This is a genomic window from Microbulbifer mixtoriginis (SeqCode), assembly GCF_052467235.1.
In genome coordinates this window covers 882501-939843 of sequence record NZ_CP174305.1, presented here as the reverse complement: position 1 = coordinate 939843, position 57343 = coordinate 882501, and the positions used below count along the sequence as shown (strand labels likewise).

56 protein-coding genes and 1 tRNA gene are annotated in these 57343 nt (G+C 49.6%); 42 read left to right on the top strand and 15 right to left on the bottom strand.

Annotation, left to right across the window (positions count from 1 at the left end; translation table 11 throughout):
• Positions 1 to 256 precede the first annotated feature (256 nt).
• Positions 257 to 1474 carry a hypothetical protein gene (locus tag ACJJIO_RS04190; protein ID WP_444910242.1) on the top strand — a complete coding sequence of 406 codons (1218 nt, stop codon included), beginning with the start codon at positions 257 to 259 and terminating at the stop codon, positions 1472 to 1474.
• Positions 1475 to 2018: 544 nt separating this feature from the next.
• Positions 2019 to 2549 carry a redoxin domain-containing protein gene (locus ACJJIO_RS04185; protein ID WP_444884098.1) on the top strand — a complete coding sequence of 177 codons (531 nt, stop codon included), beginning with the start codon at positions 2019 to 2021 and terminating at the stop codon, positions 2547 to 2549.
• Positions 2550 to 2709: 160 nt separating this feature from the next.
• On the opposite strand, the gene ACJJIO_RS04180 is transcribed toward ACJJIO_RS04185, so the two are convergent.
• The 5 genes from ACJJIO_RS04180 to ACJJIO_RS04160 all read right to left on the bottom strand — a co-directional run bounded on the left by ACJJIO_RS04180 (position 2710) and on the right by ACJJIO_RS04160 (position 13461).
• The gene (locus ACJJIO_RS04180) at positions 2710 to 3135 is read right to left on the bottom strand and encodes a DUF2750 domain-containing protein (RefSeq protein WP_444910241.1); all 426 of its coding nucleotides are present in this window, start codon (positions 3133 to 3135) and stop codon (positions 2710 to 2712) included.
• 811 nt (positions 3136 to 3946) lie between these two features.
• Positions 3947 to 5461, bottom strand: coding sequence for a hypothetical protein (locus ACJJIO_RS04175; protein ID WP_444910240.1), 1515 nt, complete (start codon positions 5459 to 5461; stop codon positions 3947 to 3949).
• A gap of 1541 nt (positions 5462 to 7002) precedes the next feature.
• Complete coding sequence (locus tag ACJJIO_RS04170) at positions 7003 to 7617, bottom strand: ribosome-inactivating family protein (protein WP_444910239.1); 615 nt, start codon at positions 7615 to 7617, stop codon at positions 7003 to 7005.
• 1204 nt (positions 7618 to 8821) lie between these two features.
• Positions 8822 to 10069 carry a ribonucleotide-diphosphate reductase subunit beta gene (locus tag ACJJIO_RS04165; protein ID WP_252082869.1) on the bottom strand — a complete coding sequence of 416 codons (1248 nt, stop codon included), beginning with the start codon at positions 10067 to 10069 and terminating at the stop codon, positions 8822 to 8824.
• A gap of 452 nt (positions 10070 to 10521) precedes the next feature.
• Positions 10522 to 13461, bottom strand: coding sequence for a ribonucleoside-diphosphate reductase subunit alpha (locus tag ACJJIO_RS04160; protein WP_444910238.1), 2940 nt, complete (start codon positions 13459 to 13461; stop codon positions 10522 to 10524).
• A gap of 39 nt (positions 13462 to 13500) precedes the next feature.
• Between ACJJIO_RS04160 and ACJJIO_RS04155 the strand changes: the two genes are divergently transcribed.
• Positions 13501 to 13755: a hypothetical protein gene (locus tag ACJJIO_RS04155; protein ID WP_444910237.1), complete on the top strand. Its 255-nt coding sequence runs from the start codon at positions 13501 to 13503 to the stop codon at positions 13753 to 13755.
• Positions 13756 to 14282: 527 nt separating this feature from the next.
• Here ACJJIO_RS04155 and argF read toward each other — a convergent pair.
• Positions 14283 to 15197: an ornithine carbamoyltransferase gene (gene argF, locus ACJJIO_RS04150; protein ID WP_444910236.1), complete on the bottom strand. Its 915-nt coding sequence runs from the start codon at positions 15195 to 15197 to the stop codon at positions 14283 to 14285.
• A gap of 22 nt (positions 15198 to 15219) precedes the next feature.
• Positions 15220 to 16404, bottom strand: a complete 1185-nt coding sequence (locus ACJJIO_RS04145) for an acetylornithine transaminase (RefSeq protein WP_444910235.1) — start codon at positions 16402 to 16404, stop codon at positions 15220 to 15222.
• A 322-nt stretch (positions 16405 to 16726) separates the two neighbouring features.
• Here ACJJIO_RS04145 and grxD point away from each other — a divergent pair, with 322 nt between their 5' ends.
• Positions 16727 to 17059 (top strand): Grx4 family monothiol glutaredoxin, encoded by a 333-nt coding sequence (grxD, locus tag ACJJIO_RS04140; RefSeq protein ID WP_444884108.1) that lies wholly within the window; start codon positions 16727 to 16729, stop codon positions 17057 to 17059.
• A gap of 112 nt (positions 17060 to 17171) precedes the next feature.
• On the opposite strand, the gene bfr is transcribed toward grxD, so the two are convergent.
• The 3 genes from bfr to ACJJIO_RS04125 all read right to left on the bottom strand — a co-directional run bounded on the left by bfr (position 17172) and on the right by ACJJIO_RS04125 (position 19683).
• The gene (gene bfr, locus ACJJIO_RS04135) at positions 17172 to 17663 is read right to left on the bottom strand and encodes a bacterioferritin (protein ID WP_252082861.1); all 492 of its coding nucleotides are present in this window, start codon (positions 17661 to 17663) and stop codon (positions 17172 to 17174) included.
• 299 nt (positions 17664 to 17962) lie between these two features.
• Positions 17963 to 19291: a DUF2254 domain-containing protein gene (locus tag ACJJIO_RS04130; RefSeq protein WP_444910234.1), complete on the bottom strand. Its 1329-nt coding sequence runs from the start codon at positions 19289 to 19291 to the stop codon at positions 17963 to 17965.
• Positions 19292 to 19440: 149 nt separating this feature from the next.
• Complete coding sequence (locus ACJJIO_RS04125) at positions 19441 to 19683, bottom strand: bacterioferritin-associated ferredoxin (protein ID WP_435583619.1); 243 nt, start codon at positions 19681 to 19683, stop codon at positions 19441 to 19443.
• 305 nt (positions 19684 to 19988) lie between these two features.
• Here ACJJIO_RS04125 and ACJJIO_RS04120 point away from each other — a divergent pair, with 305 nt between their 5' ends.
• The 7 genes from ACJJIO_RS04120 to ACJJIO_RS04090 all read left to right on the top strand — a co-directional run bounded on the left by ACJJIO_RS04120 (position 19989) and on the right by ACJJIO_RS04090 (position 27520).
• Complete coding sequence (locus ACJJIO_RS04120; protein WP_444910233.1) at positions 19989 to 20591, top strand: peroxiredoxin; 603 nt, start codon at positions 19989 to 19991, stop codon at positions 20589 to 20591.
• 246 nt (positions 20592 to 20837) lie between these two features.
• Entirely contained in the window at positions 20838 to 22049 is a 1212-nt protein-coding gene (locus ACJJIO_RS04115) for a serine hydrolase domain-containing protein (protein WP_252082855.1), read from the top strand.
• Positions 22050 to 22310: 261 nt separating this feature from the next.
• Positions 22311 to 24227, top strand: coding sequence for a molecular chaperone HtpG (gene htpG, locus ACJJIO_RS04110; protein ID WP_444910232.1), 1917 nt, complete (start codon positions 22311 to 22313; stop codon positions 24225 to 24227).
• A 252-nt stretch (positions 24228 to 24479) separates the two neighbouring features.
• Positions 24480 to 25511, top strand: a complete 1032-nt coding sequence (locus ACJJIO_RS04105) for an NAD(P)H-dependent glycerol-3-phosphate dehydrogenase (RefSeq protein WP_252082853.1) — start codon at positions 24480 to 24482, stop codon at positions 25509 to 25511.
• Between the two features lie 12 nt (positions 25512 to 25523).
• The gene (locus tag ACJJIO_RS04100; protein WP_444910231.1) at positions 25524 to 26042 is read left to right on the top strand and encodes a DUF4389 domain-containing protein; all 519 of its coding nucleotides are present in this window, start codon (positions 25524 to 25526) and stop codon (positions 26040 to 26042) included.
• A gap of 19 nt (positions 26043 to 26061) precedes the next feature.
• Complete coding sequence (gene sixA / locus ACJJIO_RS04095; RefSeq protein WP_444910230.1) at positions 26062 to 26520, top strand: phosphohistidine phosphatase SixA; 459 nt, start codon at positions 26062 to 26064, stop codon at positions 26518 to 26520.
• A gap of 133 nt (positions 26521 to 26653) precedes the next feature.
• On the top strand, positions 26654 to 27520 hold the full coding sequence (locus tag ACJJIO_RS04090; RefSeq protein ID WP_444910229.1) for an alpha/beta fold hydrolase: 867 nt from the start codon (positions 26654 to 26656) through the stop codon (positions 27518 to 27520).
• Here the strand turns inward: ACJJIO_RS04090 and ACJJIO_RS04085 are convergent.
• Complete coding sequence (locus ACJJIO_RS04085) at positions 27517 to 27861, bottom strand: 5-carboxymethyl-2-hydroxymuconate Delta-isomerase (RefSeq protein WP_252082845.1); 345 nt, start codon at positions 27859 to 27861, stop codon at positions 27517 to 27519. The genes ACJJIO_RS04090 and ACJJIO_RS04085 overlap by 4 nt on opposite strands.
• 59 nt (positions 27862 to 27920) lie before the next feature.
• Positions 27921 to 28466, bottom strand: a complete 546-nt coding sequence (gene folE / locus ACJJIO_RS04080) for a GTP cyclohydrolase I FolE (protein ID WP_252082843.1) — start codon at positions 28464 to 28466, stop codon at positions 27921 to 27923.
• 374 nt (positions 28467 to 28840) lie between these two features.
• On the opposite strand from folE, the gene prmB reads away from it, so the two are divergent.
• Entirely contained in the window at positions 28841 to 29764 is a 924-nt protein-coding gene (gene prmB / locus ACJJIO_RS04075) for a 50S ribosomal protein L3 N(5)-glutamine methyltransferase (RefSeq protein ID WP_444884114.1), read from the top strand.
• 177 nt (positions 29765 to 29941) lie between these two features.
• Positions 29942 to 31018, top strand: coding sequence for a chorismate synthase (gene aroC, locus ACJJIO_RS04070; RefSeq protein WP_444910228.1), 1077 nt, complete (start codon positions 29942 to 29944; stop codon positions 31016 to 31018).
• 97 nt (positions 31019 to 31115) lie between these two features.
• On the opposite strand, the gene ACJJIO_RS04065 is transcribed toward aroC, so the two are convergent.
• Positions 31116 to 32156, bottom strand: coding sequence for an integron integrase (locus ACJJIO_RS04065; RefSeq protein ID WP_444910227.1), 1041 nt, complete (start codon positions 32154 to 32156; stop codon positions 31116 to 31118).
• A 311-nt stretch (positions 32157 to 32467) separates the two neighbouring features.
• Here ACJJIO_RS04065 and ACJJIO_RS04060 point away from each other — a divergent pair, with 311 nt between their 5' ends.
• From ACJJIO_RS04060 to ACJJIO_RS03985, 16 genes are all read left to right on the top strand, one after another.
• Positions 32468 to 32851 (top strand): hypothetical protein, encoded by a 384-nt coding sequence (locus ACJJIO_RS04060; protein WP_444910226.1) that lies wholly within the window; start codon positions 32468 to 32470, stop codon positions 32849 to 32851.
• 99 nt (positions 32852 to 32950) lie between these two features.
• The gene (locus ACJJIO_RS04055; protein ID WP_444910225.1) at positions 32951 to 33478 is read left to right on the top strand and encodes a hypothetical protein; all 528 of its coding nucleotides are present in this window, start codon (positions 32951 to 32953) and stop codon (positions 33476 to 33478) included.
• Between the two features lie 129 nt (positions 33479 to 33607).
• Positions 33608 to 34153 (top strand): ankyrin repeat domain-containing protein, encoded by a 546-nt coding sequence (locus ACJJIO_RS04050; protein ID WP_444910224.1) that lies wholly within the window; start codon positions 33608 to 33610, stop codon positions 34151 to 34153.
• A 100-nt stretch (positions 34154 to 34253) separates the two neighbouring features.
• Positions 34254 to 34751: a hypothetical protein gene (locus ACJJIO_RS04045; protein WP_444910223.1), complete on the top strand. Its 498-nt coding sequence runs from the start codon at positions 34254 to 34256 to the stop codon at positions 34749 to 34751.
• Between the two features lie 92 nt (positions 34752 to 34843).
• Positions 34844 to 35206: a hypothetical protein gene (locus ACJJIO_RS04040; RefSeq protein ID WP_444910222.1), complete on the top strand. Its 363-nt coding sequence runs from the start codon at positions 34844 to 34846 to the stop codon at positions 35204 to 35206.
• A gap of 106 nt (positions 35207 to 35312) precedes the next feature.
• Positions 35313 to 35588 (top strand): hypothetical protein, encoded by a 276-nt coding sequence (locus ACJJIO_RS04035; RefSeq protein ID WP_444910221.1) that lies wholly within the window; start codon positions 35313 to 35315, stop codon positions 35586 to 35588.
• Positions 35589 to 35701: 113 nt separating this feature from the next.
• On the top strand, positions 35702 to 35965 hold the full coding sequence (locus tag ACJJIO_RS04030) for a hypothetical protein (protein ID WP_444910220.1): 264 nt from the start codon (positions 35702 to 35704) through the stop codon (positions 35963 to 35965).
• A 177-nt stretch (positions 35966 to 36142) separates the two neighbouring features.
• Entirely contained in the window at positions 36143 to 36391 is a 249-nt protein-coding gene (locus tag ACJJIO_RS04025; RefSeq protein WP_444910219.1) for a hypothetical protein, read from the top strand.
• 641 nt (positions 36392 to 37032) lie between these two features.
• Positions 37033 to 37410 (top strand): DoxX-like family protein, encoded by a 378-nt coding sequence (locus tag ACJJIO_RS04020; RefSeq protein WP_444910218.1) that lies wholly within the window; start codon positions 37033 to 37035, stop codon positions 37408 to 37410.
• A gap of 86 nt (positions 37411 to 37496) precedes the next feature.
• The gene (locus ACJJIO_RS04015) at positions 37497 to 37757 is read left to right on the top strand and encodes a hypothetical protein (RefSeq protein ID WP_444910217.1); all 261 of its coding nucleotides are present in this window, start codon (positions 37497 to 37499) and stop codon (positions 37755 to 37757) included.
• A gap of 572 nt (positions 37758 to 38329) precedes the next feature.
• A complete protein-coding gene (locus ACJJIO_RS04010) occupies positions 38330 to 38617 on the top strand; it encodes a hypothetical protein (RefSeq protein ID WP_444910216.1) in 288 nt (95 codons plus the stop codon).
• A 287-nt stretch (positions 38618 to 38904) separates the two neighbouring features.
• Positions 38905 to 39204 carry a hypothetical protein gene (locus tag ACJJIO_RS04005; RefSeq protein WP_444910215.1) on the top strand — a complete coding sequence of 100 codons (300 nt, stop codon included), beginning with the start codon at positions 38905 to 38907 and terminating at the stop codon, positions 39202 to 39204.
• Between the two features lie 183 nt (positions 39205 to 39387).
• Complete coding sequence (locus ACJJIO_RS04000) at positions 39388 to 39786, top strand: VOC family protein (protein WP_444900143.1); 399 nt, start codon at positions 39388 to 39390, stop codon at positions 39784 to 39786.
• Between the two features lie 68 nt (positions 39787 to 39854).
• On the top strand, positions 39855 to 40091 hold the full coding sequence (locus ACJJIO_RS03995; protein ID WP_444910214.1) for a hypothetical protein: 237 nt from the start codon (positions 39855 to 39857) through the stop codon (positions 40089 to 40091).
• A gap of 193 nt (positions 40092 to 40284) precedes the next feature.
• Positions 40285 to 40584, top strand: a complete 300-nt coding sequence (locus ACJJIO_RS03990) for a hypothetical protein (protein WP_444910213.1) — start codon at positions 40285 to 40287, stop codon at positions 40582 to 40584.
• A gap of 446 nt (positions 40585 to 41030) precedes the next feature.
• The gene (locus ACJJIO_RS03985; protein ID WP_444910212.1) at positions 41031 to 41837 is read left to right on the top strand and encodes an amidohydrolase family protein; all 807 of its coding nucleotides are present in this window, start codon (positions 41031 to 41033) and stop codon (positions 41835 to 41837) included.
• Between the two features lie 161 nt (positions 41838 to 41998).
• Here the strand turns inward: ACJJIO_RS03985 and ACJJIO_RS03980 are convergent, their stop codons facing one another.
• Entirely contained in the window at positions 41999 to 42607 is a 609-nt protein-coding gene (locus tag ACJJIO_RS03980; RefSeq protein ID WP_444910211.1) for a tRNA-uridine aminocarboxypropyltransferase, read from the bottom strand.
• A 28-nt stretch (positions 42608 to 42635) separates the two neighbouring features.
• On the opposite strand from ACJJIO_RS03980, the gene ACJJIO_RS03975 reads away from it, so the two are divergent.
• Positions 42636 to 43070, top strand: a complete 435-nt coding sequence (locus ACJJIO_RS03975; RefSeq protein ID WP_444910210.1) for a GNAT family N-acetyltransferase — start codon at positions 42636 to 42638, stop codon at positions 43068 to 43070.
• Between the two features lie 302 nt (positions 43071 to 43372).
• On the opposite strand, the gene ACJJIO_RS03970 is transcribed toward ACJJIO_RS03975, so the two are convergent.
• Positions 43373 to 45427, bottom strand: a complete 2055-nt coding sequence (locus tag ACJJIO_RS03970; protein WP_444910209.1) for a glycoside hydrolase family 16 protein — start codon at positions 45425 to 45427, stop codon at positions 43373 to 43375.
• A 535-nt stretch (positions 45428 to 45962) separates the two neighbouring features.
• Here ACJJIO_RS03970 and ACJJIO_RS03965 point away from each other — a divergent pair.
• From ACJJIO_RS03965 to ACJJIO_RS03910, 12 genes are all read left to right on the top strand, one after another.
• A complete protein-coding gene (locus tag ACJJIO_RS03965) occupies positions 45963 to 46478 on the top strand; it encodes a CinA family protein (RefSeq protein WP_444910208.1) in 516 nt (171 codons plus the stop codon).
• Between the two features lie 173 nt (positions 46479 to 46651).
• Complete coding sequence (recA, locus tag ACJJIO_RS03960; RefSeq protein WP_444910207.1) at positions 46652 to 47686, top strand: recombinase RecA; 1035 nt, start codon at positions 46652 to 46654, stop codon at positions 47684 to 47686.
• On the top strand, positions 47687 to 48175 hold the full coding sequence (locus ACJJIO_RS03955) for a regulatory protein RecX (RefSeq protein WP_444910206.1): 489 nt from the start codon (positions 47687 to 47689) through the stop codon (positions 48173 to 48175).
• A 97-nt stretch (positions 48176 to 48272) separates the two neighbouring features.
• A complete protein-coding gene (gene glpK, locus ACJJIO_RS03950; protein WP_444910205.1) occupies positions 48273 to 49751 on the top strand; it encodes a glycerol kinase GlpK in 1479 nt (492 codons plus the stop codon).
• 47 nt (positions 49752 to 49798) lie between these two features.
• A complete protein-coding gene (locus ACJJIO_RS03945) occupies positions 49799 to 50818 on the top strand; it encodes a class I fructose-bisphosphate aldolase (protein ID WP_444910204.1) in 1020 nt (339 codons plus the stop codon).
• Positions 50819 to 50863: 45 nt separating this feature from the next.
• A complete protein-coding gene (locus ACJJIO_RS03940; RefSeq protein WP_444910203.1) occupies positions 50864 to 51700 on the top strand; it encodes an alpha/beta hydrolase in 837 nt (278 codons plus the stop codon).
• Positions 51701 to 51835: 135 nt separating this feature from the next.
• On the top strand, positions 51836 to 52021 hold the full coding sequence (locus ACJJIO_RS03935) for a Trm112 family protein (protein ID WP_152452364.1): 186 nt from the start codon (positions 51836 to 51838) through the stop codon (positions 52019 to 52021).
• A gap of 4 nt (positions 52022 to 52025) precedes the next feature.
• Positions 52026 to 52373, top strand: a complete 348-nt coding sequence (locus tag ACJJIO_RS03930) for a histidine triad nucleotide-binding protein (RefSeq protein ID WP_444884135.1) — start codon at positions 52026 to 52028, stop codon at positions 52371 to 52373.
• A 71-nt stretch (positions 52374 to 52444) separates the two neighbouring features.
• Entirely contained in the window at positions 52445 to 55057 is a 2613-nt protein-coding gene (alaS, locus tag ACJJIO_RS03925) for an alanine--tRNA ligase (RefSeq protein WP_444910202.1), read from the top strand.
• Between the two features lie 129 nt (positions 55058 to 55186).
• A complete protein-coding gene (locus ACJJIO_RS03920; RefSeq protein WP_444884137.1) occupies positions 55187 to 56410 on the top strand; it encodes an aspartate kinase in 1224 nt (407 codons plus the stop codon).
• Between the two features lie 240 nt (positions 56411 to 56650).
• Positions 56651 to 56845: a carbon storage regulator CsrA gene (gene csrA, locus ACJJIO_RS03915; protein WP_091391203.1), complete on the top strand. Its 195-nt coding sequence runs from the start codon at positions 56651 to 56653 to the stop codon at positions 56843 to 56845.
• A gap of 279 nt (positions 56846 to 57124) precedes the next feature.
• Positions 57125 to 57214 (top strand) — tRNA-Ser (locus tag ACJJIO_RS03910).
• Positions 57215 to 57343: the final 129 nt, after the last annotated feature.

Below are 57343 nucleotides of genomic sequence, written 5' to 3'. Positions count from 1 at the left end.
CTTGCATTGGGTTTATGGATCAGTACCGATCAAGGCAATTTTGATTTGAGTTAATTCGATTAGCAGCTGGTAGTCAAATGTATGTGACTGGCTAGTCCGCAAGCCTGTCGCCCCCGGTTCTCGTTTGGCGCCCTAAGTCCTATATCCGTTGAGCATCCCCGGATAACTTTCCCTGTCCAAAAATGACTCCGGCCAATAAAAATAATTTTTTGGGAAGTGTGATATAGAGCCGGGAAATAAATATAAGGAAACAACAATGACTCTTTGTAAACGACTAGGTGCGAGTCTCTCACTCGCACTGGCTGGCCTATTTGCTTCCGTATCTGCTGCGGCAGATAACTGCTATATCCTGGTTCACGGACATGGTACCGAAGGGCATATAAAACAGCGCACCAACTCCCAGGGTAAGTTAGAGCAACCAGCCCTAGATTATTGGAGTGAAGCTTTCTTTGATAAATATAACGGCAGTAATTTTATTGAGCAGCTGCGAATCAATGGCGGCAACTATGGAGTTGTAGGTTATAACTCCACCGATGAAGGTGAAATGCCTTACTGGCATGATGGCACAGCTGGCGAAATTGCCAGACAGATTATCGATATTCGCAGCGGTAAGGGAGATGGCTATCAACATGAGAATCAATGTAAATCCGATGATACTTTTTGGGTGGTTGCCCATAGCCAGGGCGCTGCACAAATGATGTACTTATCTGGTAACGCAGTGCCTGGGTCTCCTTATTACAATCGTGCTTATAATCAGTTTGATAGTAATACTATTACTGAGAGCAATAAGGTTTGTACTGGTCGCTGGTTTTGGAAGAGATGTAAAACGGAAACCAAAACCAGAAATGTTGCCGGTTTAGATGATCGCTATGCTGTAGAGGTCGACTTCGACAAAGCTATGAATGGTATTGCTGCGATCTTTACCACTGGAGGGGCTATTACAGGCACCGAGTTCGTCGATCGCCTGTGTAATGGTAGCTGGATCGAAAGCGTGGTTAACGACCTATTTATCGGTCGTGAATGCTCAGCGGTACGTTATCTGCAAACTAATGATGTGTACTCCGTGCGCAACTATGTGGGCACTAACTTGGCATCGCCCGTATATACCATTGGTGGTTATGCTGGTTTCCCTGGTGTTGCAACCGCAAGTTCTATATTGCTTGCTGGTGAGGACGATGGTTATATTAATCTCGCATCCCAGATGAACTGCTCCGGTTCTGCCAAGCGTAATCTCTATTCAGACCTGAAGGAATACAAAACCTTCCTGGGCATTGCCTATGGCAGCGCTATCTTCTCCTGTGACAACGATCACAAGGGCACAGCGCGTTCATATAACCTGGCAAGCCTCTATACTGACCACGATGCACAGCGTAATGGTGGCATTATGTCCCCAGATTATACCGGCATTCCTAATGGTCTGAACTGCGGTATTGGTAAGAACAGCGCTGGTCGTATTGCTGCCTGTACTCAGTAATTTTTAGATTTATTTTTGTGCCTTTTTTGGCTCATTAGGGGGCTTAATCGCTTCCTGCTTCCTCACAGGATAAAGCCCGCTTATTTATAGCGGGCTTTTTTTAGGGAAAGTTCAAGGTGGGTGGTATCAACCGCTGTTACTTGCCAGTGCCATTCGGTCATCTTTTCCTTGGAAATGGTGCGTATTCCAAAACGTTAGCTATCTATATTGTTTATTGTATGGGGCTTATCGGAATAGTTCGAAGAACTCATTCCTGGGAAATATATATCTGGCAGTGCCAGTCAGTAATCTCTCCAGATAGTCTCGCTCAGTGCAAATATATCCTTTAAAGAGTATCAAATAGAATAAAACTGATAAGAGTTACTTCATATACTCACCTGTATTTAATATTTGATTTTTTTTGTCCGATTAGTCATAACTATAACTTCTATCATTGGAGAGTGGGCGATGTAGTCCTCCTTACATTTGGCTTCTCAAGTCAGTCGTGTTCTAAAGGGCTAGTCTTGATAGAGTGTCTTTGGCAGTAGTCTTATGGAGCGGCTTTATGGGCAATCTTAAGTTGGCAGCGGGTGTTGAAATCCCTGCTATTGAAGTGGCCAAGCTGGGTGGTGGGAAAATTCAGCTGGGTAAAACGGAAGGGAGCTTCCCCTGGCAAATGGTAGTGGTTTATCGAGGTAAGCACTGTCCGCTCTGTACCAAGTATTTACGGGAATTGAATGTGCTGCTGCCGAGATATCATGAAGAGGGCGTTTATGTGACAGCTGTGTCAGCGGATAGCGCCGAGAAAGCGTCTGAACAAATGAAGGAGGTCAAGCCAGATTTTCCGATAGGTTACAACTTATCCATCCCTCAGATGCAGCAACTGGGTGTCTATATCTCCAATCCCAGGTCTCCAGAGGAAACTGATAAGCCTTTTGCCGAACCCGGGATTTTTGTGATTAATGAGGCTGGTAAGCTGCAAATCGTTGATATTTCTAATGCGCCTTTCGCCAGACCAGACTTGCAGACTTTGTTGATGGGGATCGAGTTTATTCGAAATCCGGAGAATAACTATCCAATTCGGGGAACCTACTAAAGTCCCTAAGCTGGGGCCGAGTTTCCCAGAAAAACGCAATAAAAACCCCATTGGGATGTGAGATTTTTATTGCGAGTTAACGGTTAACTTTGTAGCTATTTATCAATTCTTTTTAGAGTGTCAGAGGTTTGCCATAGAACCCAGTTTGAGGCCAGTGACATTAGAAATTATTCAACTCTTCACGTAGGTCGTGTTCCAGCTCCTCAGTGCCAGTAATCCATACGCTTTTATCTGGTGCGGGGAATACACCAACTTCAATATTATCTTTTCTCAAGCCGGGGAGCCATTTCTTCAGAAACTGTGGGAGGGGAATACTTTTAGGCGTGAGTTCGGTTTCATCTTTAGCATAAGCGCTAGCAAATTCTGACGTAGGCCATACGGGTAAATATTCAAAACCTCCGTCCTCATCGGTATGTATTTTGAGGAAGCAGTTTTGGTTATCGACTAATATCCAAATTTCCCGCTCTTCACCGATTGCACTCAAGAAATATTCGTATCGGTCTTCACAACTCTGGTTAATTACTTCATTTAGATTGGGAGTACTCATATATAAATTCGCAATGGCTGATTGGTAGGAGGCTGACATTTACAGGCCTGCTCGAATAAGTGTGTAACAGTAACACAGTCAATGCGAGGCATTATGCGCGAATACAAGATACTGTCCAGATGGTTTGATGTGTTGCCCGGTAGTAGAGAGGAGCGGGAGGGATTCTGTGGAATATAAGTCTATGACTGGTTTGGAGAGTAAATCGAAGTACTCTCAATAAAAATCGGCTTGAAGGCTTGTTTCCAGTACCTCTCTCTATGAGCGACAACTTTTCTTTTTGTGGTAATTCATTAGCCCGAAACCTTTTGCGAACTCTACCATATTATACATTATAAAACTTCAATAAAATCAATTGGTTACGGGTTGGTTTTTATAGCAGATAACGCTCATATTTACTCTATCAAACGACGTTTATATTAGATAGATACTTTATCTGGTGGCTTAGCCTGTTTTTGGCCTAGAGTCTCTAGTTGCTATTAGAGAAGCTTTGTCAATATTGGAGCTTGTTTATGCAAACTTGGGGCAGTTTATCATTGTGCAATTTAAGTCCTGAGTTGATAAAGCTTCAGTTTCCACTGTTACTGCTCTTGTCATAAAGCTGTGATCAAGAAAGGTATCGAAAAGGGCTTTAGCCCGTAACTCTGAAATTCGGGGCAGCCAGCAGAACATCGAGACCAGTGCCGAGTATTTCCTCGGCAAAGTTCTTATGATGGCCGGGTAACCGCGAAAGCGGTTACCGAAAAGATCGCGCCTACCGGCGATCGTTTGGCCATGTTCTGCAGCTACTCCTGGTTTCTTTAAAGATATGGCGGACCAGTTTCGCTTGTGGGAGTTCGGCAAAGTTGAATTACTATCGAGGAACTGCAGTTCCTTTAAGCCGCTCAAACTCTTTCTTCGACATATACTTCGCAGTAGGGTAGTAGGGCCCCATGACCAGGCTGTCCATAGGCGCGGGATTTTCCTCAGTAGGTACCGGAATATTGAGGGGGGAGTTCGGCCAGTCGTAGTTGCTCAGTGACGCCTGGTAGCGTATGTAGACGCAGTTGACCCAGCTGCGAGCGCCGATATAGTGCCCCTCGCCGGCTCCGAACTCTATCCATTTGACGCCGTGCTCGCGGTCTGCATTTTTGGGTCGATCAATCGCCCGGCTCATGACGATAGTGAACTTACGATCCTCAACCAGTGGTATCTCTTCATCGAAGATTGTTGACCAGCCCAGACCTGACGGCGCCGTGCCCCCAGTGGTAAGAGACCAGTAGCGTACCTGGGTTTGCTCTTCGGGCCAGCTCACCTGACCATGCTTGGTTTTAGGAAAAGTCGGCATCTTACCTTCGATCACCACGACCTCGCCAAAAGCTAGCGAGAACAGTCCAACCATGTATACAGTGTCGGGGTTGTTCAGCCATGCACCGTCATTGCTTGCAGGGCAACGGATAACCCGCTTGATCGGATCGGGGGTGAAGGCGCCTTTGACACTGTAATCCATATTCCAGAATCGCTGGAACATGGGGGCGGGCATGGCAGGTGCATTGACCCGGTCCCAGGAATCCTCGATTAATTGAAGCCACTCTTTAGTCGGGAATTCCTGCTTCTGCCCCTCCTTAGAAGCCAATAATGCACGGCACATTCTCTCGCCTGTTAGCACCACATCGTCGCTGTTATATAAACCCTCTTCGCCCTGGATCGGGGTCTCCGGAAGGTGCAGCGTGACTGTTGGTAGCCCCAGCTCAACTGGCAATCCACCCTCCTTAAGTGGCGGCATGCGCACGTTGCCTGTGCCATCATAGCCGTTGTCGGGCATATAGTTACGAAACGCGAGGTGGATGCCGGCTCGCTCAGAGTTGGTACCGGTATAAAGTGTATTGGGGCGCGGCTTGCGAGGAGCCTGCCCCGAGCGGATATATACGGTGTAGCGTCGGCGTTCTGTCGGTACATCGCGTCTATTGGGCGACATAAAAGGGTTGATTGAGCCCTCATCGGGCACGATTTGGTCGTCACGCAGGTAACTACCGTTCCCCTTTACTCCGCCCGGCAAATTGTTTGCGATGGTGAGTGAGAAATAACGCAGGTGACCGTAATGTCCCCGCAGCTTCAGGTAAGCGCCTTTTGGCAATTTGAACTGACCGACGAAATAAGTGGAATTTTGATCCGGGTAGGCATTCGCGACTTGAATATCCTGATGCCCACGCAATAGACCGTAATCGAGCCCCTTCGGCCCTCCCCAGAAGCAGCTTAAGCGCTGGTATCGCCAATTAGTGACCTCGACAACAGTCATGGGTACCGGCGTGAGTGCAGTCGTGTCGCCAGGCAAGGTAGTTGGCTCAACCTCTTCCGTGCGTTCGGGTGTCACTTCATCGTTCTTCATGGGAAGTCTCCAAGTGATGCTGCGCCTCGGCCAGTAGCCTAGGGCCCCTGGGGAGAGCGTTTGTGTGTGAATTTTATTCGTGTCATTTTGTTATCAGGGGGGACATCAAGTGAATTGGGCTCACTTACAGAGTGAGAACCTATAGCATAGAAATTTAGATTTATGCTTGCTTTACGCGACATTTTTCATGCGATGACATGGCAGGCTTGAGCGCACCTTTTCATCGCCATTTTATTTGCAAGAAACTATGAGATTTTGTCGAAAGCTAGCCCTCCTCTACGAGTACGCTGGATTCCAACAGGATAGAGTCGTACAAGTCATTGCTACTCCCCCAGTTCAAGTAGCTTCACGAAGAGCGCTCCCTGAGGTTTGACCACTAAAACGAAAGCGAATTTAGCTGATTTCGTACTCAGCGACATTGTTCTTTTCTCTAAGGCTGTTAAATCACGAGATAAATTATATATTTAGTAAATAAATGCAGATCTTCGATAGCTGTTTTGTCAGACTGGCCTATGGATAAAGGACGTTTAGGGGGGGAGCGATGCTGGATAGCTCCCTTGAAATTGCAAAATTCCTTATCCCTTTGATAGGCATTGATTATGTTTAGGAATGTTTACCAAGGTCATTTCTTGCAGAAGATGATGAATATTAAAGATTGTCGTCTCGCTAGAGGTATTTTCAGTAAGTGTCAGCCTAGCAAAATTATTTGAAGAAGAATTTTACAGAGTGTTTTTCCGTTGCTGTATCATTAAGGTTGAAAATTTTTTTAGATGGTGAGTGTACGTTGTTAGATTAAGTGATCGAGGCTTTCTACCATGGTTATATTTTAGCTGTAAAGTGTGTTATGGGCGAGAAAATAATCTAGGGTAAGATCTTTTCCATTTTAGCTAGAAACCTTTCATTGTGGCGTTGATAAACTTGTCAAGATATTCGGCCTCGTGAAAAAAACTTTATGCAAGCTTGGATGTGTTCTTGATTGGTTGGTTATTTTGCTCAACAGAATTGGAGTTGTTTGGAAAATATTCTGATATTCCGTGTAATATTTTATATTACAAAAGCCACTTAAGCTTCGAGGTTTAAGAGTGTTTTGACAACTTTTCGGCCTGATGCAAAAAATAGGGTCTAACGTTCATTTTAATGCATCACTTCCTGTAGGTGACTTTTTTGCGCAATTCCATTTCTATCGTCTATTGGGGAGGTTCTGTTAGAGTAAGCCGCGCTATTAGTAATTATATAATTTCTTTATATATTTTTTTGTGCTTAACTAAGCAAACAAGGAAGACTCTTGAGGTCACCGATGGTGTGATATGAGTCACTTAATGCTGTGACTCATATCTCTTACCACCGCAATGCACCACCGGTTTGATATTCGCTAACACGGGTTTCAAAGCAGTTTTTCTTTTTGTGCTGGTCCGTTAATCAAGGGGCTGGATTCTGTGAACTCTGGAATTGCTATTTCGGGCCCAGCTGGCCGAGGTGGTGGACCATGAGCAGAATCTGAATGAAGTTGTAGAAGGAAAGATACCTTCACCTAAATTTCCCTAAATAAAATCAAGGTGTTTTATGTCAACTCTATCCGCAAAAGCATGTTTTGGGTTGCTGTAATTTTGCCAGTTTTTCGCATCTTCAAGTAGGTTTCCAATTGTAACGCTACCTCCTTTAAGATCCTTAAATATCTTGCTCTTAAATCGTATTGACTCAGAAAGAAAAATTGCCATTTTCCCAAATGAGCTAGCAATAGTCATATGGTCGTCGTTCTTTCCGTCAATGTTTGAGTTCTTGTAAATATGTTCAACAGTGTTATATGCATAATAAATGCTAGTTTCTTCATTGGAGTTGGTTGAAAAACCCATTGACGGATAGCTGCCATCAAAAGGTAATTCCATTTTTTGGGAAGCTGTGACGACACCACTCATACTAGGTAAATGGAAGTAGTTTTTTGCTGGTGTTTCCATTGAGCCGATAGAGTAGCCGGTTAACCAAACATCACTATTTCTAATGTAAAAAGTTACTCCGAGGCCTTCTGATAGATTGATCGGTATAAAGATGCGAGCCGGATCTCCATCAGTTCGGTTGATTCTAAAGCGTTCCTTTAAGTGATCAATTGCTTCGGAATATGCGCCGAGGTGAATCTCATGAAGGTTTAATTTTATCACTTGTGCCTCACAGTAAAAAATATTTTGTGTAATTTATCATTTAGGTAAAGGCTTGTGATTACGTGATATTGCAAGTTAGTACCTTTGTGCACTAAAAAAGGAGAGGGGAAGAATAATCTTTGCTTGGGAGCATATGAGGTATGGGTGTCGATTACGGGCTTATAGGGATGTTCACAGCGTTTTTCGAGTGCAGAGTCTTCTTTTCTTTTGATCCAGTAATATGTGCTGGGTAGGCCTGTGAATAGTATGGGGTGCCTGAATCTGGTGTCCGATGTTGAAGGTTTTAAAATTAAATATATTCTCTACTATAGTGGATAAATCAGTCGAAAGGTTGATTTAGGTTTTTCTCATGTGGTCTTAAATCTAGATCTGGCAGCAGCGAAAAATTAATTTATCAATAAATCTAATTCACAACGATCTTGGTTTTAAATGATTTGTAAATTTACATGGTCGAATAAAGGAAGCTAAGTTTTTGGGGTGTGTGGCCAAGTGAGAGGGTGATGAGCCCTCGTAGATAGTATGCTACCAAAAACATAAGCTGAAACTCAGTCCCTTTTCCTACTTGCGCGGAAAATAGGGTTAAGCAAGTTCTTAAATTAATTAATGCATAGATAAACCATCGCCTCTGGCGGTGAGGGTGCCGTTCAGGCGTCTAGGGTAGAGAATGTGGACTCTCATGAACAGGCAAGCTCTTTTAAGGAGAATATATTCGAGACGATAGTGCCAGGATTGCGTCAAGTATTATTGTGGATACTATGTAGTATTTGTGCCTAAATATCGAAAGAAGATGCTATTTTGTGTGTTACGTCGAGAAATTGGAGTGATATTCTGAAGTTGTGTATTTAAAGGAAAGTAGAGTTGGTTGAAGTGTATTCAATTGAGGGGCATATCCATATGCAATTGACACTTCTTCTAAAGCTCAGTGTGTCAAATCCGATTGGATTTGTGAAAGAAAAATCAGAAATTTAGATTTTTAGAAATTACAAGTAAGTACAGCAGGGCTTTACCGAAAGATATTTTGAGGCTTGCTGTTACTGTATGAATACGGAGGATTTTTCCTCATGCCTCCGGCTTGGTAGCTGGCTGCTGAGTAGCTCTCAATAAGAGAATAAAAAAAACGGGCTGAAAGCCCGTTTTCAATACTTCTCTTCCTGTGAGCGACTACTTTTTCCTTTTGTAGTAATTCACTGGCCGGAAGCCTCTCTTACCACTGCAGTGCGCCGCCGGTTTGATATTCGATAACGCGGGTTTCAAAGAAGTTTTTCTCTTTGCGCAGGTCCATAATCTCAGACATCCACGGGAATGGGTTCTGTGCACCAGGGAATTGCTCTTTCAGGCCCAGCTGGCTGAGGCGGCGGTTGGCGATAAACTGGAGGTATTCCTCCATCATATTTGCATTCATGCCGAGTACGCCGCGGGGCATGGTGTCGCGGGCGTAGGCCACTTCGAGTTCCATACCTTCGAGAATCATCTGGGTCACTTCCTGCTGGAATTCCGCCGTCCACAGGTGTGGGTTTTCCAGTTTGATCTGGTTGATCACGTCGATGCCGAAGTTCAGGTGCATAGACTCGTCGCGCAGGATGTACTGGAACTGCTCGGCAACACCGGTCATTTTGTTGCGGCGGCCCATGGACAGGATCTGGCTGAAACCACAGTAGAAGAAGATACCCTCGGTAACGGCATAGAAGGCGATCAGGTTGCGCAGCAGCTCCTGGTCGGATTCAACGGTGCCGGTTTTGAAGTTGGGATCGCCAATGGCCTGGGTGTGGGACAGGCTCCAGGCCGCCTTTTTGGCAACGGCGGGCACTTCGCGGTACATATTGAAGACTTCGCCTTCATCCATGCCCAGGGATTCTACACAGTACTGGTAGGCGTGGGTGTGGATCGCTTCTTCGAAAGACTGGCGCAGCAGGTACTGGCGGCACTCTGGGTTGGTGATATGGCGGTAAATAGCCAGTACCAGATTGTTGGCAACCAGGGAGTCTGCGGTGGAGAAATAACCCAGGGAGTATTCCACGATGCGACGCTCGTCCTCGGTCAGACCGTTGGGGTCTTTCCACATGGACACGTCTTTGTTCATATTGATTTCCTGGGGCATCCAGTGGTTGGCGCAGCCGTCCAGGTATTTTTGCCAGGCCCAGTCGTATTTAAAGGGCACCAGCTGGTTGAGGTCCGCACGGCAGTTGATAATACGCTTTTCATCCACCTGGATGCGGGCTGCACCCATTTCCAGTTCTTCCAGGCCGGGCGCCGGGTCCAGGCTGGCAACGGCTGCACGTGCAGCCTCAACAGCGGCGGAGCCATTTTTTGTGGTGGAGCTCGCTGGAGTTTCCGCAGAGTAAGAAGCGCTGGGCTCTTGTACGGATTTCGCCTGGGGCTCCGCTGCGGTCTGCGCCTTAACGGCTTTTTCGGGTTGTTGGGGCTTTGTCTCGAAATCGTCCCAGCTCAGCATAGTCGGCCCTTTTAATCGGTCTCGTTATCGAAAATTCGATATTAATTTCTGTGTTCTTCCTGGCGCTACATTCGCAGAGCGAGGCCAGGGGTGCTATTCCGGAATTTTCCGGCAGTGGTCAATCGCTGCAGGTATTTTTAACCCAGCGGGGCACAAAGTTTCTGTGCCAGATCAATTATCACTTTGCTTTTAGCCAAAATTTATTTTTGGGTTTTTGCCGCACGGCTGTGAGGTTTATGGCAAAGTTTTTTTCGTGGTTTTCATGCGCCGCACCTTTGTGCGGGTTACTGAAAACGCAGTTGGGAAAAAACGCAGACGATCCCCGGCCCGAAAATTCCTCCCGGTATTTGCATACCGGGTGGGCCGGGGTCGTTGCGCATGGTCATGCCCGCACTTGCGGTTACGACGCTCTCCCCCGAGAGTGAGTACAGGCCCCAGAAGGGGCCAAATTTTTACTGACAGGCTTCGCAGTCTGGGTCGTCCAGAGAGCAAGCCTGCGGCACTGCAGCTGGTGCGGGTGCAGCCTGTTCTACAGGCGCTGCTGCGGCGGCACCATTGCTGCTGCCGTGTGCGCTTACCGCGTTCAGGGTGCCGCTGTTTACAGTGGATTTCTCTGTGGTAGTGGCAGCCAGGGCGCGCAGGTAGTAAGTGGTCTTCAGGCCGCGGAACCAAGCCATGCGATAGGTCAGGTCCAGCTTCTTGCCATCAGCGCCGGCAATATACAGGTTCAGGGATTGGGCCTGGTCGATCCACTTCTGGCGACGGCTGGCGGCATCCACAATCCAACGCGGTTCCACTTCAAACGCGGTGCGGTATTTTGCTTTCAGGTCTTCCGGTACGCGATCGATTTTCTGTACAGAACCCTCGTAGTATTTCAGGTCGTTAACCATGACCTGATCCCACAGGCCGCGATCTTTCAGGTCGTGTACCAGGTAGGGGTTTACTACGGTGAATTCGCCGGACAGGTTCGATTTCACATACAGATTTTGATAAGTCGGTTCGATCGACTGGGAAACCCCGGTGATATTGGCAATGGTCGCGGTAGGGGCGATCGCCATCACGTTGGAGTTGCGCATACCCTGAGCTTTTACTTTTTCGCGCAGGCCGTTCCAGTCCAGAGTGGAGCTGGTGTCCTGATCGATAAATTGCTGGCCGCGCTGCTCAGCCAGGATCTGGATGGAATCCAGTGGCAGAACACCTTTGCTCCACAGGGAGCCTTCGTAGGTCTGGTACTTGCCGCGCTCGGCAGCCAGGTCGCTAGAAGCGGAGATGGCTTCGAAGCTAATCGCTTCCATGGTGTTGTCGGCGAAGGCTACGGCTTCATCGCTGGCGTAGGCGATGCCGGCTTTGTACAGCGCGTCCTGGAAGCCCATCAGGCCCATGCCCACAGGGCGGTGACGCATGTTGGACTGACGTGCACTTTCAACCGCGTAGTAATTAATGTCGATAACGTTATCGAGCATACGTACCGCGGTTTTTACGGTATTAGCCAGTTTGGTGCGGTCGAGTTCACCGTTTTCACCAATGTGTTGAGCCAGGTTGACAGAGCCCAGGTTACATACGGCGATTTCGTCGTCGGCCTTGGTGTTGAGCGTGATCTCGGTGCACAGGTTGGAGCTGTGTACCACACCGGCGTGCTGTTGTGGGCTGCGCAGGTTGCAGCTGTCTTTAAAGGTGATCCAGGGGTGGCCGGTTTCGAACAGCATGCCCAGCATCTTGCGCCACAGGTCGAGAGCGCGGATTTTCTTAAACAGACGCAGCTTGCCTTCGGCAGCCAGTTGCTCGTAGTGGTTGTAGCGCTCTTCAAAGGCGGTGCCGAACAGGTCGTGCAGGTCTGGGCAATCGGCCGGGGAGAAGAGGGTCCACTCTTTGTCTTCGAACACGCGCTTCATAAACAGGTCGGGGACCCAGTTGGCGGTGTTCATATCGTGGGTACGGCGGCGGTCGTCACCGGTGTTTTTGCGCAGCTCGAGGAATTCCTCGATATCCAGGTGCCAGGTTTCCAGGTAGGCACACACAGCGCCTTTGCGCTTACCGCCCTGGTTGACGGCTACTGCGGTGTCATTGGCCACTTTCAGGAAGGGCACAACACCTTGGGACTTGCCATTGGTGCCTTTGATATAGGAACCAAGGGAGCGCACCGGCGTCCAGTCGTTGCCGAGGCCGCCGGCCCACTTGGACAACATGGCGTTGTCGCGGATAGCACCGTAAATACCGTGCAGGTCGTCCGGTACTGTAGTCAGGTAGCAGGAGGACAGCTGCGGGCGCAGGGTGCCGGCGTTGAACAGGGTCGGGGTGGAGCTCATGTAGTCGAAAGAGCTCAACAGGTTGTAGAACTCTACCGCGCGCTCGTTCTTGTTTTCTTCGTTAATGCTGAGGCCCATAGCGACACGCATAAAGAAAATCTGCGGCAGCTCGAAACGAATATCGTCACTGTGCAGGAAGTAGCGGTCGTACAGGGTCTGCAGGCCCAGGTAGGTAAACTGGTGATCGCGCTCGCCTTTTAAAGCTCCGCCGAGTTTTTCCAGGTCGAAGGTGGCCAGGGCGGGGTCCAGCAGGTCCAGCTCGATACCCTTCTTCACGTAAGCGGGCAGAGTGGAAGCGTAGAGTTTTTCCATCTCATGCTGGGTGGCGCGCTCGGCGATATCGAGGAAGCGCAGGGCTTCGGAGCGCAGCTTGTCCAGCAGCAGGCTGGCTGTGGCGTAAGTGTAATTTGGCTCTTTTTCAACCAGAGTACGCGCAGTAATTACCAGGGCGGTATTGATATCGTTTTCGGAGACGCCGTCGTAAAGGTTCTTCAGGGCCTCGCTGAGGATGGCCTCGGCGTTGACGTCTTTCAGACCTTCACAGGCTTCGCTGACAACAGTGCGCAGGCGCTCCATATCCAGGGGAACAAGGCTGTCGTCGTCGAGTTTAACGCGGATGCTGGGGTGCGCATCGACAGCCTGTTCAGTTTGACTGGCACTTTTTTCTTTTTCCGCACGCAGGCGTGCGTGCTCTTCGCGGTAGAGTACGTAGTCGCGGGCAACCTTGTGTTCACCGGCGCGCATCAGGGCCAGTTCCACCTGGTCCTGAATTTCCTCGATATGGATAGTGCCGCCAGAGGGCATGCGACGCTTAAAGGTGGCGCTGATCTGGCCAACCAGCTCCTCGACTTGCTCGTGTACACGGCTGGACGCAGCGGCGGTGCCGCCTTCAACAGCGAGAAAGGCCTTGGTAACGGCAACGGAAATTTTGCCATCGTCGTAGGGGACAACGGTACCATTGCGCTTGATGACGCGGATCTGGCCCGGTGCGGTGGCGGCCAGAGTGGTGCCGTCAGTAGCCTGGTCGCTGGTTGTGCCTGATTTTGCCGCAGGCACGGTTTGAGAGCGCCCTGTCTCTGTGTGCATGTAAATCTCCGAAAGGTTTGTATTGTTGTCTGTCCGCGTGTGTTCACCAGAACAGCGCCACTGGACTGCGTGGCATATGCGGAGCGAGTCCATCGCTTGGCCAGTGATTCCTCCCACACCGTGAAGGCACTGGAAACAGGCGGCTCGGTGGCCGGCATTCAGTTAAGCTTTGCCGGCTGCTGCCTGTGGCGGATCATTCCTTTCCGCCCGCTTACCTCTGATTCTGCTTTGAAAAAAGCAGCGTCTGGCACCGGCCGCCAAAAAGTGTGGCGGAGTGCCGGGATTCGCCCCTAGATTTGGGGATGCTCAAGGTCCCTTACCCCAATATATAGGGGGTATGCCTCGAGCGCGCTACAAGATAATGCGGTAGGCGGGTCAGTTCAAGCCGAATAACTTTGTGGTTGTTTGTGGATAAATTGTGGGTAGGCGTGTTGAGTCAGTAGCCACTTCTGCGGCAGGTCCCGCCACAGCTGGGCTGCATGGCATTTGTCAGTGAAGGGAGAAGGGTAATACAAGCTCTTACAATTTTTTTTAATAGCCGGGGCGTTCTAAATTAACAACGGCAATAACCATTTGCGAATGTGCGCAATTTGAGCAAGTTGGTACTAAGATGATCAGTTTTGTGGCGTGATTTTTTTGTTGCAACATGGCTGGTTATTATTTGTTCACCCGCATTATTTCGCTTGAACCTGTATTTTGATGTCACGAAAAAAGTGCGTGGTCGTTTTTTAAACGGGTATCAGATGGTGGGGGGGGTAGGTCGGAGGATGGGCCGGTCGACAGGTTGTAAATAACGCTATCGACCGACGCATAATAAAACCTTACTGGCTGTGCTCCTGTAAAAACTCCATGAGTGCTTTCTGTGCATGTAGGCGATTTTCCGCCTCGTCCCACACCTTGGAAATACACTCGTCCTCCAGTAATTCGGCGCTGACTTCCTCACCGCGGTGCGCTGGCAGACAATGCATGAAAATTGCGTTTTCGTTGGCGTGGCTCATCAGCTCGTGATTCACTTGGTAGCGGTCGAAGGCTTTTCTGCGGGCTTGTTGTTCTGCCTCCTGGCCCATAGAAGCCCACACATCGGTACTGACCCAGTCGGCATCGCGCACGGCCTCCACAGGGTTATGCACAACTTTTACCCGATCGCCGGCGGCAGCGACAATATCGGCATCTGGAGCATATCCTTGGGGGCAAGAGATACGTAGTTCAAAGTCGCAAAGCCGCGCCGCATTGATATAGGAGTGGCACATATTGTTGCCGTCGCCCACCCAGGCCACCACTTTGCCCGCGGGGCTGCCGCGGTGTTCGACGAAAGTCTGGATATCGGCGAGTAACTGGCAGGGGTGGTAACTGTCAGATAAAGCATTGATTACGGGCACCCGTGAGTGGGCTGCGAAGCGCTCCACATTTTGATGGCCGAAGGTGCGGATCATTACTATGTCGACCATGCGTGAGATCACCCGAGCGCTGTCTTCGATAGGTTCGCCGCGCCCTAGTTGGGTGTCGCGCGGTGACAGAAACAGGGCGCTGCCACCCATCTGCGCCATGCCAGCTTCAAAAGAGACACGGGTGCGGGTGGAAGACTTTTCAAAAATCATTCCCAGCACTTTGCCGCGAAAGAGGTCGGTAGTAATGCCCTGATTGCGCAGGGTTTTTAATTCGATAGCGCGCTCGATAATTTGTTTTAGCTCCTCTGCGGAGAGATCCATTAAGGTGAGGAAATGCCTGGTCGCCATAAATTGTTCTCCTTTGAGTGCTTCAGACTGCCTGCGGGGTAAATTGTTGAATCAGAGTGCTGACATCGTCAGCCAGTTGCTGGCACTCCTCGTCAGTAAGGGTGAGTGGAGGCAGTAGCCGCACCACATTGCCGGCGGTGACGTTGATCAGCAACGCCTGCTCCCTAGCCCGTTCGACGAGCTCAGCGCAAGGGTGGTTGAGCTCAATACCGATCATCAGACCCTGTCCGCGAATATCCACTACCCCTGGGCAATCGCCCAGTCGCATGCGCAGGGAGTGTAGTAACTGTTCGCCCAATTTTTCTGCGCGCTCGATTAACCACTCGCCCTGAAGAGCCTCCAGCACGGCAAGACCGGCACGGCAAGCGAGAGGATTGCCGCCGAAGGTCGAACCGTGGCTGCCAGCGGTGAAAAGGCTGGCAGCCTTGCCGCGGGCGAGACAGGCGCCGATAGGGACACCATTGCCGAGCCCTTTGGCGGTGGTTAATACATCCGGCACTATGTCGGCGTGCTGGTAGGCAAACATTCTGCCGCTGCGACCGTTGCCGGTCTGGATCTCATCCAACATTAACAGCCAGTCGTGTCGATCGCAGAGTGTACGAAGTTGTTTTAGGTAGTCGGTATCTGGTACGCGGACACCGCCTTCCCCTTGTATTGGTTCCACCAGTATGGCGACGATATCGCTGTGCTGTTGTGCAAGGTTTTCAATGGCTTGCACATCGTTGAAAGGCACCCGCAAAAAACCCTCGGGTAAGGGGGCGAAGCCCTGTTGTGCCTTTTCATTGCCTGTTGCCGTAAGCGTGGCGAGGGTTCGCCCATGGAAAGCGCCTTCCATAACCACAATTTGCGGTGTCACCAGCCGGCGCTCATTACCGAGTTTACGCGCTAGCTTGATAGCGGCCTCATTGGCCTCAGCACCGGAGTTGGAGAAAAATACATTATCCATACCCGATAGGAATACGAGCCGGTCGGCCAACTGCTGTTGGGGAGGAATGTTGTACAGGTTGGATACATGCAGCAGGGTGTTGGCCTGCTCCTGTAGGGCTTCGGTGACTTTTGGATGGCAGTGGCCAAGACCGCAGACGGCGATACCGGAAATAGCGTCCAGGTAGCGGTGGCCGCGATCATCCCACACGTAGTTTCCCTCGCCGCGGACCAGGGTCAGGGTCCTTTCGCCATAGTTGTGCATCAGTGTGTGGGGGGGCACTGAGACGCCTCCTTATTTAATCATTGGGTTTGTTTAATAGAAGTCGTTTCCGCAGATAATTCTGTTTGATGTATTTTAATCTGCAAATTATATTGTTGAACTAATGCTAACACAGCCTTTGCGGCGTGTGGGCCATCTATTTGATTTCTCTTTGTAAAGGATGGGGCCATTGGGGAGTGGTGCGCATTTTTTGGCTATGCACTGCTGCGGGTACTTATTCCCCCCTGCGCTGAGGTACAATGGCCGACCGTGCGCAATGGCTGGGTGCCGATGCGATACACGTTAATAAATTTGCTTCCACCACCTGAGGTTTCTCACGCTTATGGATACACTGGAGAACATCAAACAGCAGATTGCTGACAACGACATTCTGCTCTACATGAAAGGTAGCCCCAACGCGCCCCAGTGCGGCTTTTCCATGCGCGCCTCCCAGGCGATGATGGCCTGCGGTAAGCGCTTTGCTTATGTGGATATCCTGGCTAATCCAGATATTCGCGCTGAATTGCCCAAGTACGCCAATTGGCCGACTTTCCCTCAGCTTTGGGTGAAGGGTGAGTTGGTCGGCGGTTGCGACATCATTATGGAAATGTATGAAAATGGTGAGCTGAAAACCCTGATCGATGAGGCATCGGCGGAGAGTGAAGGCGAAGGTTAATTTTCGTTTTTGCTTCGATGTATCTGCCTGGTGAAAGCGGCAGTACATGGTTGAGAATAAAAAAACCGCAGTTGAAACTGCGGTTTTTTTATACCTGTTAAGGTTGTTCTAATTATTTGCCAGAGTGGCCGGCTGCAGTTTCCATTTGAGTTTGCAGGTAGTTTTGAATGCCCACTTTGTCAATCAGTTCGAGCTGAGTCTCCAGCCAGTCGACATGCTCTTCTTCGGAGTCGAGAATTTTTTCCAGTAATTCACGGCTGCCGTAATCGCGTACCGATTCACAGTAGGCGATGGCTTCGCGCAGATCGGGAATTGCTTTGGATTCAATCTTCAAGTCGCACTTGAGCATTTCCTCGGTATTCTCACCGATCATCAATTTGCCCAGGTGCTGCAGATTGGGGATACCCTCAAGGAACAGGATACGCTCAATCAGCCAATCGGCGTGTTTCATTTCATCGATGGATTCGTGGTATTCCTGTTTGCCCAGCTCTTTTAAACCCCAGTTGTCGTACATGCGCGCATGCAGAAAATACTGGTTGATAGCTACCAGCTCATTGCCCAGTACTTTATTTAAATGTTCGATAACCTTGGGATCGCCTTTCATAGCTTTTGCTCCTGTGGCCCTGCGAGCTAGATAACACCCTCAGAGAATTCCTATTTGTTGGTTACTTGAAATAAGTAGCAATAAAAAGTCACTAAATTGTGTTAGTCACTTATGTCTGCAGCTGACCGATTTCCCACAATTTATTTTAGGGTGATAGCTGCAATCCGGGCCGAGTTTGCGTTGCGATTTGCGGCAAGTCAAGAAGAAGTTGTTAGCTGCGGAATGCAGAAAAAACACGGTTTTTAACACGAATTTGGCCGAAAATAGCAACGAAAATGATTCTTGTTTAGGTTGCAGTGTCAGCTGGCGAGCTTTTTTTGAATAGCGGATATTATTTGCTGAATTTCAGTGGAATCGGTTTCACTCCTAATAAAGTTTTTATTGTCGTTGGCCAGACGTTGCAGATAATTAAATAGTGCAGCCTTGTCTTTTTCCCTTTGGCAAACTTCGGCGAGATGTTCCAATGCGTTGAGTAAGTGGCGCATAAAAACGCCATTGGCGCGGCCGTGTTCGACGATTTCATCCAGTGAAGCATCAAGCAGCTGAGTAAATTCCAATTTGCAGCTGATTAGGCGTAAAGCTCCGCTGGAGTCAGTAAAACAATTCGCAGGTTCCGGTCTTTGCAGCACAGTACCGAGACCCTCAATGAGGCGGTCAACACAGGAATAGGCTGTGAAAGGATCATTAATACCGGGGGATAGTGCACGTACTGCAATCTGTGATAACTGGCGCACAGAAAAAACAATGTCCTGCTCGGCAGTGGGCAATGCGCCAATTTGTAGGGCGGACTGCAGTGGTGGAATTATCTTTTCAGGGTTGTCGCCCTGATAAATTCTACCGATGTGCCCCCAGTGATGCACATAGGAGCCGGGGTGACAATGGACCTGCACACAGCAATTAAATTTTTCCGCAATGGCAATTATTTTTTCCCGGTCGATGATCTGTATATAGCCCCCGCGAGGAGTGGGTAAGGGGATCCACCCAGGCCCCAATGCCAGGCGCTCAGTATCGAAGTGCTCGCCGCGTTTGGGCTCTGTTGAGCTTGGGTATTCACGGTTTATTGCCTGGTGGAATTCCAGGTTGATCTGGTGGGCGATGTTATCCACTTGGATGGATTGCGCCACGTTGTGGATGAAATAAACGAGGTAGCCGACGCTGATTAGAGTGAGCAGTAAAGCGACTTGGATAGCAAAGCCATAGGTAGTGATTTCCCCAGTGCTACCCTCAATACCGCGCATTGTGACCAGTGCATAGACATAAGTTGAGAGAAAGATCCCGAGGGACCCCTGGGTACTGCGATCGCGGATAAAATTTCTTACCAGGTGAGGGCCAAACTGGTTGGAGGCAAGGGTTAGGGCCACCACAGTAATTGAGAATACAGTACCGGCAACTGTAATAGTTGAACCGGCAATTACCGAGAGCAAGGCGCGTGCGCTGTTAACGTCGGTCATATGCAGCCAGTCGAGAGTGGCGATATGGCCTGTTTCAAATAGAGGCAGCGCGCTTAAAAGGGCGTCCAGCTGACGCATCAGGTAGGCGAGCAGCAACGCCGACAGAATCATCACGAGTGGCACACTCCAAAAGCTGGAGCGAAGCCGTTCATAGAAGTGTAAGAGGTGCTTCTTCATGGGCAAAGCTGAGCACATTGATGTGCACCCAGCTTAGCGCACCGAGTGTGATTGCCAGAAGTCTAGGGAAAGCTGCAGGGGTAGGGCTTTAAGTATAACTGGCCGCCATTCATGGCAATCTATTCGTGCGCGGCGGCCAAAAAGAGAGCTTAGCTGGCGGAGTAAAACAGTCCGCTGGTGGCAGAGGAAATCATTCCGGTACCCAGGGTTTCACTGATAATTTCCTTGGTCTGCTCGGCGCAGCGACCGCACTGGGAAGAAACTCCGAGCTGGCGCCTCAGGGCCTTCACAGAGGTGGAGCCATCGTAGACAGCCTCTTTGATTTGGCGGTCGGTTATACCTTTACAGATACATACATACATCGTGGTGGGCTCTGCTCGATTTCTGTTCAATACTAGACTGATGTGAATCCTATTGCAATTGAGAATGAGTGTCAATAAGATTCCAGAAAGATTAAAAAGCGACCTCTGTGTTTCTTTTTTATGCGAATTACCGGTTGTTTTTTCCTATTTTGAGGCCTGGTTCACGCATAGCTTTTCCGCTATCAGGCTCATTAAAAAAATCTATGGGCCTGCAATAAGTGGATGTGTATCATAGCGGCCCACTATCAATTCCTATTCAATTTATAGCTGTTGCGTATAAATTGAACACTTCACTCTCTTTATCAACAACCCATTATTGGATTGAGGAGGTTTTCATGGCAGTACTGGTAGGCAAGCCGGCTCCGGACTTCACCGCTGCAGCGGTAAAGGGTAACGGCGAGATCGTCGATACTTTTAACCTGAAAGATACAATCAAAGGTAAGAAGGCTGTAGTTTTCTTCTACCCGCTGGACTTCACCTTCGTATGTCCTTCTGAGCTGATCGCTTTCGACCACCGCTTTGCCGAGTTCGAAAAGCGTGGTGTTGAGGTAATCGGTGTTTCCATCGACTCTCAGTTCTCTCACAACGCATGGCGTAACACCCCGGTCAACGACGGTGGTATCGGTCCAGTAAAATACACTCTGGTTGCCGATGTTAAGCACGAAATCTGCCAGGCGTACGACGTAGAAGCTGACGCTGGCGTCGCTTTCCGTGGCTCTTTCCTGATCGATGAGGAAGGTTTGGTTCGTCACCAGGTTGTGAACGATCTGCCACTGGGCCGCAACGTTGACGAAATGCTGCGTATGGTTGATGCTCTGGCGTTCCACCAGGAGCATGGCGAAGTTTGCCCGGCCGGTTGGCAGGAAGGCGACAAAGGTATGAACGCTTCTCCGGAAGGCGTAGCGGCTTACCTGAGTGAGAACGCTGAGAAGCTGTAAGCTCAAGTTCGCTGGGCTAGCTCGAAGCTAGTCCCGATGCAGAAAAAACCGCCGAAAGGCGGTTTTTTCGTTTTAATGAGTGCCAATACGCAGATCTATGCGGGTGGCATGGGGATTCACACAGGACTAATGGCAAGCGACTAGAATTCAGCAGTCAGTCCTGCGTGGCGCCTAAATAGAGTTTTTGCCCGTTGGCTGCTAGTCTTATCTGCATGTACCGGATTGCTTTGGCGGCTCGATTTGCTTATGAGACCTGCAATTCTTTCAAATATCGTCTACCACCTACGCGCCTGGAAGGCGTGTACCATTCTTTCACTACTGCTCCTATGCGCTGTGGCGCTACCTGTGCGGGCGATGGATATAGACGCCAGGGCCAAGGAGTTCGATCGATACTTCCGCAAGATGATGGCTGGCAAGTCGATCCCCGGTGGTGCCTATGTCATTGTTGATGGCAACCGGGTGGTGGCCATGGACACTTACGGTGTGCGCACACGCGGAAAGAAAGGTAAGGTGGATTCGGATACCGTTTTTCGCCTGGCCTCGGTCTCAAAGACCTTTGCCGCCAGTATGGCCACTCTGTTGGAGCATGAGGAGCGCTTTAATTGGGATGACAAGGTAGTCAATTATGTGCCGGATCTCAGCTTCAAGACGCCGTCCCTGTCTCGCCAGCTGCAGGTAGAGCATTTACTCAGTCACTCCTCCGGCTTAACGCCCAATGCCTACGATGATTATCTGGAGGACAATAAACCGCTCAGCAAAATATTGCCGAAATTCGCGAATATTGACCCACGCTGTACTCCGGGAAAATGCTATGGCTACCAGAATGTGCTGTTCAGCCTGATTGAAGATGTGATTCTTGAGGCGACAGGTACCACCTTTGCCAAACAACTCAAGACGAGAATCTTTGTGCCGCTGAAAATGCAGAATGCCTCGGTAGGTTGGGAGAGCTTTATGGCCTCGGACAACCGCGCCGCGCCGCATGTGCAAACAGGCAGTGGCTGGCGTCCGGTGAAAGTGGAAAAAGAGTACTATTTCGCCGCCCCAGCAGCGGGTGTCAACGCCAGTATTTCAGATATGGCCCAGTGGTTGAAAGCACAAATGGGTTACTACCCCAAGGTACTTTCTCCCGCAATGATCGAGGATATGACCACCGAGCGAGTGTCCACTCAGCGCCATATGCGCCACCGTATCTGGCGGGATTACCTATCTCATGCCGGTTATGGTCTCGGCTGGCGTCTCTACACCATCGGGGATGACCGCATTATCTATCACGGTGGCTGGGTGGCAGGTTTCCGTGCGGCAGTGGCCTACTCGGAGAAACTGAAAATCGGTATCGCCATCTTGCTGAATGCCGAATCCCGGGTGATCTCCGATATGACCGCCAACTTTGTGATCGACGTGACCGGCAGTAAGGGCAAAGCCGCTACGCTCAAGGCTAAGGCCAGCCGCAAGCGTTAGTTGACTGTGTAATAGTCAATAATGCACTCCCCTTAAAGCCCCAGCTGGTGGGATTTTAAGGGGAAGTCCCAACTCTAAAATGTCTTCTTGAAACCCCACCGTTTCCCGTAAAGTCTAATCTGAATTGCGAATTACAGTCAGCGCCGTTTGCGTTACGGCATCATGCAGATATTCCCTATTTCCAGCTTTGCCCTTGAAACCTGTCAGCAGGTCCCAATATTTGCTCCCTGTTCCGATTGACGTGTATGGGGAGACCTACAGATGACCGTTGAGGCCCACAAAGAGAGCCACGGGTTCCAGACAGAAGCCAAGCAACTGCTGCACCTGATGATCCACTCGCTCTACTCCAATAAGGAGATTTTCCTGCGCGAGCTGGTATCCAATGCCTCCGATGCCGCTGACAAACTGCGCTTTGAGGCACTGTCCAAGCCAGAATTATTTGCCGATGATACGGATTTGCGTATTCGTATCGAGTTCGATAAAGATGCGGGCACCCTGACCATTACCGATAACGGTATTGGTATGAGCCGTGACGAAGTGATCGAAAACCTCGGTACCATCGCTCGCTCCGGTACCTCCGCCTTTATGCAGCAACTCACCGGTGACCAGAAAAAAGATGCGCACCTGATCGGTCAGTTTGGTGTTGGTTTTTACTCAGCATTTATTGTCGCCGATAAAGTGGATGTGTTTACTCGTCGCGCAGGTGCAGAAGCCGATCAGGGTGTGCACTGGGAGTGTCACGGCGAAGCGGAATATTCCGTAGAAAATGCAGAGTTGCCCCAGCGCGGTACCCGTGTCGTTCTGCATCTGAAAGAAGATGCCAAAGAGTTTGCCGATGGTTGGCGCCTGCGCTCCATTATTAAAAAGTACTCCGATCACATCGCTATTCCGGTAGAGATGCTGAAAGAGGAAATGCCGGCGGCAGAGGGCGAGGAAGAAAAAGAAGAGAAGGCGCCCGAGTTTGAAGCGGTCAATGCGGCCCAGGCGTTGTGGACCCGCCCACGCTCCGAAGTGAAAGCCGAGGAGTACAAAGAATTTTATAAGCATATTTCCCACGATTTTGATGATCCACTCAGCTGGAGCCACAATCGTGTTGAGGGCAAGCAGGATTACACCAGCCTGCTGTATATTCCGGCGCGTGCCCCCTTTGACTTGTATCAGCGCGATGCCGCCCGCGGTCTCAAGCTTTATGTACAACGCACTTTTATCATGGACGACGCCGAGCAGTTCCTGCCGCTGTACCTGCGTTTCGTGAAGGGTGTACTGGACTCCAACGATCTGCCGCTAAACGTTTCCCGTGAAATCCTGCAAAAAGACCGCAATACCGATGCGATCAAAAGCGCACTGACTAAGCGTGTGCTGGATATGCTGGATAAGCTGGCGAAGAAGGACGGTGACGAGTACCAGAAATTCTGGGACCTGTTTGGCAATGTGCTGAAAGAGGGGCCGGCAGAGGATTTCTCCAATAAAGATAAAGTGGCCAAGCTGCTGCGTTTCGCCACCACGCATACCGATACCGACAAACAAGATCAGTCCCTGGAAGACTACGTCAGCCGTATGAAAGATGGCCAAAAGGCGATCTACTACGTGTGCGCAGACAATTTCGCGACAGCGAAATCCAGCCCCTACCTGGAAGTATTCCGTAAGAAGGGTATCGAGGTGCTGCTGCTCACTGATCAGGTGGACGAGTGGTTCGTGGGCCATATGAACGAGTTTGATGGCAAGCCGTTCCAGGATGTGGCCAAAGGTGCGCTGGATTTGGGTGAGGCCGAGAGCGAGGAGGATAAAGCCGAACGCGAGAAAGTTGAGAATGAGTCCGGTGCGCTGGTTGAGCGCGTTCAGTCTGTTCTGGATAGCCGTGTGGAATCTGTGCGCGCTACCACTCGCCTGGTGGACTCGCCGGCGTGTCTGGTGGTGAGCGAGCAGGATATGGGTCCGCAGATGCGCCGTATCCTCGAACAGGCCGGACAGGCGGTACCTGAAGCCAAGCCGATTTTTGAAATTAACCCATCGCACCCGCTGGTACAGCGCCTGGATCAGGAGCAGGATGAGGATCGCTTTGCCGATCTCACCAATATTCTGATGGATCAGGCCAACTTGGCGGCGGGCAACCAGCTAACAGATCCGGCCGACTATGTGCGTCGCCTGAATACACTGCTGCTGGAAATGCACGACTAAGTTTTAATCAGTTGTTATTGGCTTTCAGGAGCCTGGCGCGGTGATTTCTTCGGAAGTTCTTGCGCCTTATTTCTGCGGCCTCAGCGGAACAGCCCGGTTGTGCAACCGGTAGCTTGTCCCGCTGGGGCCGTTTTCCGTTTTTGGCGTGTTAATTTGTAACTTTACGCGCAAGATCCTGATAGTTGAACCCTTTGGGATGAGCGGGTCATACCTCTATAATCCCTGCCCTCGAGAAGCTTTATCGGTATCAATATGCAAAAGGAAACTTCCAACCCTCTCTCCATCGCTGTATTGGGCGGCGGTAGTTTCGGTACGGCCATTGCTAATATTATTGCGGGTAATGGTCACGATACCCGCCAGTGGATGCGGGATTCGGAGAGCGCGGAAGCCTGTCGGGAAACCCGTGAGAACAGCAAGTATTTGCCCGGAGTGGCCCTGCACCCAGAGCTTTGTATCAGCAGCGACCTGCAGGAAGTGGTACGGAACTGCAATATTGTATTTGTCGCTATCCCCAGTAAATCTTTCCGTGAAGTGGTCCGCCGGGTGGCCCCGCTGCTAAAACCGGGCACCATGTTGATTTCCACCACTAAGGGAATAGAGCACGATAGTTTTCATTTGATGAGCGATATCCTGCGCGAGGAGACCCAGGGTATGCGCGTGGGGGTGCTGAGCGGGCCCAACTTCGCTAAGGAAATTGTCGCAGGTCACTACACAGCAACCGTGGTTGCCAGTGAAGATGAAGCGCTGTGCAAGGATATCCAATCCGCACTGCATTCCGAGACTTTCCGCGTTTACTCCAGTAACGATGTGTTTGGTGTGGAACTGGCGGGGGCGCTGAAAAATATTTATGCCATTGTCACCGGTATGGCGGCGGCCTTGGACCGGGGGCAAAATACCATCAGCCTGCTGATTACCCGTTCGCTCGCAGAGATGATGCGCTTTGCCGAGGCTATGGGTGCAGATCCTATGACTTTTATCGGCCTCGCCGGCGTTGGCGATTTAATCCTGACCTGTTCCTCCGACCTCAGCCGTAACTACCGGGTAGGTTATTTGGTGGGCAAGGGCAAGCCTTTGGATCGTGCTGTCGCGGAAATCGGTCAGGTCGCCGAAGGGGTGAATACGGTTCGTCTGATTAAAAAGAAAGCCGATGAAATGGGCGTCTACATGCCCTTGGTTTCCGCAATTCACGCCATATTATTTGAAGAGCGACCGATTCCTGAGGTAATTCGCAATTTAATGTCGGGCGCGCAAACTTTTGATGTGGCCTACTCGGCCAAGCCTTGATGGAAGCCTCTTATGAAAAATGATGATTTAAAGCGCAACCTGACTTCCGGGAACCAGTGGGTGCGGCTGATCTATATGGTGCTGTTTGCGATCTGCCTGCAGATTGCCAGCTGGGTGCTGCTCGCGGTGGTTGTGCTGCAGTTCCTGTTCTCGATTATTGGTGGCAGTGCCAATGATAATTTGCGCCGTTTTGGCGACCAACTCGCCTCCTATATTTATCAGGCGATACAGTTTTTAATTTACAACTCTGAGGAAAAGCCTTTTCCTTTTGCAGAGTGGCCGGAATCTGAAGTGGACGATCTCTCCGGTTACGAGGGCGCGCAAGAGGTTAGTGCAGAAGTTATGGCTTCCGATGATGAAGCCGAGGCCGAGAAAAAAACTGAGTCCAAAAAGGAAGAAGAAGCCGAGGAGGCCATTATCCTCGGTAGTGATGACGGTAAGCCCGAGCTGGTAGAGGAGAGTGCAGAGGAGTCCTCAACGCCCTTCAGTGAGCAGAAGGGTGAGTCTGACAAGCGCGGCGACACACACTAAACCGATTGAGGCGAAGTCAATGCAGCTGTTTATCCTGCGTCATGGTAAGGCCGAACCCATGTACGGTAACGATGCCGGCCGTGCGCTTACGGAGCGCGGTCGTAAGCAGGTGGCGCAGGTATGCAAAGAGCGCGCTGAGGAGTTGTCCTCCGTGCGCGCTATTTGGGCGAGCCCCTTTGTGCGCACTCAGCAGACAGCTGATATTGTCTCCGCCCACTTGGGGTTGCCTGTTGTTACCGAGTCATTGCTGATTGGCGATACCGATCCACAGCAGCTACTCGACAAGTTACAGGAACAGCAAGCCGATCATTTCCCTCTTCTCCTGGTGAGCCATCAACCACTGGTGGGTAGCCTGTTGAACGGTCTCTGCGGTAGTGGCAATCAACACCCGATGGGGACCTCCAGCCTCGCCTGTGTCAGCGCGGAGGTCTGGGCCAATGGTTGTGCTGAGTTGCAGTGGTTACAGCACCCCAGCTAGCCATTTTTCCCTCCGGTTTTTACCCTTTGCCTTCAAATCCCTAGGTTGCTGGCGCTAACTGTCATTGCCTGCGGGCCTTTGGACCTGCACCATCTGGCTCTTTAATATTCACTTTCTTCTGGAATCTGCGCGCATGAAGCAAGCCGCCCCCCGTGAGATCAGCCTGGAATTCGACAGCAAGACCATTGCCGCAAAGCAGTGGGGGGATGGCACAGGGGAGCCGGTATTGGCGCTGCACGGATGGCTGGATAATTGCGCCAGCTTTGATCGTCTGGCCCCACTCTTGAAAGGCGTTAATTTGGTCGCCGTGGATATGGCAGGCCATGGGCGCAGCTACCATCGGTCTCCCCATGCTAATTACAATATTTGGGAAGAAGCTGAGGATATTATTGGTACCTCCGAAGCACTGGGCTGGCGCAGTTTTTCTTTACTGGCCCATTCCCGCGGCGCTATTGCCAGTGTGATAACGGCAGGCACCTTTCCCAAACGCATCAAACGCCTGGCCCTGATTGATGGCCTGGTACCTCCTGCTACCAAGGATAGCGAGGCGCCGGATATTCTCGCTAAGGCTATCGCCCAGCGTGCCCGTTACAGCCAGCGCAGGGCAAAGATTTACCCCACTTTTGAGGGAGCGGTAGAAGCGCGTATGAACGGCATGTTCCCGCTGACAGAATGGGCGGCGCGCGCGCTGGCCGAGCGGGGGACCCTGCCACTAGAAGGTGGCTTCACCTGGAGTAATGATCCGCGCCTGATGGCGGCGTCCTCTGCCAAGCTTAACGAGGCGCAGGTGCGCGCTTTTCTATCCCGCCTGAGCATGCCGGTGCGCCTGGTGCTGGCGAAGGAGGGGATTGCGAATATGATCGAGCGGCTGCGCCCGGTGTTGGAGAGCTATAAAACGATCGAGGTTAGGGAAATACCCGGCAGCCATCACCTGCATATGGAAGAGGGCGCCGAGGGCATTGCCGAGTGGTTTGGTCCCTTCCTGCGTGGAGAAGCTTAGAAGGGCACCCGCTTTGAGTAACTGCCGGGGTCCATTTCACGCACTTCTACCGAGACCGCTGGTACCCCATCGGCAAATTGGCACAGGCAGTTAAAAACCGCTGAACTCAACGCTTCCCGCTCGCGGTTGTTGCGGCCTGCCAGTAAGCGGATTTCCGCGTGAATAAAGCTATCGCCGTGCTCACCGGCAATAAATTGGTCGTAGGGCTTGGCGCGGGTCTTGATGGTATGGGAGGCGAATAAGCCGGAGCTATGCATTGCCTCTTGAGCCGAGCTGACCAGGGCGGCGACAGAAATACGTTCTTCCAGATTCTTGGCGTACTCAATAACCAGATGGGGCATGGTGGTTCACTCCGTGATTGCGGGCGGCCCAGGGGACCGCACGTTGCTAGCTCGCAGCCTTAAGGGCGGCTGATCAGGGAAAGAAACTCGTTGCGTGTGGCTTGGTTCTCGCGGAAGGTGCCCAGCATTGCCGAACTCTTCATCACGGAGTTCTGCTTCTCCACGCCGCGCATCATCATACACATATGCTTTGCTTCAATAATAACGCCAACACCGGCGGCATTAGTGACAGATTGCAGGGTTTTGGCGATCTGTGTGGTCAGCTGCTCCTGGATTTGCAGGCGGCGTGCGTACATATCGACAATACGCGCTACCTTGGATAGGCCCAGCACCTTGCCTTGGGGGATATAGGCCACGTGGGCGCGACCGATAAATGGCAGCATATGGTGCTCGCACAGGGAGTAGAGCTCGATATCCTTGACCAATACCATGTCGGTGCAGTCACTGGGGAAGAGTGCGTCGCTGACAACCTCTTGAACGGTCTGCTGATAGCCGCGGGTCAGGTATTCCATGGCCTTGGCAGCGCGCTTCGGAGTATCTTTGAGTCCGGGGCGCTGCAGGTCTTCGCCGATTGCTTCAATAATTCGTGCGTAGTGTTCGTTCATGCTGCTCTTTCCAACATCTCAGCCCGAGGGGGCGGGTGCGCTACCCTAAGCGTTTGTAACCCGAGAGTAAAGATCCGCGCGGACCTAGGGGCCTATTGGTACCAATTTGATCGCTACTGTCGGGGCCATTGCGAGCTCGGGGAGGCAAAAGGAGTGAATCCACATAAACGACCGACAATGCAGCTGGGTGAAAAATAGCCTAGGCCCTTCGGGTTACAGCTGTTAAACCGTCACTCAGCGTTACTCGTCGCTTATTTGGAACAACCAAACTACACTCCTCGTGCCTTGATTGGCGCTTCTATAGCCACAGCAGAGGCTACTTAATGAGTGACAATAGGCCTTGATGAGATACATAGCACTTAAGGATAGATTCAATGATAGAAAGGCGTGAATCCAGCCTGCACGAGCTGACCACGGTTTTGGACTATATCCGCTGGGGAGCCAGCCGTTTTAGCGAAGCGGGCCTTTGGTATGGTCACGGCACGGACAATGCCTGGGACGAGGCGGTACTGCTGGTAACCCACGCACTGCACCTGCCGCCCTACAGTAAGCAGGAAATCCTGCATGCACGTTTGACCATGGAGGAGAGACGGGACGTGCTTACTCTCCTAGAGCGGCGCTTTATCGAGCGTTTGCCAGCGGCTTATCTGACCAACGAAGCACATTTTTGCGATATGACTTTTTATGTGGATGAGCGGGTGTTGGTGCCGCGTTCCCCTATAGGTGAAATGATCCGCCACAATTTTGAGCCTTGGCTTAATGTAGAACCGTTGGCAATCCTCGACCTCTGTTGTGGCAGTGGCTGTATCGGCCTCGCCTGTGCAGAGGCCTTCCCTGAAGCGAGAGTCGACCTGAGTGATATTTCTGAAGGCGCTATTGAAGTGGCACAGCTGAATATCAATCGCCACCAGCTCAATGAGCGTGTGCGCGCAGTGCAGTCGGATCTTTTCAGTGGTTTGCAAGGCATGAGTTACGAGTTGATCGTGTGTAACCCTCCCTATGTGGATGCACGCGATCTGGCAGAGATGCCGCAAGAATACCTGGCCGAGCCGGAGATTGCCTTGGGTTCCGGTGATGATGGTCTTGATTTTACCCGCCGTTTGCTGCGTGAGGCTGCCAATCACCTTCAGCCAGAAGGCTTACTGGTCTGTGAGGTGGGCAACAGTTGGGAAGCTCTGGAACAGGCTTTCCCGGAAGTGCCATTTATGTGGCCCGAATTTGAGGATGGTGGCCACGGTGTGTTTGTGATTAGTCGCGAAGAGCTGCTCGCCTACCAAAGCCACTTTGAAAAAGAGTAATTCTTTTTCTGAACCCGGCAAAAGCTATTGCCGGGTTCTCTGGTAAAGCCACATAGCTGCAGCAATTGTGCTTTTTACCTTGAACGCCGCGCGCGGCGGCTAGATCCTTTATAATGCGCGGCTCTGCATAAAGCCAACCGCTGTTAATTTATCAACTGTTATCTGGAAAAGTCGCATATGTCGGGCAATACCTTTGGCAAGCTGTTTTGCGTCACCACCTTTGGCGAGAGCCATGGTCCAGCCTTGGGCTGTATCGTCGATGGCTGCCCCCCGGGGTTGGAGATCAGTGAAGAGGAGATCCAGCTGGAGCTGGACCGCCGAAAGCCGGGTACTTCTCGCTATACCACACAGCGCCGTGAACCGGATCAAGTGAAAATTCTATCCGGTGTGTTTGAAGGAAAAACTACCGGTACTCCTATTGGCCTGTTGATTGAAAATACGGATCAGCGCTCTAAAGACTATGGCAATATCGCTGAGCAGGTACGCCCGGCGCACGCCGATTACACCTACTGGCAAAAATACGGTATTCGTGACTACCGCGGTGGAGGTCGCTCTTCTGCAAGGGAGACCGCCATGCGTGTTGCGGCCGGGGCCATCGCCAAGAAATGGCTTAAGCAGAAATACGGTATTGAAGTACGCGGTTACCTGTCCCAGCTGGGACCAATTAAAGTGCAAAAACTGGATTGGGAGCAGGTCGAGCAGAATCCATTCTTTTGCCCGGATGCCGAACGAGTACCCGAGATGGAAGCTTATATGCAAGCCTTGATCAAAGAGGGTAACTCCATCGGTGCAAGGATCTCAGTACACGCCAGCGGCGTCCCTGCAGGGCTGGGCGAGCCGATTTTTGATCGCCTGGATGCAGACTTGGCCCATGGCCTGATGAGTATCAACGCGGTGAAAGGGGTGGAGATTGGAGCCGGCTTTGATTGTGTGGAGCAAAAGGGCACCGAGCATCGCGATGAAATTACTCCCGAGGAGGGTTTCCTCTCCAATAATGCCGGTGGCATTCTCGGCGGTATTTCCAGTGGCCAGGATCTTGTTGCCCATATTGCACTGAAACCCACTTCCAGCTTGCGTATCCCCGGCCGAAGTATCGATCGCTCAGGCAATGCTATTGAGGTGGTCACCAAAGGTCGCCACGATCCCTGCGTAGGTATCCGCGCAACGCCAATTGCTGAAGCAATGATGGCTCTTGTTTTGATCGACCATGCTCTGCGCCACCGAGCACAGAATGGTGACGTAACACCGGGATAATTTGATCGGCCTTTTTCTATTGCGATACCGGCGAAAGCCGGTATCCGGTCTTCTCGCTGCTAAGATGCAGCCAATAAGCTAAGCCCCTGTACTTCCTCTACTTTACCCCCAAAAAATAGTTAGCTCCAGCTTCCTCAATTTTATTAATGTTGCGCAGTCGATCTGAGGGGCTTAAAACGCCTTTATTTCCCCGGTTTACGACATGGGTATAAATTTCAGTAGTACTAACATCCGAATGCCCTAGCAGCTCCTGAATCGTACGCAAGTCATAACCCGCTTCGAGCAAGTGAGTCGCAAAACTATGGCGAAATGCATGGCAACGAGCCGGTTTGTTGACTCCCGCTAGCTTGACAGCTATACGAACCTGGCGCGCTAAAGTTGTTGCGTGCATATGGTGCCTTCTGTTTTCACCGGAGCGAGGACATTGGCCGATGGTGCTGGAAGGGAAAAGGTATTGCCAGGCGAGTTGTCGGCTTGCACTTGGATACTTTCTTTCCAAAGCGTTAGGTAAATAAACCGAACCAAAACCGGCCAAAAGATCTTGTTGGTGCAATAGGGAAACCGTCTCTATTTGCCTATGTAACTGCACAATTAGCCCGTTAGGTAATATTGTAGTGCGATCCTTATCCCCCTTGCCACCTCGAACAAAAATATTATTGCTGTCGAAGTCTATATCCTTTACCCATAAAGAAAGCAGTTCGGCACTGCGAAGGCCGCTACCGTACATTAGCTCAACTTGTAATCTGTAAGTGCCTTCAAGATGATCCAAAATTGCTGATATTTCTCTACGGCTATAAACCACAGGTAAGTACTTTTGTTGTTTTGCCAGTTTAAGGTCCAATGCTTGAATATCCCTACCTAAGAATCTCTTGTACAGATATATCAAAGCGTTCAGAGCTATTCGTTGTGTATTCGCGGAGCAGAGACCTTGAACTGCAAGGTGAGAGAGAAACGTCTCAATCTCAACAGCTCCCATATCAGCAGGGTGCTTCTTTTTATTGAAATGAATGAAGCGTTTAACCCAATGCGTGTAAGTTTGTTCTGTTCGGTACGACAGTCCTTGTTTTCGAATATGAAATCGCAGATTGTCCATAAAGCGTTCAGGCTTACTTGGAATTTTGTGGCGAATCTCATCCATGATATTGGCCTTTATCTGTTTTTATATACAGTATTTACTATTTTGTTCTGCTGTCAATATCAGAATTCAAGAGAAGCTCCTTCTATTTCTGGGGGTGACGATCTATATCTTTGATTTTTATGGAGAAGGTAATGTTATAAAGAGCAGAAAAGGCAGATAGATATATAGCGTCTGCTATATATCTATCTGTTGAAAATTATGCCAAAGATCTTAACTTTTTGATATTATTAGGTTTTTGAGATTATCTTGAAAGAAATGAGTCGAATTATATAGGAGGGTGATATAAAGACGCTTCTTTTGAATTAACTGTTATGTGCAAGGAAATTAAAATCGGATTATTTTATAAAATATTTATCTTTATCATTGGAGTAGCCCCTGCAACATGTTGGTTCTTGCTTGGGTCATATTGGTCTTTTGGCTTATTTAATAATATTGTCAATATCCCGTTATGGTTATTGTTTTATAGTTTTGCTCTATTTGGAGTCTTAGGCTTCTGGCTTGAGTTGCTAAAGCCAGATAAATATAAAGCACTTATTTCTATTGGGATGATCCTTGGTTGTCTTGTTGCTTGTGTAATATATTTTACAGAACCTAATATGTTTAGAGAGCTATTTTTAGCAGTTTTCTCACCTGTTGTAGCTGGCATTGTAATATTAATAAAAAATGCACATAACAAGTTTGTGCACAGGACTTAATTTCCGTTACACCTTTTGCCATTGCTTCGCAATTATACGGCAAAAGGTTCCACTACAATCAAGCCTGTGACAAAGGCGTTAGGCATCAAGGAGTAGATAGTGTCTTTGAAAGTTGGAGACTGGGTTAGAAGTTACAGCTCAGGAATATGGCAGGTGTATCGAATAATTGACTATAAATGCCTAGATCCTGTCACAGGAGAAGAGCAGAATAAAACTACTGTATTCTCTAAACGCTTTGTATCTAATTCGTGCAAAGGTTCTTTCAAAGAGGAATGTTGCGATTCTTCATTGGTCGAGAAATTGAGCAAAGATGAAAGAGCGGAGCTACAAATTTTCATCGGAGAAAATAAAAATCTGTATGAGAAATATTTGGCTTATGAGCCTAAAGGTATCGATTGTATCTACAACGCAAGAATAGGAGTGCCTGAGTCGAGAGATTTGTCAGAAATTAACGATTCACTATCTGGCGCAGAAGCAATGAGAGACATAGATATAAGCCGCTATTTAACCGAACTAGGCTACAACACGAAGGCAATGCCGTCTTGGACAGTGCAATTTGTTTCTAAGAATTTCAGCGTGGTGGGTGGTTACCTAATGTTTAGATTCAACAGGGTCTTGGAGTATTGAATGCCTAACAAATCAATCAACTACGCGCCTTCGGCGCCGGACAGCTTACACTGCGCTTCGCTTCGTTCCAGCTGTCGGTTATTGAGGCGTTATGTATCTGCTGCGCTATGAAACTTTAAAGGATCAAAAATGAATAAAATTAAATTTGTTGTGATTTTAATGTCAGTACTTGTCTCAAATAGCTCTTTAGCTTGCGATTTGTTTAGCAAAATTATTGACGGCAACCCTATAGATGTAGAGCTGTGTCTGAAAGCAGGTGCTGATGTCAATAAAAAATCAGCTATGGCGAATGCAAGTCCTTTAGTCATTGCTGTTAATCACTCCGGTAGAATTTCACCCAAAATAGTAAAGTCGCTTATAGACGCGGGGGCTAAAGTAAACTACATGGATGACCATGGAGTAATCCCGCTTATTACAGCATCAAAGAAAGGCTATATTGAGGTGGTAAAGTTGCTAATTAGTGGCGGAGCAAACGTAGACATTAAGGATAAAAAGGGAAGAACACCATTAATTATGGCGGCTATTAATAATCAACTAGAAGCAGTAAAAATGCTTGTTGCACATGGTGCTGATCCAAGAATCAAAGATAACTCAGGTCAGGATGCAATAGCCAGAGCGAAAAGCTGGAAAAGAAACGATATTGTTGCTTATTTAGAGTCTCTCAAAAATACATAACAAAAGGTTGCAGTACGTTCCGGCCTTTGGCCTCCACCGGACTCGTCAAGCCTCGCTTGCCGAGCCACTGAACCAGGCGTTAAGCGCATAGGGATAGATTGTGCTGCCAAATCATCATAAAGAAATTGCCGTTTTCCTGAAGGAACGTCTACAAGGCAGTGCATCAGTTACAGCCTTCCGAGACAACCACGGCTCCAGGCCTATTCCTATTGGGCAATTCGGTGGTTCCTTTTTTTCAACCATCGGTGCGTTTGATATGCAGCTGAAGCTGCCAAACGGTAACTTTGAGCTTGCGGCATCTGGCACCCCTGAATGGCTTCCAAACGCCGTTGCATCATCGATCTACTGGCTTACTGGGCGAGAGTGCAGTGAATGGCCACTCGTGTGTGAAGATGTCGTCAGAGACAATACCAGAAGCACGTATCGCCACATGGCATACGTCCCTTCGATATTTGGTCTGACCGTGTCGTCTGGCCAAACTATTCAATGGTTACTGGGCGTCCCCCTAGTCGACCGCGACATAGGCATTACAGCTTCACAGGTTTTAGAGAGAGCGCAGAAATTGTACCCAGACTGGTTGTTCAGTGCTGGCGCTTAACAAACAGGTCAAGTTCGCCCTTCGGGCGGGACGCTCCGCAGCTTCGCTGCTACGCGCCCCTTACCTGAGGCGTTAGCCGTAAGAAGTAGCTCATGGATAAATACGAGATTAAAGAATTAATAGGCGATTACGTAGAAGGAATTGTATCCCTGGATAGTCTAGACGGGTTGATTCAAGCGGTATTACTTGGTCCCGTTGAAACTAGTCAAGGACTACAACGCTATTACATTGATATAGATGCTTTACTGCTTGATAATATCGATACTTCAGAGTCAATTTGGAGTCTTGGGGAGGATGAAACCTATAAAGGCAAAGAATCAGAAATTGTCTTTTTCGAAGAGTTAAACCACCTTCGGGGAGTAAGAAAAAGAATATTGTCTCAAGAGGATGGTATTGCTAAATGGCAGCGTATCGAGTTAAAAGTATTAAATAGAATCGGCGAATTACATGGCTAACAAGTCACTCCAGCTGACGTTTTTTCCGTCGATCCTTTTTGTGCTTATAGCACAAACGGACTCCTCCAAAAACGCAGCTGAGTGAAGCGTTATGTTTCAGAGAGTCATGAATAAAGTAGTAAATATTAGTGAGGTATTTAGCTGGCTGTTTCTACTTGTCTGGTTGTTATTGTCACTCAGGCAAGGCTGGGAAGGCATGCTTTTCGGCTTGCCGATCGCGTTTTATTTAGCAGCATTCTTACTATCTGTTGGCAGTGGGATGTATGAAGCTCTATCGGCACAAAGAGAAGTATCGTACAGTGTAGTGCTGCGGCGTTTTATACCAGGTATTTTTTGTGCCGTGTTCTTTGTTTGCATAATAGCTTTGGGCTTAAGCAAGTGAAAAAATATAACAAGCCTAGGCACGGGAAAATTTTCCGCTGCGCTCCAAATTTTCACGTGCTAAGGGCGTTATGCATCCAGTAGTTCAGAAAGGATTTAGAAGGAAACTAGACCGTGAAGAAAAAGCATTTTGAAAATTGGTCCAAGACAAGAGAAAAGGGAAGATCGAAATTTATTCTTATTAATGGATTGCTGGCTTGGGGGTTACCAATGTTTTTGGTCATGACATTCATAGCTAACAAGCCTGATGACGGACAGTGGTCGCCAACATTTATTGCTTTTAGCGCTGTTCTTTGGGCTCTGGGAGGTTTGGCTTTTGGCTATTTCGCATGGGGTTCAACTGAGCGCGCATACAAGAAGGAACTAGCAAAGCAGTAAAATGCATACAAGCGCAAGCAGTATGCTACGGCCCTTTGGGCCTCCACGGGACGCCCAATGCTATGCACGTTTTGTGCGGGTTGCTACGCTCCCACTTTTGCACAAGACGTGCATAGCATTGGTCGCCCCTGTTGCGGGCGTTATCATTTGTGGCTTTTGAAAATTTAGGGGCAGCTCATGTTTCATTTACTTGATCAAGCTCAATGGTTGTATGAAAAGCGTGCTGCGAATTGTCCTCACTGCGGAGCTGCACACGAGGAACGAAGATTTGATTGTCATCTTTGTCACATTGATTTCAGTAGCGATGAAATAGAAAAAATGGATGAGCAACGGATAATGAGTTTCAAGCGTTCCGCAATTTCTGGTTTGATATTTTTCCCTATATTTATCGCTCTCTTTATTTTGTTTCTAACTAATTACCGGTAGTACATGATAACAAGTTGCTGCATCCGACCACCTACACTCTGCTCGCTTTGTACTGTACGCTACGCTAGCACAAAGCGGCTCCATTCCGGTGGCGGCTGAGCAAGGCGTTATGCGTCTACTAGCTAGAACTTTCATTTGAACTATCGGACGATAGTAGAAGGTTGGGTTCGAATAAGTACTGAGAGTTTTTGGCTGTTTCACTCAGAAGAAGGCAACGATATTAGAAAAGGAAATTCTATGGATGTATCAACAATGTTCTCATTGTGGATCGTTGGGTCAATAATTTCTCTCTTGGTTGCAGCATTTATTTTGGAGCTGCTTTGGAACACTACAATCCCGGGAATATTCAATGTTCGTGAAATAGGATATTGGGTGGCTATAAAGTTGATCCTGATTTGCACAATTTTGTTCGGAGCGCCATATTTTAATGTGCAATCAAATACAGTACTTTAGGCAAGGTGGATCTGCCGTAGCTCCATACGCATAACAAGGCCGGGCAATTCGCTCCAGGCCTTCGGCCCTCCGCGGGACAGCTTACCTTGTGCACGTTTTGCGCAGGTCGCTGCGCTCCCATTTTTGCGCAAAACGCGCACAAGGTAAGCTGCCCCTGCCGGCGGCGTTATGCGTCTTAGAGGTATAAGTTGAGCATTGTAGAGTTATGCCGTTGGATAATCGGATGCAGCTGGATCTATCACGGGCTTATGCCGAAGCTCGTTCATATCGCTCCGTTAGAACAAAAAATGACAAATGGGTTTGGCTTTGGAGTAGAGGCGTCTCAGGTACTTACCAGAGTTGCAGGAGCAGGTGAAATACTGTTTGGCATAGTCTTTATTGTTTTTTATCGATCGCTTGCTATCAATGTGCTCAATATCTCTGCCTTACTTGCACTAATGATTTTTGTTGCTGTAATTTCACCCATATTATTGATTGAAGCGTTCAATCCGGTTACAACAAATATTCCAATTATTGCTTTAAGTGCAATTCTTATAATGGAGCTCCGTAGTGAGCGAAACGCATAACAAACGCAGGCAGTTTGCTACGGCCCTTCGGGCCTCCGCGGGGCGTTATGTGGAAATTGACCCAAAACACATTTAGAGGTGAGAGAATGTCCTATTTTGTCATGACAGAAGGGATTTATAAAATTGATGAGATATTCTTTGGTGCGACCAAAGATGAGTTGGTAGAAAAAGCCAGAGACATGATTGATCAGTGGCCAGAGTATATTGAAATGGAGACTGATGAAATTATAGAGATGGCAGAGGCCGGCAATGCAGAATTTGATCTGGTCGAAATGTCTGGCCCCATGCCCTCGCAAGATATATCCAAAGCTGAGCTTATTTCTTTATATGAGAGCCAGCATTCATAAAAGGTAAGGCCACATAACAAGTGGGTGATGTTCGTTCCAGCCACTGCGTGGCTTCCACCGGACCTCCGCTTCGCTTTGGCCGCATACCCAGGGCGTTACATATGAAGTACCAATTATCTATACAAGGATAGTCCATGAAAAAATTAGTAGTTCCAGCAATTGTTTTTTTATAGCATCTTGTGGCAGTACGTTCACAAAAACCGGTGATGTATCTCATAATGCATTTAGTAAAAATTGTGAAGTTACTGTTTTCACAATACCGCCTAAGATAGATTTTGATGAACTGGGTGTTGTTGAGTTTAAACTTATCCCATTTGTTGGTTATCCAAGAACCATTTCATCAGCTAAATCTCAAGCAAGCCCGCTAGTGTGCGCAAATGGTGGTAATGCCTTGCTATTATGGGAAGAAAATGGTATTGGGCAGTATTTGAAAGGTACTGTTATTCGAGTTAAGTAAGTTATATAACAAGTCGATGCTGTTCGTTACGGCCCTGCGGGCCTCTACCGGACAGCCTACGCTTTGCTTCGGCTGTCCTTGCTGGCAACGTTATGTATTTTAGTTTGTGGTAATTATGTTAGAAGAATTTAAAAAAATAATCTATGAAGGGCTTAGGAAGGCCAAAGCGCGTGAATTAGATATATATACCTTTGCCTTGTATCATGACCATGAGTCGCATGTGGCAACGGTATGTATTGACACAGTTGAGTCTTCATTACGAGCTGTTATATCAAGTAATAAATTTTCAAATGAGCGATTTATGAGGGCGGTAGATAATGGAGATATAGAAGCTGCAGCATCATGGAATGCCATCAGTGGTAGGAGCTTAATGCTTGGTGATTTTGCACTTGCTAATGCATAAGAAGTAGATGTTCCTCGTAAGCCAAAGAAACCTGAGTTTTATCAAGAAATGGTTAAAGCTATCGAAGAGATGCGAGATTTAATAAAGCAACAGAGTAGCCATGGTTGTAACTTAATGTTTTGCTGCTCAACTGAGGCATCTGAGGTGGGGTTGGTTTGGTCATAAACATAACAAGCCGCTCAAGCACTATTCCGGCCGCGAAAAGCGCAGCCTCCACTGGACTTGCTACGCGTTGCTTCGCTCGCCGCTTAGCGGGGCGTTAATGGGCGCGGGTACAATCGAAAACAATGAATAACAAACTAAATATAAATACGTTGGTAATGCTTCTTGTGAGCTTGGCATTCAATTATTTTACTGCCAGCCTAATTGCAACTAACGAAGGACCTTCAGCATATGACATAGGATTTGTTTTTGGCCGTGCCATAATCAGTGTTCTAATTGCTTTTGCAATAGTAGGTATACCTTTTGCCATTTTTCGCCGCGGGAAAAAGAAATTTACTAGAGGGGCTTACATAGTCTGGTGGGTTATCTTTGTTGTGCTAAGTTTAATGGCTTTGTTTGGTAATATGTTGCCGCCGGAGGGTTAAGCCATTAACAAGTTACTCAAGTTCACTCCGGGCCTTCGGCCCTCCGCGGGACAGCTTACCTTGTGCACGTTTTGCACAGGTCGCTGCGCTCCCATTGTCGCGCAAAATGTGCACAAGGTAAGCTGCCCCTGCCGGCGGCGTTAGCTGCTCCGAATCATTTACACTCAATATCAAGGAACGATGATGAAAGATATAACCAGAATTAATCATGTAGGATTGAGGGTTAGAGATTTGGATGTCTCTCGTGAATTCTATGGCAAGCTAGGTTTTGAGTTTATAGTTGGCCCAGTAGGCCCTGAGCCAGTAGCTATAGTTGAGCATCCATCAGGAGTTAACATCAACTTGATCCTTAATGCTTCAAAGGATGCACCAAGGAAAAATGTGCTAATGGAAGGTGATATGAAATATCCAGGCTATACGCACATCGCTTTAGAAATAACAGACTATGACTCAGCCAAAAGTAACGTCGAAGCTCTGGGTTTTACTATAACAGGTGAAGCCGAATACAACGGTGCTCAGTTTTTCTTTATAAGAGATCCAGATGACAATGTTATAGAGTTCCACCAACCAGCACGCAGCTAACAAAGCATTCCAGGTGACGCCTACGGTGTACCTGAATGCGGCGTTAAGTGAAAACGTAGTTCCAGAGTATGAGTATTGAATTCCCCAAAATTGAAAAGTACATAATAGCTAGTGATGTCGGTGGTGATAGGGATGGCATTGGCGTAGAGGTATACACCGGAAAGGATATGGTGTTGGAGGTTTTTCGTGATGACTCCAAAAAAACTAGAGAAGTTACTCTTTACAAAAAGGATCTCGATTTAGAGCTAATAGAGCAAACTATTGCTCTATTTAAAAAGGAAATTCCATGGGATTTTCAAGATTAGCCTTAATCTCACATAACAAGGCGGTGTTGTCGCCTTCGGCTGGGACTGCCATTCCGTTGGCGCTCCATGTCAGCCCCAAACCACGGCTTATGAATTCATGAGAAATACTAAATCAATACTACTTCTAGTTCTCTTGGGGCTGACCGCTTGTAGTAATAAGCCGTCCGGCGGGTTCATGTGAGGAGATGTGCCTATGGTTGTCGGTATGTTTGAAAGTTACTATGGCAATCATGTTCAAGTTGTCGGTTATATGTACAAACCATCCAGAGGCAATGTTTTAGTATTAATTCCATCAAAAGATCATGTTAATTTACAGACACGGCCTCCAGCTAACGTATTGAGTTTACTGTTATTCTCCGACACAGCAATTAGAAATGGCAGGGTTCACTCCGAGATGGAAGGGTGTATTGGTAAGACTACCTATGTGTCTGGGCTAGTCGGCATTTTTTCTGGGTTACCTGCAATTGAAGAGACTCGTGAAGTGGCGTGCTAAATTCATACCAAACGCAAGCAGGATGCTCCGCCCCTTCGGGCCTCCGCGGGACGCCAAACGCTGTTTCGAACGTTATGCTTTTATTGATTCTTAGTTTCAATTTTAAATTTGTGATGGCTAAAGGGATTTAGTGTGAAAGAAGATATAGCCGAGTTAAAAAGTGAATTTAAGGCTAAGTTATTATTCTGGAATAACATCAAAAGTAAAAAACTTAAAGTAGCCTTAATAGTTCTGTTTGTTGGCCTCGTAGGTTTGAAAGTTTTTACAAGTGTTTTGACGTTCGACTGGCTAGTAAGTTTTTTCAATTGATAAAACAGTGTAGTAAAACATAACAAAGCACTCAAGAACGGACAAAAAACAGTTGGCTGTTGTTCACTACGTTCACTATTTTAGCCAACAATGTTTTGCCGCTTAGTGCGGCGTTATGCAGCAAAGGAGAAATGTAGATGATTGTTGATGCTTGGGCACAGCACCCAACATTACGGCACTCGCAAGATCCAGTCTTCGAGTCGCTACGCAGGTGGACGAAGATGCCTATGCCGACAACAAAAATCCCGATAGAGATGACTCTCGGAATGATGGATCAAGGTGGTGTGGATCGCAGCCTAATATCGGCTTGGGTTGCTCCCCGAAATGTCATGATATCCAATGATGAAGTCGCAGGTTTCGTGGCTAAGGCACCTGACAGGTTGGTTGGCGTGGGGTCAGTGGACATCTCGAAGCCGATGGAGGCTGTTCGAGAGATCCGACGTTGCGTAAACGAACTAGGTTTCAAAGCGATTCGGGTTTTGCCCTGGATTTGGGAGGTGCCGCCGACCGATCGCCGGTTTTATCCCGTGTACACAGCATGCTGTGATCTTGGTGTTCCGTTCTGCACCCAGATTGGTCACACGGGGCCGCTCATGCCGTCGGAGGTTGGTCGACCTATCTACCTAGATCAGGTGGCCCTGGATTTTCCTGAACTAAAAATCGTCGGTGGTCACATTGGCTACCCTTGGACAGATGAGGCTATTGCGGTGGCTACAAAGCACGAAAACGTATACATCGACACGTCAGCGTACACCGCTAAGAGATACCCACAGCCTCTAGTCGAGTTTATGCGAGGACATGGCCGCAACAAAGTTCTCTTCGGCACAAATTACCCAATGATCATGCCCGCCAAAGCGCTCGAGAATCTTCCAGAGCTGGCGTTGGGAGAAGATGTGGAGGAGCTTTTCTTGAGTGGTAACGCATGCCGAGTATTCAATTTATAGTCAGAGCGGTGTGGCCTAACAGGCACTGCCAGGGACAAACCTACGCTGCGCTTCGGTTTGCCCCAGAGCGCGGTGTTAGGTGTAAGACTTACCCACGTTTGGTAGACACCCTGTATAGTTAGGTTTTGGCCTAATACGAAATTTAACATGGGTTCGGTTATTCACGCGGGTTCAAATGTAAAGCTCTTCTGTTGCAGCTCAACCATTTTCTCAAATGGCTCTAACAATTTTAAAAAACTATTATTACCCTCCAGCAATTGCATTGCCATGGCAATACTTTCAATTGTCGATAGCCCGTCCGCTACAGAAGTTTTACGGATTTCGTAATTTGATTTTAGGCCCCCACCAAGATTGATCCGTGGAAGACGTTGCAATTGAGGATTGAGGTGGAGGATTTTTTTGGATTTCTTCCAGGTTGCATCTAGCACGATCAGCTGCTTAACAGGTGCTTGTTTACTTGAAGTTTTATTAGATTGGTGATTATTAGAGTTCAGCTCGCCACTGTCAGGTAACCATTCCAGGGATGGGTAGAGTAGGGCGGAGGGCGTGCAAAGCAAAGTATTTAGCTGATGGGTCGATAGGCTCTCGGCTATCATCATTTCGCTGTTACTCAGGCATAGGTGTGCCATACGTCCTGTATTGAATGGGTGCTTCTCCTCCTGCGGGTGCTGTATGATCACCACTTTTATGGTGCTTGTTAGGCTAACCAATGCGCTGCAATAGCAAACATTGGGTGGGCGCAGGCAAGTATTGCAGGTTTCTCTGGGCATTTTTCGACTACTGAGTACAGGCAGGTTTATGGGAGTTACGCAGCCTTCTTATAAGGTTCAATGGTTGGCAGATATTGAGATTCCGCTAGCGAACAAATTCTATCGCATGCATGGATTTCGTGGCAAAGCCAAGCGACATGAAGATTGTGCAGTCGTGCGTAACGAGCGAGGTGAGGTGATTGGCTGTGGCTACCTGCGTAGATATGAATCTTTTAAATTACTTGCAGGGGTTGCGGTGGCCCCTGAGTACCAGGGGCGGGGAGTCGCGCGTTTATTGCTAGCACTCCTGGCTAAGAGGTTTGACAGGAATACCTATACCTTTCCCTATATCCACTTAGAGTCTTTTTATTTGTCGCTGGGCTTTGAGGTAGTGGAGGCCGAATTGCTGCCAGCCCCTGTAGCTGAACTGTATAGTATCTACCTGAATCAAGGGCGCTCCATATCGGCAATGGGTTATCGATAGCTGTTTTTTGGGTTTATATTTTTCTAAACGGTTGAATGCAGAGCATATATGCCCTTTTGTGCGAATTAATTGAAATTTTAGAATTTTCCTCACAATCAGATAGTAAACTGGGCATCATCATTAAGATGCTGCCCAGGCCGTCCAGAAGGCGTTGATTTCTCAAATAGGTAATCTGTACGCTGTGCTCCGTTTGGTACAAGTAATTTTTAGGTAGGGTAGTTGCAGTTTACACTGATTGAGTGTTGACTTTCGCGGGTACTTAATCCGTACAGGGACTGGATATTGTCCGGTGGCTGTCATCGTTATTCTCCAGCAGAGTCTAGACAGCGGTGTTGATGACCTCCCAGTCGATAGTTACAGAGCTGATCATTGCTGAAGTCACTATTACTGAAGTCACTTAGAGGGCTGCAGGGCTTGCACTTTCTTTTAGGCTGCTCCTGTCGCCCGTGATGTGGATGGCACTTGTGGGGTGGGTGCTGACAGTGAGATCCAGAGGCTTCACTGGAAAAATAGATGTTATCGATCTCAATATTAGTGATATCTCCTTCTACACCTAATATTTCAAATAACTGAATCACGTTGGACATATCCACTTCATCGCTGAAGTCGCTGACTGGGATGGATATTTGATGCCATTGGCCGTCACGGACAAATTCATAGGGATCAGGGTTTTTGTTAAATTCGATCCACTTTTGTTCAACATTAGTGATGCTGCCACTCTTCATGCCGACTTTAAAAGGGGTGTCACTGCTGGTTTTAAGGAAAAAATTTAGTGTGGCTCTATCGTTATCGTAAGCGGATAGGTCGTGGTAGCTGTTGGCGGTAAACGCCATGCCAAACCAGCCGGCTCCAGAGGATTGGTAGGAGAGGGACTTTTCGCCTTCGAATGGTGATTGAGAGACTTCCAGCAGGGTGTTTTCCCACACGAATAAATTGCCATCGCTACCCAGCTTAAAAGTCGAATCGGCTTCGGACGTTTCACTGTATACGGAAAAAATACCAGCGGGGATATTCTTTGCCTCTCCCTCACTGAAGTAAATGTCATCAATAGCCAAGGTGAACCCCTCTGTAGGTGCGTCACCACGAACCATTATGGTCTGGCTAATGGTGTGGAAGTCCACAGCATATTTGCTTAGCGGAATGCTGACCAAGTGCCATTGTCCATCTCGTTTTAACCCATAGTCTTCACCGCCATCGACTAAATCAACCCAACTATCGCTACCACTGCCAGTGCTGGCGATACCAATCCCAATCGTTTCAGTGCTGCTGGTCTTGATACGTAAGTTTAAGTGACCATTTTGATAGTGCATCATATTTAGGTCGTAGTGCATCCAAAAACCCATGCCAAACCAATCGCCAGCGTCAATATTAAATTCCAAGGCCTCATTGTCATTAACACTTGCGGTGGATTCCATATTGTTCCAGATATAGAGTTCGGTATCGGTGCCAAGCTGCAAAGACTCAGAGATATCTTCACCGTCACCGTATATGCTTAGGTTGCCGAATTTTGCCTTGTCTTCGGCCAGGGTAATTTCTGTGTTGTAGTTATTATCGTCGTTATCATAGATACGGATATAATCCACATACATTTTGGCGGGCATCGGTGCGGTGATTTCTTCATTGCGAAAGATCTGTGGGAAAATACCACCCACAGCGAGGTTGAGTATCAGGAAGTGTTCTTGACGAAACTCATCAAACGCCGGGTCTTCACTGCCAATGCTGATGATTTCGTTGGCTTCATCGCCCACCCACATCGTAATATGGTCGGGTGTCCAAGTCATACCAAAAATATGGTAACCCTCGGTTAAATCCCTACTGTAGCCAAAATCTTTGATGAGGTTTTTACTTTGACCGTAATCCGCTTGTCCTGTGTATTCATCGGACTCATGATGCCAGTGGAAGGCACTGGAAATCGCTGAATTGACACTGCCGCTTTCGAGCGCCTCGGCCATGCCGGCTTCGAGAATATCCAGTTCACCGCATGCGGGCCAGCCGACCTGCCCATAGTTATTACCGAGCTGCCAAAAAGCCGGCCAGAGACCGGCGTTGAGATCAGGTAGTTTGATGCGGGCCTCAATCGTACCGTATCGATAAGAGAGTCGACCAATCGTTTTCAGGCGGGCAGATGTAAAACTGCCATCAGAATTGCGTTGTGCCTGAATAACCAGATTACCCTCTTCAATATAGGCGTTATTACTATTGCCCGTGTAGTCTTGTAGTTCGTTATTGCCCCAGCCCCAGCTGCCTACATCGTAAGTCCAGACGGATTTATTAATACTGTTTCCATCAAAATTATCTTCCCAGATTAAAGTTTTTGCGTTGATTAATGGAGAAGCGCAGCTTCCCAGGATAGTCATAACCATCACTGATTGTTTTATTAGCATAGCTTTTTATTCTTTTTTGGCTATCAAAGGGGTATCGATGATTTTTTATCGACGAATAAAGCCTAACAAATAGCGGGTTATTCTTGGGTGAGTGCTTTCCCCTTTATCGCGTGCTCAGTCCTGCTTATCGCACGAGGTTAGTGCCATGCATTTTTCTTTGTCCTGTAGCTATATTTCCGCACTTTTAAAACCTATGAGGATGTTTATGTGTTGGGCGTGCCCGACTAGAAGAGCTGCATCTTTTTTGTGGGTAGTTATGTCTTGATTAAAGGGAGGTAGTTTTTTGAATCTACAGAGGCTGTAGTACCGCTTCAGTAATTTTAAGGCTGGCACGGTAACGTTATTTTCGTTTGCTGCTTGTAGGTCTATGGATGGCTATACACCATTGCTTGGTGCAGCGGATGGCGGTCTTGTTAGTGGAGGTTGCGTTCAGTTGGCATAATATAAGGTGATGCGCGGGTTGCTCCTGGGGAGTGAGTACCTTGAGAAATGATAAGCGGGTAGAAAAATGGCTGATCATGGCGAGATATTAAGTTTGGCACAACAGCTTGGTGAGGAATTGATAAAGCGCTGTTGGTTTGTAACCTCTGCGGAGTCCTGTACTGGTGGTGCGATTGCCGCGGCGATCACTTCTATTCCCAATGCGTCTAATTGGTTTGATGGTTCAGTCGTTAGTTATGCCAATCGCATCAAGCACAGTGTGTTAGGGGTGGATGCGAAGGACCTAAAACAGTTTGGTGCGGTCAGCGAACCAGTTGTCCGGCAAATGGCTTGTGGAGTGCTGGCTATGATGGATGCCAACCTGTCCGTGGCGGTAAGCGGTATTGCTGGTCCCAGTGGCGGTACCGAAGAGAAACCAGTCGGAACTGTGTGGATTGCCTGGGCTCATGCGGAAGGGCAGGAACCGGTTCAGATTGATGCTCGGTGTTTCCACTTTAAAGGGGATCGGGCCACAGTTCAGGCACAAACGGTGCTGGAGGCTCTCAAAGGGATGCTGAAGATCCTGGAGGAGCACCCTGTTTAAGGTGAGCTACCTGGTCAGTTTACTGGTGTGATAGCGGGGTTGTGCTGAATTTAGAGCGGTGTAACCGTGTTGGGAAGATTGGTACTGATTGCGCTGGAATTACTGGTTGCCTATACAGTAATCCTTCGATAAGCTTGCCCCACTCAACACAGCTCAGATATACGGGAACGGTCATGGATTCCAATAAAGACAAGGCATTGAAAGCGGCGCTGTCGCAGATCGAACGCCAGTTTGGCAAGGGCACAGTGATGCGTATGGGGGATAAGGAGCGCGAGCGTATCCCCGCAATCTCCACTGGCTCTCTCGGCCTGGATGTGGCGCTGGGTATAGGCGGCCTGCCCCGCGGTCGTATCGTTGAGATCTATGGCCCGGAATCCTCTGGTAAAACCACTCTAACCCTGCAAGTGATCGCCGAGGCCCAGCGCAAAGGCGGCACCTGTGCTTTCGTGGATGCAGAACACGCCCTAGATCCCATTTATGCCGAAAAGCTCGGTGTAAATGTTGATGAGTTAATCGTCTCCCAGCCAGATACCGGCGAGCAGGCCTTGGAAGTGGCAGATATGCTGGTGCGTTCCGGTGCTGTAGATGTATTGGTTGTGGACTCCGTCGCGGCTCTGACTCCGCGTGCTGAGATCGAAGGGGAGATGGGTGACACTCATGTTGGCCTGCAGGCTCGACTAATGTCCCAGGCGCTGCGAAAGCTGACCGGTAACATCAAGAGCACTAATACCCTGGCGATCTTTATTAACCAGATTCGTATGAAGATCGGTGTAATGTTCGGCTCCCCGGAAACCACAACTGGCGGTAATGCCCTTAAATTCTACTCTTCTGTGCGCCTGGATATCCGCCGCATCGGCTCGGTAAAAGATGGCGATGAAGTAGTGGGTAACGAGACCCGCGTGAAGGTGGTTAAGAACAAGGTGGCCCCACCTTTCAAACAGACAGACTTTCAGATCATGTATGGCGAAGGCATCAACATGATTGGTGAGGTTGTCGACTACGGTGTGAAGCTGGGCTTGGTTGATAAGGCGGGCGCCTGGTATAGCTACAAGGGCGATAAGATTGGTCAGGGTAAGGCCAATGCTACCAAGTTCCTGCGTGATAACCCCGATATCCGCAATGAAATTGAGGCTCAGCTGCGCGCACAGCTGTTGGGCGATCTGGTCCCGGCCAGCCCCGAAGAGGCCGCGGAACTGCCGGAAGAGTAAGTGTCTTTTTCCTCCAAGGCGGCTTTCACCGCCGACCCCGCTCAAGCGCTTTTCGGCGCGGCGCTTGAGCTGCTTACCCGCCGCGAGCACTCCCGTTTGGAATTGAGGCGGAAGCTGGTGGGTAAGTTCCCCGGTGCCGACTTCGATGCGCTATTCGCGCGCTTGCAAGAACTCAACTACCAGTCTGATCAGCGCTTTGCCGAAGTTTTTGCCCGTTCTCGTGTTCAGCGTGGTCAGGGGCCCCTGCGTATCCGCCTGGAATTACAACAGCGCGGCATTTCCGCTGAGCTTTTATCCCAGGTCTTAGAGCAGTTAGAGGTGGACTGGTTTTCCCAGGCCCATGAGCAGCTGCAGCGCAAATATCGCTCGCCAATTGATTTGGCGTTGCCGCGGGAGCAGCAACTGAAGGAGCGCGCACGTCGCCAACGCTACCTGTCTTACCGCGGTTTCTCTTCAGATGCTATTAGCTGGGCGCTGGACGAAGAGTAATCACGCTTATACTCTCATGCTTGCTTGAGGCGCGAAGGTAATGCTTTCCCTCAGGCTTAGGGTAATGAGAGAAAGAATAATAAGCGCGAGAGACTTTATGATCCTGTCTATTGATCAGGGCACTACAGGCACCACGGCTTTCGTTTTTGATAGTAGCGGCACCCTGGTGGGGCGCAGTTACTCAGAGATCCCCAATTACTATCCAGAGCCTGGATGGGTCGAGCAGGATGCCGAGGAGATCTGGCAAGTCACCCAACGTATCTGTATGGCTGCTCTGCAGCGTGCTGGTGTTTGCGCATCCGAAATCAAATCGGTTGGTATCACTAACCAAAGAGAGACCACGATCCTGTGGGATCGTCACACAGGTGAGCCAGTACATAGGGCAATTGTCTGGCAGTGTCGGCGCTCAGCGAATATTTGTGCGCAGTTTGCCACAGAAGGAAAGTCCGAATGGCTGCGCGCGCGCAGCGGACTACTATTGGACGCGTACTTTTCTGCCAGTAAGCTGTTGTGGCTATTTCGAGAACAGCCGGATCTACAGGCGCGTGCTCGCAAGGGGGAGCTGTGTTTTGGCACGGTAGACAGCTGGTTGATCTGGAAGATGAGCGGTGCCAGCGCGCACATGACTGATCATACTAATGCCAGTCGCACCCTACTTTATAACTTGGAGCAGAAAAGCTGGGATCCAGAGCTATTGGCGCTTTTTGAGTGCCCTGAATCGATTCTGCCAGAAATCAGGCCGTCTGCCGGATATTTTGTCGATACGGATCCAGCAGCTTTTGCTGGCGTCAGTGCACCTATTTGTGGGGTGGCTGGGGATCAGCAGGCGGCGCTGTTTGGGCAAGGCTGTACGAACCCAGGAGATCTCAAAAACACCTATGGCACTGGCTGCTTTATGCTGGCCTATGCCGGGGAAAAACGCCCTGAACCGCCTCGCGGCCTGCTGGCCACAATCGCCTGTGATCCCCATGGGTTACCAGGCTATGCAGTTGAGGGCTCAGTTTTTACCGCGGGTTCTGCAATACAGTGGCTGCGTGATGAAATGGGATTGATTCAGCGGGCTGTCGATAGCGAGATTATTGCGCAGAGCATTCCCAATACCCGCGGAGTGTATTTGGTGCCGGCGTTTAGCGGCCTGGGTGCACCACACTGGGATTCGTCGGCGCGGGGAACCTTGTGTGGCCTGAGCCGGGGCGCGGGGCGGGCTGAAGTGGTTCGCGCCACTCTTGAGTCCATCGCCTACCAGAGTGATGAGCTGGCACGGCTTATGGAAGAGGCTCTAAAGGTCGATATCAGCCATATGCGTGTCGATGGCGGGGCAAGTGCGAACAATTTCTTGATGCAGTTTCAGGCCGACATTTCCGATCTGCGTGTAGAGCGCCCCAGACAGATTGAGTCCACGGCAATCGGCGCGGCGCTATTGGCGGGGATCGGCAGTGGTCTCTGGCATTTTCACCAGCTACCGGAGCGTCTGCTGGAGATTGAGCGCGATTTTCTGCCGGGAATGCCAGCAGAGAAAAGGGATTTCTTACTGACGGGTTGGAAGCGAGCAGTTGCAGCCTGCAAAGCATTCTAATTTAAGCGTCTATCCTTGACTGGGTTTTGGCACATGGAGGTGTTTCTATGACAGTTCACGATGAGTTAAAAGCAACGATAGATTCTCTGGTCGATGGTCGCCGGGGAATCCTGGCTGCAGATGAGAGCAGCGGAACTATCGCCAAGCGCTTTTCTGCTGTAGGGGTGGAATCAACCGAAGCAAACCGCCGAGATTACCGTGCGGCCCTGCTGTCGAGTGAGGGGCTTGGGGACTTTATTTGTGGTGTCATTCTGTTTGAGGAAACGCTCGGTCAGAGTGATAGAGGTGGTACGCCTTTGCCTGAGGTGGCGGCGGCACAGGGGATTCTACCGGGTATTAAAGTTGATAAAGGCAAGGGGCCTCTTCCCGGCGCGGAGGGGGACATGATCACCTATGGGCTCGATGGCCTTATCGAACGCTTGCGGGAATATAAGGCGCAGGGAGCGCGATTTGCCAAGTGGCGGGAAGTGTATCCCGTGAGTGCTCACAACCCGACTGAGTTGGGGCTTACGGCTAACGCGGAAATGTTGGCTCGGTATGCCGCCGCTTGCCAGTCTGAGGGGGTGGTACCCATTGTTGAGCCGGAAGTGCTAATGGACGGCAATCACAGTCTCGAACGCTCCGCGACTGTTAACGAACAGGTTTGGAGCAGTGTTTTTCATGCCTTGAATCGTCATGGTGTTATTTTGGAATTGATGTTGCTCAAGCCGAGCATGGTCACTCCCGGAGCAGAGTTGCCTAGTGCGGAGCCACAGGAGGTGGCTGAGTACACTTTGCGCAGCCTGCGTCGCAGTGTGCCTGCCGCAGTGCCCAGTATCAATTTTCTTTCTGGTGGCCAGGGCCCGGAAGAGGCTACAGAAAACCTTAATGCCCTTAGTCAGCTTAACAATGCTCCATGGCAGTTGAGTTTCTCCTATGGGCGGGCATTACAGCAGCCGGCGTTAACGGCCTGGCACGGTAGGGCGGAAAACGTCGAAATGGCGCAGAGGGCGTTGGTCAAACGGGCGTGTATGAATCACCTGGCCATGCTGGGTAAGTATCGCGATAGCCTTGAAGGGGAGGGCTAGGGGGAGCTAGCCACGATAAAACAATAATGAAAATGGACAGTGACAATGGAATTTGTAACAAGAAACATCAGTTTGCATTACCGCCGCTGGTGGGTTGAAGGTGCGCAGGGAACTGTGGTGATTTCTCATGGGCTGGGTGAGCACAGCGGCCGTTACGTTAATTTAGCAGCACATCTTAATCGGGCAGGTTTCAGTGTATATGCGCCGGACCATTATGGTCATGGTTTGTCCCAGGGGAAGAGGGGGCACATAGAGGATTTCTCGCTCTATAGCGAGGACCTCTATGAATTTATCTGCCTGGTCAAAAGTGGTAACCCCGGTACAGGGCTGCATCTGTTAGGGCATAGTATGGGGGCGGTGGTCGCATGTGGCAGTGCCATTCGCTATGGGGCTGTAGATAGCCTCATCCTATCAGCACCGGGTTTCCGCGGGGCTAAGGAGCCTTCGGGACTCGAGTTGAGGCTGGTACTGATGCTGGCAAAGATGTTCCCAGGGCTAGTGCTTTCCAGCAGGATAGATAGCCAGTGGTTGAGCCGGGACTCTGCGGTAATTGAAGCTTACCGAGAGGATGAGCTAACGCATCGAGGGGTTTCACTGCGCTGGTTTGAGACATTTCTTCGCGAGCGGGAGTTTCTCTCCGCTAATCTGGAGCGATTACTGGTGCCTTGTTTGATGTTGCTGCCGGAATCCGATCGGCTGGTGGATGTTGGAGTGAGTCGTGAGTGGTTTGGGCGGATGGGCTCGGCCGGCAAAATGCTGCACTGCTTTCCCAAGGCTTATCACGAGCTTTTTAATGAGGTCGAAGAGGGGCGTTTAGCACGTGATCTGCTGCTTGGTCATTTAAAATCCTACGAACCGCAGGCGGGGCCTGTCGTCTCTTGATAAAAATAAGGGGCAGTCAACCATGCTGGTTGTCACCCTTGGCGAATGCCGTGAAAAACCCTATGAAGCATTGTATGATACGCGGTCATTTTTGCCCCCTGCTTGTTACGCCAGGGGGAAATAGTGGGGTGGAACATGGATAAGAAGTTACTGAGCCTGTTAGTGTGTCCGGTAAGCAAGGCGCCGCTTGAGTACCGTGAGGAGACCCAGGAGCTGGTGTGTAAAGCTAGCGGTCTGGCCTATCCAATAAAAGACGGCATTCCGGTGATGCTGGAATCCGAGGCGCGTCAGCTGACTGCTGAGGAAAAGCTGGAAAAATAAACCAATGGGTGAACCCAGCGTTTTCAGTCGAATTATCTCGGGCGAAATAGCGAACGAGAAAATCTACGAGGACGATCTTTGTATCGTTATTGAGGATCGGGCGCCACAAGCCCCGACCCATCTCCTCATTATCCCGCGTAAACCCCTGGTTAACTTGTTCGACGCCAAAATCGATGACAAGGCTCTGCTCGGCCATCTGATGTGGGTGGCCGCTGAACTTGGCAGAAAGCTGGGATTAGAGGGATTTCGACTTGTGGTCAACAATGGTCGAAGCGCGGGACAGACCGTATTTCACCTGCATGTCCATCTACTGGCTCAACAAACAATGCCCGAGCAGGGGCTTGCACAGTAGCGGGACAGACGAGACACCGCGTCACCGGTGTCATTCAATAACTCTCAACTAACGAAGTGGAATTACGCCGGATGAAAAGCGCACAGATTCGCGACGCCTTTCTGAATTACTTTGCCGAACAGGGCCACACTGTGGTGCCGTCAAGCTCCTTGATTCCGGGCAATGACCCGACCCTGCTATTCACCAACGCCGGCATGGTGCAGTTTAAGGACACCTTCCTCGGCCAGGAAAAGCGTCCCTACAACCGGGCCACTAGTTCGCAGCGCTGCGTGCGTGCTGGGGGTAAGCATAATGACCTGGAAAATGTAGGTTATACCGCGCGCCACCACACCTTCTTCGAGATGCTGGGTAATTTCAGCTTCGGTGATTACTTTAAGCGCGATGCCATCCGTTTTGCCTGGGACTTCCTCACCAAGGTGCTGAACTTGCCAGAAGAGCGCCTGTGGGTAACCGTGCATATCAGCGATGATGAAGCAGCCGATATTTGGCAAAAGGAAGTTGGGGTGAGCCCTGAGCGCTTCTCCCGTCTTGATGAGGATAATTTCTGGCAAATGGGTGATACCGGCCCCTGTGGTCCCAGTTCAGAAATTTTCTTTGACCACGGCGAAGATGTACCCGGTGGCCCTCCCGGCTCCGACAACGACGATCTCGATCGCTATATCGAGATTTGGAACCTGGTATTTATGCAGTACGAACGCACGGCGGACGGTGAGCTGCACCCGCTGCCTAAACCCTCTGTCGATACCGGAATGGGGCTGGAGCGTATCGCCGCTGTTATGCAGGGCGTGCACTCAAATTATGAAATTGACCTGTTCCAGGCGTTGTTACGAGCGGCTAATAGCATTGTTGGTTGCGATAACCTAGAGGAAAAGTCTCTGCGTGTGATCGCTGATCATATTCGCTCTTGCTCCTTCTTAATCGCCGATGGTGTTATGCCTTCCAATGAAGGTCGTGGCTTTGTATTGCGTCGTATTATTCGCCGGGCAGTGCGTCATGGACACAAGTTGGGCCACAAAGAAGTCTTCTTCTTCAAGTTAGTGAGCGCTCTAGTAGAGCAGATGGGAGAGGCCTACCCAGAATTGCGTGAGAAACAGTCGCTGATTGAGCAGGCGCTGCGCAAAGAGGAGGAGCAATTCGCCAAGACCCTGGATAAAGGCATGGCTTTACTTGAGAGTGCATTGAGCACTCTCGAAGGGAGTGAGGTGCCGGGTGAGTTGGTATTCACCTTGCACGATACCTACGGTTTTCCTACAGATCTAACCCAGGACATCGCCCGCGAGCGTGGCCTATCTCTGGATATGGCGGGTTATGAAGCCGCTATGGAAGCTCAACGTGAGCGGGCCCGTGCCGCCGGTAAATTTAAGCAGGATTATACCGAGGCGTTGGATCTGCAAGGTGCCACGGAGTTCCTTGGATACGAAACCACCGAAGCTGAAGGCACAGTAACCGCGATTCTCAAAGGCGGAGAGCAGGTTGAGCGTCTGGAGAATGGGGAAGAAGGCGTGGTAATCCTCGATCGGACACCATTTTACGCTGAATCAGGTGGCCAGGTAGGCGATAGCGGTTATCTGAAGGCCGCATCGGGCCGTTTTGAGGTGCGAGATTGCACCAAGCAGGGCAGTCATCATTTACATGCCGGCAAGCTGCTGCAGGGAACAGTAGTTGTTGGTGAGCAGCTCACTGCTGAGGTGTCAGCGGATGTGCGCCAGGCAACGGCATTGAATCATTCTGCGACTCACTTGCTACACGCCGCTCTGCGCAAAGTGCTCGGCGAGCACGTAACCCAGAAGGGCTCATTGGTGGATTCCGAGCGCTTGCGTTTTGACTTCTCCCACCCAGAAGCGGTCACTGCAAAGCAATTACACGCGATCGAATCCCTGGTGAACACGCAGATCCGCGCGAACACACTGGTTGATACCTGCGAGACAGATATTGAGTCAGCCAAAGAAATGGGTGCCATGGCACTGTTCGGTGAAAAGTATGGCGATACAGTGCGCGTTCTCTCTATGGGCGCTGTAGAGGGCAGGACTTTTTCTGTAGAGCTGTGTGGTGGCACCCACGTAAATCGCACGGGGGATATTGGTCTTTTGCGTATTGTCAGCGAGAGTGGCATCGCCTCTGGCCAGCGACGTATTGAGGCGGTCACCGGTGCGCATGCGCTGTCACAATTTGATCGAGCTGAGCAGCGGCTAGAACATGTTGCGGCTCTCCTTAAGGCGCGCCCGGACACTCTTGCAGATAAGGTAGAGCAGTTACTACTCAATAACCGCAAGCTGGAAAAGGAAGTTGCGCAACTCAAGACTAAGCTGGCCAGTGGTGCTGGTGGAGACCTCAGTGCCCAGGCAATAGAGATTGCGGGCTTTAAATTGTTGGCCACATCAATCGACGGCGCCGACCCTAAATCTTTGCGTGACCTGGCTGACCAAATGAAGAGTAAATTGGGCAGCGGAGTTGTATTGCTGGCGGCGCCGGGAGAGGAAAAGGTTGCCCTGGTTGCGGCAGTGACTAAAGACCTCACCGACCGCCTATCGGCGGGAGACCTGATGCGTTTTGCTGCTGGCAAGATTGGCGGCAAGGGCGGTGGTCGCAGCGATATGGCGCAGGGGGGCGGCACCGACGCTTCGGCTCTGCCAGGTATGCTGCAAGAGGTGCCCGTATGGGTAGAGAACGCCCTAAAAAGCTGATTTCGGTCAATTTGGCGCCATAAATAGCGTGTGAAGTTGATTTCGCCGAAGTTTGGTGATTAAGTGCGCGCCTGCACGATTTCGGGTGGTGCGCGGACTTGGCCTGGAGCTAAGGAAACACAGAAAGTTATGAGTTTGTTCGTGCAGAAATACGGCGGGACTTCCGTAGGCTCTATTGAGCGTATTGAAGCCGTCGCCGATAAAGTAGCCGCATTTCGTGCAAAGGGGCACGGTATGGTTGTCGTTCTTTCCGCTATGAGTGGAGAGACCAACCGCCTGATTGAGCTCGCCTACCAGATTCAGGAAAAACCCGACCCCCGCGAACTCGATGTACTGGTGTCCACAGGTGAGCAGGTCACAATTGCGCTGTTGAGCATGGCCCTTAAGAAGCGCGGTTACGATGCCTGCTCCTATACTGGCGGGCAGGTCAAGATCCTCACGGATAATGCCCACACCAAGGCTCGCATCCAGCGCATTGATGTCGAGCGTATGCGCACAGACCTGGATGAAGGCAAAGTAGTTGTGGTTGCCGGTTTCCAGGGCGTGGATGACAACGGAAATATCACCACTCTTGGGCGCGGCGGTTCAGACACCACGGGGGTAGCGCTCGCTGCTGCCCTTGATGCCACGGAATGCCAAATCTATACGGATGTTGACGGGGTCTATACCACCGATCCACGTGTGGTGGATAGTGCGCGCCGTATGGATCGAATCACTTTTGAGGAAATGCTGGAAATGGCCAGTCTTGGCTCCAAGGTCCTGCAAATCCGCGCCGTGGAGTTCGCTGGCAAATACAAGGTTCCGTTGCGCGTGCTCTCAACATTTGAAGAGGGTGAAGGAACCCTGATAAGCCTGGATGAGGAAGATAACGAGATGGAGCAGCCTGTCGTATCCGGCATCGCATTTAACCGTGATGAAGCCAAATTAACGATCCGCGGTGTCCCTGACACCCCCGGTGTTGCCTGCCGTATTTTGGCACCTGTAGGTAAAGAGAATATCGAGGTCGATGTAATCGTGCAGAATATCAGTGCGGTTGACGGGACTACCGATTTTACTTTCACGGTACATCGCAATGATTTGGTTAAGGCTCGCGAAGTCTTGGAGCGTGTTTCGGCGGAACTTGGCGCCCGTGAGGTGATCACAGACGACAAGATTGCCAAGGTTTCTATTGTCGGCGTGGGAATGCGTTCCCATGCGAATGTGGCCAGTCGTATGTTTAGTGCGCTGGGTGAAGACAATATCAACATTCAGATGATCACTACTTCGGAAATTAAGATTTCGGTGATTATCGATGAGCGCTATCTCGAGCTGGCAGTGCGTGCTTTGCACAGTGAGTTTGAACTCTCCAAGTGAGAGAGCTGAAAGAAACACTATAACCGGAGTTAAGGCAAAGAGAGCCTTCCCATTTCGATTCAGTTGTTTGGCATTGCATCCAACCTGTTGAGATTTTGTTCGACTGGTCAATACTGAAGAGTGTGATGGGTAGTTTTTGACCTTGCGTGCACCGCCACCCGGTTATGATGACCAAATAAGAGCAGCTTTGGATAAACGCCGGCTGTTCTTTATCACAGGATGATCAAGGAGAAGTAGGTAATGTTGATTTTAACCCGCCGAATTGGCGAGACGCTGATGGTTGGCGACAATGTCACGGTTACCGTGCTGGGGGTGAAAGGCAATCAGGTGCGTATTGGCGTAAATGCGCCAAAAGAAGTCGCCGTACACCGTGAAGAAATTTATCAGCGTATCCAGCGCGAAAAGCAATCCTCTGAGGAGGGTGGCAACGAATAAGCGAATCGTTTTCAAAAAGGCCGGTATCCCGGCCTTTTTTTATTTGTGCTGCAAGGTAGTAGCATTCCGTATTTGGCGGAAAAGTCTTTTTTTTGAACATCCTGTATGAAAGGTGTCCGGAAAAGCAAAAAACTGCAAAAAGTTATTGATTCGCCATTGCTTTTTGCCGAGCCGTTGGTATTATGCCGCCCACTTTCAGCGAGCAATCAAACAGGTTGACTAGCGTGAAAGGCCTCTTCGGAGGTGGCCTGAAAGCGGAGCTTCCGCTTCGGCTTAAAAGGAGAGATGGCCGAGTGGCTGAAGGCGCGCCCCTGCTAAGGGCGTATGGGTTAACACTCATCGAGGGTTCGAATCCCTCTCTCTCCGCCATTATTTGGGTCTTCCAAAGTGAGGGCTTGAGCCTTGAAAAAGAAGTTTTTCAAGGCTTGCAAAAGAGGGTGTCGCGACTACAATGCGCGCCACTTCAAGCAAGGGTGGTAACGCACTTGCCGGGATTCG

Coding starts and splice junctions, on each gene's coding strand:
- ACJJIO_RS04160 (WP_444910238.1), bottom strand. CDS start 13,461: ATGCACACAGAGACAGGGCGCTCTCAAACCGTGCCTGCGGCAAAATCA.
- recA (WP_444910207.1), top strand. CDS start 46,652: ATGGATTCCAATAAAGACAAGGCATTGAAAGCGGCGCTGTCGCAGATC.
- ACJJIO_RS03935 (WP_152452364.1), top strand. CDS start 51,836: ATGGATAAGAAGTTACTGAGCCTGTTAGTGTGTCCGGTAAGCAAGGCG.
- ACJJIO_RS04005 (WP_444910215.1), top strand. CDS start 38,905: ATGAATAACAAACTAAATATAAATACGTTGGTAATGCTTCTTGTGAGC.
- ACJJIO_RS04060 (WP_444910226.1), top strand. CDS start 32,468: ATGTGCAAGGAAATTAAAATCGGATTATTTTATAAAATATTTATCTTT.
- ACJJIO_RS04100 (WP_444910231.1), top strand. CDS start 25,524: ATGAAAAATGATGATTTAAAGCGCAACCTGACTTCCGGGAACCAGTGG.
- ACJJIO_RS03980 (WP_444910211.1), bottom strand. CDS start 42,607: ATGCCCAGAGAAACCTGCAATACTTGCCTGCGCCCACCCAATGTTTGC.
- ACJJIO_RS03975 (WP_444910210.1), top strand. CDS start 42,636: ATGGGAGTTACGCAGCCTTCTTATAAGGTTCAATGGTTGGCAGATATT.
- htpG (WP_444910232.1), top strand. CDS start 22,311: ATGACCGTTGAGGCCCACAAAGAGAGCCACGGGTTCCAGACAGAAGCC.
- ACJJIO_RS03920 (WP_444884137.1), top strand. CDS start 55,187: ATGAGTTTGTTCGTGCAGAAATACGGCGGGACTTCCGTAGGCTCTATT.
- ACJJIO_RS04115 (WP_252082855.1), top strand. CDS start 20,838: ATGAGACCTGCAATTCTTTCAAATATCGTCTACCACCTACGCGCCTGG.
- ACJJIO_RS04010 (WP_444910216.1), top strand. CDS start 38,330: ATGTTAGAAGAATTTAAAAAAATAATCTATGAAGGGCTTAGGAAGGCC.
- ACJJIO_RS04050 (WP_444910224.1), top strand. CDS start 33,608: ATGAATAAAATTAAATTTGTTGTGATTTTAATGTCAGTACTTGTCTCA.
- ACJJIO_RS04120 (WP_444910233.1), top strand. CDS start 19,989: ATGGCAGTACTGGTAGGCAAGCCGGCTCCGGACTTCACCGCTGCAGCG.
- ACJJIO_RS03940 (WP_444910203.1), top strand. CDS start 50,864: ATGGAATTTGTAACAAGAAACATCAGTTTGCATTACCGCCGCTGGTGG.
- ACJJIO_RS04185 (WP_444884098.1), top strand. CDS start 2,019: ATGGGCAATCTTAAGTTGGCAGCGGGTGTTGAAATCCCTGCTATTGAA.
- ACJJIO_RS03945 (WP_444910204.1), top strand. CDS start 49,799: ATGACAGTTCACGATGAGTTAAAAGCAACGATAGATTCTCTGGTCGAT.
- grxD (WP_444884108.1), top strand. CDS start 16,727: ATGGATACACTGGAGAACATCAAACAGCAGATTGCTGACAACGACATT.
- ACJJIO_RS04085 (WP_252082845.1), bottom strand. CDS start 27,861: ATGCCCCATCTGGTTATTGAGTACGCCAAGAATCTGGAAGAACGTATT.
- ACJJIO_RS03965 (WP_444910208.1), top strand. CDS start 45,963: ATGGCTGATCATGGCGAGATATTAAGTTTGGCACAACAGCTTGGTGAG.
- ACJJIO_RS03985 (WP_444910212.1), top strand. CDS start 41,031: ATGATTGTTGATGCTTGGGCACAGCACCCAACATTACGGCACTCGCAA.
- ACJJIO_RS04165 (WP_252082869.1), bottom strand. CDS start 10,069: ATGCTGAGCTGGGACGATTTCGAGACAAAGCCCCAACAACCCGAAAAA.
- ACJJIO_RS04190 (WP_444910242.1), top strand. CDS start 257: ATGACTCTTTGTAAACGACTAGGTGCGAGTCTCTCACTCGCACTGGCT.
- sixA (WP_444910230.1), top strand. CDS start 26,062: ATGCAGCTGTTTATCCTGCGTCATGGTAAGGCCGAACCCATGTACGGT.
- ACJJIO_RS04175 (WP_444910240.1), bottom strand. CDS start 5,461: ATGAAGAACGATGAAGTGACACCCGAACGCACGGAAGAGGTTGAGCCA.
- glpK (WP_444910205.1), top strand. CDS start 48,273: ATGATCCTGTCTATTGATCAGGGCACTACAGGCACCACGGCTTTCGTT.
- ACJJIO_RS03970 (WP_444910209.1), bottom strand. CDS start 45,427: ATGACTATCCTGGGAAGCTGCGCTTCTCCATTAATCAACGCAAAAACT.
- prmB (WP_444884114.1), top strand. CDS start 28,841: ATGATAGAAAGGCGTGAATCCAGCCTGCACGAGCTGACCACGGTTTTG.
- ACJJIO_RS04105 (WP_252082853.1), top strand. CDS start 24,480: ATGCAAAAGGAAACTTCCAACCCTCTCTCCATCGCTGTATTGGGCGGC.
- ACJJIO_RS04015 (WP_444910217.1), top strand. CDS start 37,497: ATGTCCTATTTTGTCATGACAGAAGGGATTTATAAAATTGATGAGATA.
- csrA (WP_091391203.1), top strand. CDS start 56,651: ATGTTGATTTTAACCCGCCGAATTGGCGAGACGCTGATGGTTGGCGAC.
- ACJJIO_RS04040 (WP_444910222.1), top strand. CDS start 34,844: ATGGATAAATACGAGATTAAAGAATTAATAGGCGATTACGTAGAAGGA.
- bfr (WP_252082861.1), bottom strand. CDS start 17,663: ATGAAAGGCGATCCCAAGGTTATCGAACATTTAAATAAAGTACTGGGC.
- ACJJIO_RS04035 (WP_444910221.1), top strand. CDS start 35,313: ATGAATAAAGTAGTAAATATTAGTGAGGTATTTAGCTGGCTGTTTCTA.
- ACJJIO_RS03995 (WP_444910214.1), top strand. CDS start 39,855: ATGAGTATTGAATTCCCCAAAATTGAAAAGTACATAATAGCTAGTGAT.
- ACJJIO_RS04130 (WP_444910234.1), bottom strand. CDS start 19,291: ATGAAGAAGCACCTCTTACACTTCTATGAACGGCTTCGCTCCAGCTTT.
- folE (WP_252082843.1), bottom strand. CDS start 28,466: ATGAACGAACACTACGCACGAATTATTGAAGCAATCGGCGAAGACCTG.
- ACJJIO_RS04090 (WP_444910229.1), top strand. CDS start 26,654: ATGAAGCAAGCCGCCCCCCGTGAGATCAGCCTGGAATTCGACAGCAAG.
- ACJJIO_RS04025 (WP_444910219.1), top strand. CDS start 36,143: ATGTTTCATTTACTTGATCAAGCTCAATGGTTGTATGAAAAGCGTGCT.
- ACJJIO_RS03990 (WP_444910213.1), top strand. CDS start 40,285: ATGGTTGTCGGTATGTTTGAAAGTTACTATGGCAATCATGTTCAAGTT.
- ACJJIO_RS04000 (WP_444900143.1), top strand. CDS start 39,388: ATGAAAGATATAACCAGAATTAATCATGTAGGATTGAGGGTTAGAGAT.
- ACJJIO_RS04180 (WP_444910241.1), bottom strand. CDS start 3,135: ATGTCAGCCTCCTACCAATCAGCCATTGCGAATTTATATATGAGTACT.
- argF (WP_444910236.1), bottom strand. CDS start 15,197: ATGGCGACCAGGCATTTCCTCACCTTAATGGATCTCTCCGCAGAGGAG.
- aroC (WP_444910228.1), top strand. CDS start 29,942: ATGTCGGGCAATACCTTTGGCAAGCTGTTTTGCGTCACCACCTTTGGC.
- alaS (WP_444910202.1), top strand. CDS start 52,445: ATGAAAAGCGCACAGATTCGCGACGCCTTTCTGAATTACTTTGCCGAA.
- ACJJIO_RS04065 (WP_444910227.1), bottom strand. CDS start 32,156: ATGGATGAGATTCGCCACAAAATTCCAAGTAAGCCTGAACGCTTTATG.
- ACJJIO_RS03930 (WP_444884135.1), top strand. CDS start 52,026: ATGGGTGAACCCAGCGTTTTCAGTCGAATTATCTCGGGCGAAATAGCG.